This is a genomic window from Shinella sp. R2-11 (assembly GCF_055330205.1).
This window is the reverse complement of record NZ_JBVAPC010000009.1, coordinates 165,724-223,394: the sequence shown is the minus strand read 5'-3', so window position 1 is coordinate 223,394 and position 57,671 is coordinate 165,724. Positions and strand designations below refer to the sequence as shown.

At 64.8% G+C, this 57,671-nt stretch carries 48 protein-coding genes (1 of these 48 running past the window's edge); 11 read left to right on the top strand and 37 right to left on the bottom strand.

Going from position 1 to position 57,671, the window contains the following annotated elements:
- The first annotated feature begins 56 nt into the window (after positions 1 to 56).
- Positions 57 to 3,554 (top strand): ATP-binding protein, encoded by a 3,498-nt coding sequence (locus tag ACZ1A1_RS21485; protein WP_463621498.1) that lies wholly within the window; start codon positions 57 to 59, stop codon positions 3,552 to 3,554.
- 283 nt (positions 3,555 to 3,837) lie between these two features.
- On the opposite strand, the gene ACZ1A1_RS21480 is transcribed toward ACZ1A1_RS21485, so the two are convergent.
- A complete protein-coding gene (locus tag ACZ1A1_RS21480) occupies positions 3,838 to 5,790 on the bottom strand; it encodes an acetoacetate--CoA ligase (RefSeq protein ID WP_463621497.1) in 1,953 nt (650 codons plus the stop codon).
- A gap of 178 nt (positions 5,791 to 5,968) precedes the next feature.
- Between ACZ1A1_RS21480 and ACZ1A1_RS21475 the strand changes: the two genes are divergently transcribed.
- Complete coding sequence (locus tag ACZ1A1_RS21475) at positions 5,969 to 7,807, top strand: AsmA family protein (RefSeq protein WP_463621496.1); 1,839 nt, start codon at positions 5,969 to 5,971, stop codon at positions 7,805 to 7,807.
- A gap of 10 nt (positions 7,808 to 7,817) precedes the next feature.
- On the opposite strand, the gene ACZ1A1_RS21470 is transcribed toward ACZ1A1_RS21475, so the two are convergent.
- The 5 genes from ACZ1A1_RS21470 to ACZ1A1_RS21450 form a co-directional block, all read right to left on the bottom strand.
- Positions 7,818 to 8,636: an ABC transporter permease gene (locus ACZ1A1_RS21470; RefSeq protein ID WP_313194352.1), complete on the bottom strand. Its 819-nt coding sequence runs from the start codon at positions 8,634 to 8,636 to the stop codon at positions 7,818 to 7,820.
- Between the two features lie 3 nt (positions 8,637 to 8,639).
- Positions 8,640 to 9,551 (bottom strand): ABC transporter permease subunit, encoded by a 912-nt coding sequence (locus tag ACZ1A1_RS21465; protein WP_313194353.1) that lies wholly within the window; start codon positions 9,549 to 9,551, stop codon positions 8,640 to 8,642.
- A gap of 4 nt (positions 9,552 to 9,555) precedes the next feature.
- Positions 9,556 to 10,698: an ABC transporter ATP-binding protein gene (locus tag ACZ1A1_RS21460; RefSeq protein ID WP_203317630.1), complete on the bottom strand. Its 1,143-nt coding sequence runs from the start codon at positions 10,696 to 10,698 to the stop codon at positions 9,556 to 9,558.
- 133 nt (positions 10,699 to 10,831) lie between these two features.
- Positions 10,832 to 11,941, bottom strand: a complete 1,110-nt coding sequence (locus ACZ1A1_RS21455) for a polyamine ABC transporter substrate-binding protein (RefSeq protein ID WP_415216042.1) — start codon at positions 11,939 to 11,941, stop codon at positions 10,832 to 10,834.
- Between the two features lie 167 nt (positions 11,942 to 12,108).
- Positions 12,109 to 13,524: a helix-turn-helix domain-containing protein gene (locus ACZ1A1_RS21450; RefSeq protein ID WP_463621495.1), complete on the bottom strand. Its 1,416-nt coding sequence runs from the start codon at positions 13,522 to 13,524 to the stop codon at positions 12,109 to 12,111.
- Between the two features lie 219 nt (positions 13,525 to 13,743).
- Here ACZ1A1_RS21450 and aceA point away from each other — a divergent pair, with 219 nt between their 5' ends.
- Both aceA and ACZ1A1_RS21440 read left to right on the top strand, forming a co-directional pair.
- A complete protein-coding gene (aceA, locus tag ACZ1A1_RS21445; RefSeq protein WP_463621494.1) occupies positions 13,744 to 15,033 on the top strand; it encodes an isocitrate lyase in 1,290 nt (429 codons plus the stop codon).
- A gap of 98 nt (positions 15,034 to 15,131) precedes the next feature.
- Positions 15,132 to 15,371, top strand: coding sequence for an SMc00767 family acetate metabolism repressor (locus ACZ1A1_RS21440; RefSeq protein WP_023516665.1), 240 nt, complete (start codon positions 15,132 to 15,134; stop codon positions 15,369 to 15,371).
- A 474-nt stretch (positions 15,372 to 15,845) separates the two neighbouring features.
- Here ACZ1A1_RS21440 and ACZ1A1_RS21435 read toward each other — a convergent pair whose 3' ends face one another.
- The 3 genes from ACZ1A1_RS21435 to ACZ1A1_RS21425 form a co-directional block, all read right to left on the bottom strand.
- Positions 15,846 to 18,368: a methyl-accepting chemotaxis protein gene (locus ACZ1A1_RS21435; protein WP_463621491.1), complete on the bottom strand. Its 2,523-nt coding sequence runs from the start codon at positions 18,366 to 18,368 to the stop codon at positions 15,846 to 15,848.
- 240 nt (positions 18,369 to 18,608) lie between these two features.
- Complete coding sequence (locus ACZ1A1_RS21430) at positions 18,609 to 18,743, bottom strand: hypothetical protein (protein ID WP_463621489.1); 135 nt, start codon at positions 18,741 to 18,743, stop codon at positions 18,609 to 18,611.
- 158 nt (positions 18,744 to 18,901) lie between these two features.
- Positions 18,902 to 20,083, bottom strand: a complete 1,182-nt coding sequence (locus ACZ1A1_RS21425; protein ID WP_463621487.1) for a BaiN/RdsA family NAD(P)/FAD-dependent oxidoreductase — start codon at positions 20,081 to 20,083, stop codon at positions 18,902 to 18,904.
- Positions 20,084 to 20,248: 165 nt separating this feature from the next.
- On the opposite strand from ACZ1A1_RS21425, the gene ACZ1A1_RS21420 reads away from it, so the two are divergent.
- The 5 genes from ACZ1A1_RS21420 to edd all read left to right on the top strand — a co-directional run bounded on the left by ACZ1A1_RS21420 (position 20,249) and on the right by edd (position 27,288).
- Positions 20,249 to 21,688 (top strand): glutamine synthetase family protein, encoded by a 1,440-nt coding sequence (locus ACZ1A1_RS21420; RefSeq protein ID WP_463621485.1) that lies wholly within the window; start codon positions 20,249 to 20,251, stop codon positions 21,686 to 21,688.
- 94 nt (positions 21,689 to 21,782) lie between these two features.
- Positions 21,783 to 23,066, top strand: a complete 1,284-nt coding sequence (locus ACZ1A1_RS21415) for an NAD(P)/FAD-dependent oxidoreductase (RefSeq protein ID WP_463621484.1) — start codon at positions 21,783 to 21,785, stop codon at positions 23,064 to 23,066.
- A gap of 95 nt (positions 23,067 to 23,161) precedes the next feature.
- Positions 23,162 to 24,634, top strand: coding sequence for a glucose-6-phosphate dehydrogenase (gene zwf / locus ACZ1A1_RS21410; protein ID WP_313194362.1), 1,473 nt, complete (start codon positions 23,162 to 23,164; stop codon positions 24,632 to 24,634).
- 9 nt (positions 24,635 to 24,643) lie between these two features.
- Complete coding sequence (gene pgl, locus ACZ1A1_RS21405; RefSeq protein WP_463621482.1) at positions 24,644 to 25,342, top strand: 6-phosphogluconolactonase; 699 nt, start codon at positions 24,644 to 24,646, stop codon at positions 25,340 to 25,342.
- A 125-nt stretch (positions 25,343 to 25,467) separates the two neighbouring features.
- Complete coding sequence (gene edd / locus ACZ1A1_RS21400) at positions 25,468 to 27,288, top strand: phosphogluconate dehydratase (protein ID WP_463621480.1); 1,821 nt, start codon at positions 25,468 to 25,470, stop codon at positions 27,286 to 27,288.
- 177 nt (positions 27,289 to 27,465) lie between these two features.
- On the opposite strand, the gene ACZ1A1_RS21395 is transcribed toward edd, so the two are convergent.
- The 6 genes from ACZ1A1_RS21395 to ACZ1A1_RS21370 form a co-directional block, all read right to left on the bottom strand.
- A complete protein-coding gene (locus ACZ1A1_RS21395) occupies positions 27,466 to 27,879 on the bottom strand; it encodes a hypothetical protein (protein ID WP_463621479.1) in 414 nt (137 codons plus the stop codon).
- Positions 27,880 to 27,994: 115 nt separating this feature from the next.
- Entirely contained in the window at positions 27,995 to 29,086 is a 1,092-nt protein-coding gene (locus tag ACZ1A1_RS21390; RefSeq protein WP_463621477.1) for an ABC transporter ATP-binding protein, read from the bottom strand.
- A 28-nt stretch (positions 29,087 to 29,114) separates the two neighbouring features.
- Entirely contained in the window at positions 29,115 to 30,767 is a 1,653-nt protein-coding gene (bglA, locus tag ACZ1A1_RS21385) for a beta-galactosidase BglA (protein WP_463621476.1), read from the bottom strand.
- 23 nt (positions 30,768 to 30,790) lie between these two features.
- The gene (locus ACZ1A1_RS21380) at positions 30,791 to 31,936 is read right to left on the bottom strand and encodes a carbohydrate ABC transporter permease (protein WP_415215435.1); all 1,146 of its coding nucleotides are present in this window, start codon (positions 31,934 to 31,936) and stop codon (positions 30,791 to 30,793) included.
- Position 31,937: 1 nt separating this feature from the next.
- Positions 31,938 to 32,948 carry a carbohydrate ABC transporter permease gene (locus ACZ1A1_RS21375; RefSeq protein WP_119257725.1) on the bottom strand — a complete coding sequence of 337 codons (1,011 nt, stop codon included), beginning with the start codon at positions 32,946 to 32,948 and terminating at the stop codon, positions 31,938 to 31,940.
- A 134-nt stretch (positions 32,949 to 33,082) separates the two neighbouring features.
- Complete coding sequence (locus ACZ1A1_RS21370) at positions 33,083 to 34,423, bottom strand: ABC transporter substrate-binding protein (RefSeq protein WP_409530024.1); 1,341 nt, start codon at positions 34,421 to 34,423, stop codon at positions 33,083 to 33,085.
- Positions 34,424 to 34,749: 326 nt separating this feature from the next.
- Between ACZ1A1_RS21370 and ACZ1A1_RS21365 the strand changes: the two genes are divergently transcribed.
- Complete coding sequence (locus tag ACZ1A1_RS21365) at positions 34,750 to 35,775, top strand: substrate-binding domain-containing protein (protein ID WP_313194371.1); 1,026 nt, start codon at positions 34,750 to 34,752, stop codon at positions 35,773 to 35,775.
- Positions 35,776 to 35,809: 34 nt separating this feature from the next.
- Here ACZ1A1_RS21365 and folD read toward each other — a convergent pair whose 3' ends face one another.
- Positions 35,810 to 36,709: a bifunctional methylenetetrahydrofolate dehydrogenase/methenyltetrahydrofolate cyclohydrolase FolD gene (folD, locus tag ACZ1A1_RS21360; protein WP_463621475.1), complete on the bottom strand. Its 900-nt coding sequence runs from the start codon at positions 36,707 to 36,709 to the stop codon at positions 35,810 to 35,812.
- Between the two features lie 427 nt (positions 36,710 to 37,136).
- Here folD and ACZ1A1_RS21355 point away from each other — a divergent pair, with 427 nt between their 5' ends.
- Positions 37,137 to 37,916, top strand: coding sequence for a WecB/TagA/CpsF family glycosyltransferase (locus ACZ1A1_RS21355; RefSeq protein ID WP_463621474.1), 780 nt, complete (start codon positions 37,137 to 37,139; stop codon positions 37,914 to 37,916).
- Positions 37,917 to 37,949: 33 nt separating this feature from the next.
- On the opposite strand, the gene ACZ1A1_RS21350 is transcribed toward ACZ1A1_RS21355, so the two are convergent.
- From ACZ1A1_RS21350 to ACZ1A1_RS21250, 21 genes are all read right to left on the bottom strand, one after another.
- A complete protein-coding gene (locus ACZ1A1_RS21350; protein WP_313194374.1) occupies positions 37,950 to 38,477 on the bottom strand; it encodes a hypothetical protein in 528 nt (175 codons plus the stop codon).
- Positions 38,474 to 38,842 (bottom strand): hypothetical protein, encoded by a 369-nt coding sequence (locus ACZ1A1_RS21345; protein WP_313194375.1) that lies wholly within the window; start codon positions 38,840 to 38,842, stop codon positions 38,474 to 38,476. Before ACZ1A1_RS21345 ends, ACZ1A1_RS21350 begins: the two co-directional genes overlap by 4 nt.
- Before the next feature lie 15 nt (positions 38,843 to 38,857).
- Positions 38,858 to 39,421, bottom strand: coding sequence for a rod-binding protein (locus ACZ1A1_RS21340; protein ID WP_463621473.1), 564 nt, complete (start codon positions 39,419 to 39,421; stop codon positions 38,858 to 38,860).
- Between the two features lie 287 nt (positions 39,422 to 39,708).
- A complete protein-coding gene (locus tag ACZ1A1_RS21335) occupies positions 39,709 to 40,107 on the bottom strand; it encodes a hypothetical protein (protein WP_463621472.1) in 399 nt (132 codons plus the stop codon).
- 1 nt (position 40,108) lies between these two features.
- A complete protein-coding gene (gene fliR / locus ACZ1A1_RS21330; RefSeq protein ID WP_313194378.1) occupies positions 40,109 to 40,861 on the bottom strand; it encodes a flagellar biosynthetic protein FliR in 753 nt (250 codons plus the stop codon).
- A complete protein-coding gene (gene flhA, locus ACZ1A1_RS21325) occupies positions 40,858 to 42,945 on the bottom strand; it encodes a flagellar biosynthesis protein FlhA (protein ID WP_463621471.1) in 2,088 nt (695 codons plus the stop codon). The genes fliR and flhA overlap by 4 nt, the downstream gene beginning before the upstream one ends.
- Before the next feature lie 99 nt (positions 42,946 to 43,044).
- Positions 43,045 to 43,311, bottom strand: coding sequence for a flagellar biosynthesis protein FliQ (gene fliQ / locus ACZ1A1_RS21320; protein WP_119257702.1), 267 nt, complete (start codon positions 43,309 to 43,311; stop codon positions 43,045 to 43,047).
- A gap of 9 nt (positions 43,312 to 43,320) precedes the next feature.
- Positions 43,321 to 43,734 (bottom strand): flagellar hook assembly protein FlgD, encoded by a 414-nt coding sequence (flgD, locus tag ACZ1A1_RS21315; protein WP_313194380.1) that lies wholly within the window; start codon positions 43,732 to 43,734, stop codon positions 43,321 to 43,323.
- Positions 43,728 to 44,174, bottom strand: a complete 447-nt coding sequence (flbT, locus tag ACZ1A1_RS21310) for a flagellar biosynthesis repressor FlbT (RefSeq protein WP_119257700.1) — start codon at positions 44,172 to 44,174, stop codon at positions 43,728 to 43,730. The genes flgD and flbT overlap by 7 nt, the downstream gene beginning before the upstream one ends.
- The gene (gene flaF / locus ACZ1A1_RS21305) at positions 44,171 to 44,521 is read right to left on the bottom strand and encodes a flagellar biosynthesis regulator FlaF (RefSeq protein ID WP_119257699.1); all 351 of its coding nucleotides are present in this window, start codon (positions 44,519 to 44,521) and stop codon (positions 44,171 to 44,173) included. The genes flbT and flaF overlap by 4 nt, the downstream gene beginning before the upstream one ends.
- Positions 44,522 to 44,559: 38 nt before the next feature.
- Complete coding sequence (locus tag ACZ1A1_RS21300; RefSeq protein WP_463621470.1) at positions 44,560 to 45,615, bottom strand: flagellar hook-associated family protein; 1,056 nt, start codon at positions 45,613 to 45,615, stop codon at positions 44,560 to 44,562.
- Positions 45,616 to 45,617: 2 nt separating this feature from the next.
- A complete protein-coding gene (gene flgK / locus ACZ1A1_RS21295; RefSeq protein ID WP_313194382.1) occupies positions 45,618 to 47,063 on the bottom strand; it encodes a flagellar hook-associated protein FlgK in 1,446 nt (481 codons plus the stop codon).
- Between the two features lie 41 nt (positions 47,064 to 47,104).
- Positions 47,105 to 48,346, bottom strand: coding sequence for a flagellar hook protein FlgE (locus ACZ1A1_RS21290; RefSeq protein WP_415215449.1), 1,242 nt, complete (start codon positions 48,344 to 48,346; stop codon positions 47,105 to 47,107).
- A gap of 99 nt (positions 48,347 to 48,445) precedes the next feature.
- Positions 48,446 to 49,120 (bottom strand): transcriptional activator Rem, encoded by a 675-nt coding sequence (gene rem, locus ACZ1A1_RS21285; protein WP_313194384.1) that lies wholly within the window; start codon positions 49,118 to 49,120, stop codon positions 48,446 to 48,448.
- Positions 49,121 to 49,390: 270 nt separating this feature from the next.
- Complete coding sequence (locus ACZ1A1_RS21280) at positions 49,391 to 49,969, bottom strand: transglycosylase SLT domain-containing protein (protein ID WP_119257694.1); 579 nt, start codon at positions 49,967 to 49,969, stop codon at positions 49,391 to 49,393.
- On the bottom strand, positions 49,893 to 51,251 hold the full coding sequence (gene fliK, locus ACZ1A1_RS21275) for a flagellar hook-length control protein FliK (protein ID WP_463621469.1): 1,359 nt from the start codon (positions 51,249 to 51,251) through the stop codon (positions 49,893 to 49,895). The genes ACZ1A1_RS21280 and fliK overlap by 77 nt, the downstream gene beginning before the upstream one ends.
- Positions 51,248 to 52,573, bottom strand: coding sequence for a chemotaxis protein MotC (gene motC, locus ACZ1A1_RS21270; RefSeq protein ID WP_463621517.1), 1,326 nt, complete (start codon positions 52,571 to 52,573; stop codon positions 51,248 to 51,250). The genes fliK and motC overlap by 4 nt, the downstream gene beginning before the upstream one ends.
- Positions 52,574 to 52,577: 4 nt before the next feature.
- Positions 52,578 to 53,828: a MotB family protein gene (locus ACZ1A1_RS21265; protein WP_463621468.1), complete on the bottom strand. Its 1,251-nt coding sequence runs from the start codon at positions 53,826 to 53,828 to the stop codon at positions 52,578 to 52,580.
- Positions 53,825 to 54,478, bottom strand: a complete 654-nt coding sequence (locus tag ACZ1A1_RS21260; RefSeq protein WP_463621467.1) for a hypothetical protein — start codon at positions 54,476 to 54,478, stop codon at positions 53,825 to 53,827. The genes ACZ1A1_RS21265 and ACZ1A1_RS21260 overlap by 4 nt, the downstream gene beginning before the upstream one ends.
- A gap of 312 nt (positions 54,479 to 54,790) precedes the next feature.
- Positions 54,791 to 55,768, bottom strand: coding sequence for a flagellin N-terminal helical domain-containing protein (locus tag ACZ1A1_RS21255; protein ID WP_463621466.1), 978 nt, complete (start codon positions 55,766 to 55,768; stop codon positions 54,791 to 54,793).
- A 292-nt stretch (positions 55,769 to 56,060) separates the two neighbouring features.
- Positions 56,061 to 57,671, bottom strand: the 3' portion of a protein-coding gene (locus ACZ1A1_RS21250) for a hypothetical protein (protein ID WP_463621465.1). It continues 210 nt past the right edge of the window; 1,611 of the gene's 1,821 nt are visible here — the last part of the coding sequence; its start codon lies beyond the right edge, outside the window — the gene reads right to left on this strand; its stop codon occupies positions 56,061 to 56,063.

Here is a 57,671-nt window from a genome sequence, read left to right as displayed (position 1 = left end):
TATTAATAAAGCGTTAATCGAAGACCGGGGTGCCGGAGCAAGATGCAGGCCTGAACATGTCCGCAAAACAGTATCCCTTTATCGACGTCGCCGTCCATGAACGGGTGCGCCTGCCCTTTGCACGGGGCGAGGCGGTCGTGCTGTTTTCCAAGGACATGGCGCGGGTGCTCTGGTCGAACGGGCGGGGCGCGGCCCTCTTCGGCCAGGACAATATCTACGATTTCCTCGATACCGGCCCGGACCGCACCGACGTCGCCTTTCGCCAGCTCGCCGCGACCGCGCGGCAGGTACAGGCGCCGGGCGAGCGGCGCAGCTTCCTGATGCGCATCGGCAGCGGTTTCCGCAGCGCGCCGGTCCATGCGACGGTCGAGGCGATCACCATCCGCCGCGGCGACGATGCCATCCTGTTCAGCGTGCCCGTCGCCGGCAGCCAGGGCGGCGCGGATGCGGCCGCCGCGATGCTCGCCGGCTTCGACGATCCCGATACGCACATGGCCGTGCTCGACGGCGAGGGCGCCGTCGTCGCCGCCTCGGACGGCTTCGACCGGCTGGCCATCAGCCAGCAGACCCGCCTTGCGCTCGTGGAGGCCGCCGGCCGCAGCGCCGAGCACCTCGTCAAGCGTCCCGTCGCCACCGGCCGCGGGCATCTTCCCGCCGCCATCGGCAAGATTTCCAACGACCCCGCCCTGCACCTGCTTTTCGCCGTCGAGACCATCCTGGGCCATCTCGATCCGGAGGAGGACGAGCCCGTCCAACAGGCCGAAGCGGAGCCGACCATTGAGGAGACGCCCGCCGCTGCCGCGGAGACCGTCGCGGCAGTATCGGAAACTCCCGAGCCGGTTTCGAACGGCGAAGAGGCCCCCATCGAGGATGCCCCGGTGGAAGAGATTGCCGCTGAAGAGCGGCCCGTCGAGGACAGCGCGGAGGCACCCACCGAGATTGCGGCCGCCGAGGTCATCGAGGACAGCCGCCCCACCCAAGCGCGTGAAACGGTGGAGAAGACCGGTTTCGTCTTCAACCCGCAGGGTCGCCCGATCCGTTTCGTCTGGAAGATCGATGCCGAGGGCCGGTTCAGCGAGATTTCGGACGAGTTCGCCGCCGCCGTCGGGCCGCATGCCGCCGCGATTTCCGGGGAACGCTTCAGCGATGTCGCCGGCCGCTTCGATCTCGACCCGGACGGAAAGATCGGCGATCTCCTGCGCCGCCGCGACACCTGGTCGGGCAAGACGATCCAGTGGCCGGTCGAAGGCACGAGCCTCGTCGTTCCCGTCGACCTCGCCGCCCTGCCCACCTATTCCCGCAACCGCGAATTCGACGGCTTCCGCGGCTTCGGCATCGTGCGTATCGCCGATGCGACCGAGGACCCGCATGCCCGCGGCCTGACGCTGGGCGATGCCGGGCCGGCCGGGGAAGCGCTGGTGGAAGAGGCCTTTGCCGAGGAGACCGGCACCCTTTTGGAAACGGCGGCGCAGGAAGCGGATGAGATGCTGCCGGAAACGGCAGAGGCAGGTAGCGACGATGCCGTGCTGCCAGAGGAAGCGACCGCGTCGGAACACGAGGACGCGACGACCGCCGAGGCAGACCAGCCCGAAGACAAAGACAAGGGTATCGATACGGAGACGCCCCCCGCGCCCGATGGCGACGAGGAAGATGCATTCCGAGGCGAGCGTCCCGCACTGCGCCTCGTCGAGACACCCGCCCGCCGGCATTCCGACAAGGTCGTGCAGCTCGAGACCCGGCGCAATCGCGGCGGGCTGTTCGACGGCCTTTCCACCGGCGAGCAGGCGGCATTCCGCGAGATCGCCCGCCAGCTCGGCGAGACCTTCGGCAAGCGAAAGCCCGAAGACCGCCCGGCAGAGGAAACCGCGGATGATGCCGACAAGGCCGCCGGCGATGATGCGAACAATCCGTCCGCCACCGCCACCGGCGAAGCCGCAGCGGAAATGCCCGGCCTCGAAGTCGGCCCCCATGCCGACGACATGCTGCATGAAGAGCCTGCCGGCGAGCGCACGGGCTTTGCCCCATCGCGCCGCCAGATGGACTATGGGCTGACCGGCCCCGTCGTCGATGCGCTGCCGGTGGCGCTGCTCGTCCATGTCGGCGACCGGCTCATCCATGCCAATCCGGAATTCTTCCGCCTGACGGGCTATACCGACCTGAAAGACCTCGAAGCCTCCGGCGGGCTCGACATCCTGCTGGCCGGCCCCGACGAGGAGGCCGAGGAGAGCGGCGGCACCATGGCGCTCCGCCATGCCGACGGCGAGAGCACCAGCGCGGTGCGCGCCCGGCTCCAGTCGATCCGCTGGGAAGACGGCACGGCGCTCATGCTGGCGCTGACGCCGGTGCAGGAAAAGCCGGCCCTCAAGCTGGTCGACGCTGCCCCGGCCCCGGCCGAATCCGAGGAACGGCCCGGCGACCAGGCCGCCGCCGCGGCGCTGCGCATCGAGGTCAGCGAGCTGCGCTCCATTCTCGAAACCGCCACCGACGGCGTCGTCGTCGTCGGCCAGGACGGCGACATCCGCTCCATGAACCGGTCCGCGAGCGCCCTCTTCAACTATGACGAGGACGAGACGCGCGGCCGCCCCTTCGCCATGCTCTTTGCCCATGAGAGCCAGAAGGCGGTGCTCGATTATCTCGCCGGCCTTTCCGGCCATGGCGTCGCGAGCGTGCTCAACGACGGGCGCGAGGTCATCGGCCGCGAGGCGGGCGGCGGCTTCATTCCCCTCTTCATGACCATGGGGCGTCTTTCCTCTTCCGCCGGCTATTGCGCGGTCATCCGCGACATCACCCAATGGAAGCGCACGGAGGAGGAGCTGCGCAACGCCAAGCGCGCGGCCGAGACGGCCAACGCCCACAAGAGCGATTTCCTCGCCCGCGTCAGCCACGAGATCCGCACGCCGCTCAATGCCATCATCGGCTTTTCCGACATGATGGCGACGGAGCGTTTCGGGCCGATCGGCCATCCGCGCTACATCGAATATGCCAACGACATCGGCCGGTCCGGCCGTCACGTGCTCGACATCGTCAACGACCTGCTCGACATCTCCAAGATCGAGGCGGGCGAGATGGAGCTGGAATTCACCGCCGTCGGCCTCAACGAGACGATCTCGGAAGCCGTCTCGCTGGTGCAGCCGCAGGCGAACGCCCAGCGCGTCATCATCCGCACCTCGCTTTCGACCAATGTGCCGCAGATCGTGGCGGACCTGCGCTCGATCAAGCAGATCGCGCTCAACATCCTGTCGAACGCCATCCGCTTCACGCCGTCCGGCGGGCAGATCGTCGTCTCCACCGCCTATGAGGCGAATGGCAGCGTGGTGCTGCGCATCCGCGACACCGGCGTCGGTATGACGCGCAGCGAACTGGAGCAGGCGATGAAGCCCTTCCGCCAGGTGACGACGGGCGCGCGCAAGCGCGGCGACGGCACCGGCCTCGGCCTGCCGCTGACCAAGGCGATGGTCGATGCCAACCGGGCGAATTTCGCGATCAGCTCCACGCCGAACGAGGGCACGCTGGTCGAGGTGATCTTCCCCTCGCCGCGCGTGCTGGCGGACTGAGGCGGGCGGACAGCCGGACGGGTAAAGAAGGGTAAAAAAGAGGGCGGCAGAAGCCGCCCCGATAGTTTGAATGCTGTCCAACAAAAGCCAGGGTCAACGGCTTCATGCCACCGGGGTCGGATGCGACCGGAACGCCCTTCCATCGGGCATGCTCAAGTTGGCACGACCTTGCGTCATCCCGGCTTAACAAATGCTTACCTGGCCGGTTTCGGCACAAAGGTTTCGTTCACAAGTCCGAAAACTTGGTTAACGCGGCGGCCGGCAAACCGTTAAAGCGCGGCCTTCAGGACCTCAGCGCCGGCAGGTCGGCGAAAAGCCCCAGCGCTTCCGGATTGGCGAGCGCCTCCTTGTTCTTGACCGGGCGGCCGTGCACCACCTCGCGCACGGCAAGCTCGACGATCTTGCCCGACTTGGTGCGGGGAATGTCGGCGACCGCGATGATCCTTGCCGGCACATGGCGCGGCGAAGCGCCGGTGCGGATTTTCGTCCTGATCTTCTTTTCCAGCGCCTCGTCCAGCACGACGCCGGGCGCAAGGCGCACGAAGAGCACGACGCGCACGTCGTCGTCGAAGTCCTGGCCGATGCAGAGGGCTTCGGCAACCTCCTCCATCTGTTCGACCTGGTTGTAGATTTCGGCCGTGCCGATGCGCACGCCGCCGGGATTGAGCGTGGCGTCGGAGCGGCCATGGATGATAATGCCGCCATGGCTTGTCCATTCGGCGAAGTCGCCGTGGCACCAGACATTGTCGAAGCGCTCGAAATAGGCGGCGCGGTATTTCGCGCCGTCCGGATCGTTCCAGAACATCACGGGCATGGAGGGGAAGGCCCTGGTGCAGACGAGCTCGCCCTTCTCCTCGCGTACCGGATGGCCGTCCTCGTTCCAGACGTCCATGGCAAGGCCGAGGCCGGGGCCCTGGATCTCGCCGCGCCAGACCGGCTTCAGGGGAATGCCCAGCACGAAGCAGGAGACGATATCCGTGCCGCCGGAAATCGAGGCGAGCTGGACGTCCGGCTTGATGCCCTCGTAGACGAAGGAAAAGCCTTCCGGCGACAGCGGCGAGCCGGTGGAGGTGAGAAGGCGCAGGCTCGAAAGATCGTGCGTCGTCACCGGCGTGAAGCCGCCCTTGCGCACCGCATCGATATATTTGGCGGAGGTGCCGAAGACGGCGAACCGCTCCGCCTCGGCATAGTCGAACAGCACGTTGCCGTCCGGATGGAAGGGCGAGCCGTCGAAGAGGCAGAGCGTCGCGCCGACCGCAAGGCCGGAGACCAGCCAGTTCCACATCATCCAGCCGCAGGTGGTGAAGTAGAACAGCCGGTCGTCCTCGACGAGCCCGCAATGCAGGCTGTGCTCCTTCAGGTGCTGCAGCAGCGTGCCGCCGGCCGAATGCACGATGCATTTCGGCACGCCCGTCGTGCCGGAGGAAAAGAGGATGTAGAGCGGATGGCGGAACGGAAGCCGCGTGAAAGTGAGAGGCCTTGCCTCATAAGGCGCCATCAGCGCATCGAGCGTGCGGCCGTCCGGCAGCGCGGCGGCGAGCGCCTCGGCATCGCCGGCATAATGCACCACGAGAACGGGCGTCTCCAGCCTGGCCGCGACGGCCTTCACCTTCCCGGACACGTCCTGCGGCTTGCCGGCATACCAGTAGGCATCACAGGCGATGAAGAGCTTCGGCTCGATCTGGCCGAAGCGGTCGAGCACGCCCTGCTCGCCGAAATCGGGCGAACAGGAAGACCAGATCGCGCCGAGGGAGGCGGCGGCGAGCATCAGCGCGATGGTCTCCGGCATATTCGGCATCATGGCCGCGACACGGTCGCCTTCGCCGATGCCCATGGCGGCAAAGGCCTGCTGAAGCTTCGAGACGCGGGCGCCGAGCTCGTCCCAGGACCAGCGATAGGAGACCTTGTCCTCGCCGCGGAAGACGATGGCATCGCCCGTGCCGGTCTTCCGCAGGAGGTTTTCCGCGAAGTTCAGCCGTCCCTCCGGGAAGAAGCGGGCCTCCAGCATGCGCTCGCCGTTTTCGAGCGCCGTCCCGCCCTTTTCGCCGATGACGCCACATTCGTCCCAGATGGCGGTCCAGAAGCCGGCCCGGTCCGCGACGGACCAGTCGTGGAGTTCGTCGTAGGAGGCGAAGGCGCGCCCGGCCCGCTGGCCGGCGGCCTTCATGAAGAGCGCCATCGGGCTCTTTGCCAGGATTTCTGCCGAAGGTTCCCACAGGGGCATTTCTGACGTCATGCTGTCCTCCACTCCATGGCATTCGTATAGCATGTTGCGCCGCACTATAAAGCGGGGAACGCCCGTTCGCGCCGTCGCCGAACGCAATTCCGCCATGGCGGCATTTGATTTCTGCCGCATGAGCGCCTATCCCCGTTTTGCTTGAGATGAGATTGCCGGCAGAGGAGCCGCGCCCCGCATGACCCTATCCCGTTTCCTCCGTTCGAAGCTTCTGGTGCGGGGCATCCTTGCGGTTCTCCTCGTCGTCGCGGCAGGGCGCATCGCCTTCCCCTTCCTCGTGCAGACGGCGACGGTGGAACGCGGCATAGAACAGGCGCTGGAAAACTGGACCGGCGCGACGGTGCATGCCGGCCGGAAAGCGGAATTTTCCTTCTGGCCCTATCCGCGCGTGACGCTCGGCAATGTGCGCATCGTCGGCACGAAGGCGGACGGCACCAGCGGAGAGCTCGCCAGCGTCGAGAAGGTCTCGGCAACCTTCGATCTCCTCGGCGCCGTGCGCGGCCAGCCGGGCTTCAGCGATTTCGAGCTGGTGCGCCCCGTCGTCCACGCCGGATGGAACGCCGACGGCGTCTTCAACTGGCGCCACAGCGGCTGGCTGATCCAGGCGATCGACGCGACCGCCAAGGCCCCGGACGGCCAGCCCGCCGACATAAAGGACGAGCGCATCGGCACGATCTCCTTCCGCGACGGCGTGCTCGACATCGTGCGGGGCGAAAAACCCTATCGCATCACGGACATCAACGGCAGCATCGACTGGCCGGCGCTCCGGCGGCAGCTGAAGCTTTCGCTCTCCGGCGTCGTCAACGGCGAGATGACCCATTGGTCCTTCACCACCGGCCATCCGCTCGCGCTTCTCGCCGGGCGGGACGCCGTGGTCCAGACCAGCCTTTCCGCCGACCCGGCGAAGTTCGGTTTCGACGGCACCGCCAATCTTTCCGGCAATGCCTATATCTCCGGCGCCATGCAGCTTTCGACGCCGTCGCTCAGCCGCCTGCTGGCCTGGCAGGGCAAGGACATTCCGGCGGTCGGCAATATCGGCCAGGTGAGCGCCGAGGCGAACGTCACCAGCTCGGGTGCTTCCGCGCGGCTCGAGAATGTCAGGCTGGTGCTCGACAATGCGGAGGCGACGGGCGTTCTGGACATCGCCATGCCGTCGGACGGCCTTCCGAAAGTGGACGGCACGCTCGCCTTCGACAAGATGGACCTGCGCGCCTTCCTCACCGCTTTCTCGCCGCTTCCCGGCACCGACCCGAATGCGCCGGGCATCGACACCGCCTTCATCCGCCAGCTCGCCATGGACCTGCGGCTTTCCGCGAAGAGCGCGGACTTCGCGCCGTTCTCGCTGCAGGATCTTGCCGCCGGGATGCGCGTCGAGAACGGCCGGGCCTCCTTCGATGTCGGCGACAGCACGTTTCTCGGCGGGCGCATGACGGGGCGCATCGTGCTGGCCGAAAGCGGCTTCCGCGGCGGCGGCCAGTTACAGATGTCGCTCGGCAATGTCGATATCGGCGCCATCGTCAGCACGCTCGCGCTGCCCGGCCCGTTGCCGACCGGCATCGGCTCGGCGGATTTCGAGCTTTCGACGGACCTGCCTCTCTGGGCGACGACGATATCCGACATGTCAGGCAGCTTCCGGCTGCGCATGGGGCCTGGCACCCTCACCCACTTCAACCGCCCGGCCTTCGAGCAGCGGGCGGCGCAGAACACGTTCTTCAGCGCCTCGGACGTCGCCGACGGCGCGTTCGATTTCGTGCGCGCGGACATGGATGCAAAGCTGAACCGCGGGCTTGCCGAACTCACCAAGGCGGAAATCGAGGGGACGGACAGGCTGCTGACGCTTTCGGGCCTTATCCCCTACCGCACCGGCAGCCTCGCGCTGGCCGGCAGCCTCGCCGACCGTCCGCAGGAGGGCGTCGCCCCGAACAATCCGGCGATCAGCTTCTTCGTCGGCGGCTCCTGGCCGGAGCCGGTGATCTCGCCCATCGCGGTCCTGACGGGGCAAGAGCCCCGCCGGTGATCCGGCCGTATCAGCGGCCGGCGAAGGCCGCCTGCTCGTCGCGCACCCGCTGCAATTCCCGCCGCTTCGTCATAACCGATGCGATGATCACCCCGACGGCGACGATGCCGATGAGCAATGTGCAGGCCGCGTTGATTTCCGGCGTCACGCCGAGGCGCACCTGGCTGTAGATCTTCATCGGCAGGGTCGTCGCGCCCGGACCGGAGGTGAAGCTCGCGATGACGAGGTCGTCGAGCGAGAGCGTCAGGGCCAGCATCCAGCCGGACAGCACGGCCGGCGCGATGATGGGCAGCGTCACCTCGAAGAAGGTCCTTACGGGCGTCGCGCCGAGGTCGAGCGCCGCCTCCTCCACCGAGCGGTCGAAGGAGAGCAGGCGCGACTGCACCACCACCGTCACGAAGCACATGGAGAAGGTGATATGCGCCAGCGTCACCGTCCAGAAGCCGCGGTCGAAGCCGATGGCGACGAAGAGCAGCAGCAGCGACAGGCCGGTGATCACCTCCGGCATGACGAGCGGCGCATAGACCATGCCCGAGAAGAGAAGGCGGCCGCGGAAGCGCGTGTAGCGCGTCAGCGCCAGCGCCGCCATGGTGCCGAGGACGGTCGCCACGCTCGCTGCCAGCAGGCCCACGCGGACCGTCACCCAGGCCGCATCCATCAGGCCCTGGTTATGGAAGAGCGAGACGTACCATTTCGTCGAGAAGCCGGCCCAGACCGTCACGAGCTTGGACTCGTTGAAGGAGAAGATGACCAGGAGCACGATCGGCAGGTAGAGGAAGGCAAAGCCGAGGACGACCGAGACGATGTTGAAACGGGACCAGGTGTTCATGGCTTATCTCCCCTGCTCTTCGGCCTTGGCCTGCGCATTCTGGAAGAACACGATGGGCACGACCAGGATGAGGAGCAGGATGGTCGCGACGGCGGCGGAGACCGGCCAGTCGCGGTTCGCGTTGAATTCGTTCCATAGCGTCTTGCCGATCATCAGCGTCTGCGATCCGCCGAGAAGGTCGGGAATGACGAACTCGCCGACCGCCGGGATGAAGACGAGCATGCAGCCCGCCACGACGCCCGGAATGGAGAGCGGGAAGGTGATCTTCCAGAAGGCGGAGATCTGCGGGCAGCCGAGGTCCTGCGCGGCCTCGATCAGCGTGTTGTCCATCTTCTCCAGCGCCGAATAGAGCGGCAGCACCATGAAGGGCAGGTAGGAATAGACGATGCCGATATAGATCGCCCAGTTGGTGTTCATGATAATCAGCGGCTGGTCGATGATGCCCGTGCCGATGAGGAACTGGTTGAGCAGCCCTTCCGGCTTGAGGATGGCGATCCAGGCATAGACGCGGATCAGGAAGCTCGTCCAGAAGGGCAGGATCACCAGCATGAGCAGCGTCGGGCGCAGCGAGCGCGGTGCCTGCGCCATGCCGTAGGCGATGGGATAGCCGATCAGCAGCGTGATGGCGGTCGAGAGCGCGGCGATCCACAGGCTCGACAGATAGGCGTTGAAATAGAGCGCATCCTCCGTCAGCCAGACGAAATTGTCGAAATGCAGCTCGCCGAGCTTTGCCCAGAGGCCGGCAAGGCCGTCCGACAGCGCGAAGACCGGCTCGTAGGGCGGCTGGGCGATCGCCGTGGTGGAAAGCGAGATGCGGAAGACGATGAAGAAGGGAATGAGGAAGAAGAACAGCAGCCAGGCATAGGGAACGATGATGACAAGGCGGCTGAAGATGGCGGAGCCGAGCTTGTTCATCGCATCAATCCTTCAATACGACGCCGGCGGTCTCGCCGAAGGAGACCCAGACCTTCTCGTCGTAGGCGATGGGGTTCTCCACCTCGCGCTGGGCGTTCAGCATGGAGGCCTTCACGACCTTGCCGCTGTCGAGCTTGACGTAGAAGACGGTCATGTCGCCGAGATAGCCGATATCCCAGATTTCGCCCTGCGCCGCGTTGAACGTGGCGTCGGCGGGCGCATTGCGCGACACTTTCAGCTTTTCCGGGCGGATCGCGAAGCCGGCGGCGCTGCCGGGCGCCGGGTCACCGGCGGCGGCGGTGCGGATGGTGAAGCCCTCGTTGGCGGCAAGCTCGATCTTGCCGTTGCCGCTGGCCGAGACCTTGCCGTCGAGGATGTTCACGTCGCCGATGAAGTCGGCGACGAAGCGGGAATTCGGCGCCTCGTAGATTTCCGCCGGGGTGGCGACCTGGATGACCTTGCCATGGCTCATCACCGCGATGCGGTCGGCCATGGTCATCGCCTCCTCCTGGTCGTGCGTCACGACGACGAAGGTGAGGCCGAGCTCCTGCTGCAGGTCCATCAGCTCGAACTGGGTTTCCTCGCGCAGCTTCTTGTCGAGCGCGCCGAGCGGCTCGTCGAGCAAGAGCACCTTCGGGCGCTTGGCGAGCGAGCGGGCGAGCGCCACGCGCTGGCGCTGGCCGCCGGAAAGTTGGTGCGGCTTGCGCTTGGCGAATTTCTCGAGCTTCACGAGCTTGAGCATCTGGGCGACGCGCTCGGCGATCTCGTTCTTCGGCATGCCGTCCTGGCGAAGGCCGAAGCCGATATTGCTCTCCACCGTCATGTGCGGGAAGAGCGCGTAGGACTGGAACATCATGTTGACCGGCCGCTTGTAGGGCGGGATGCCGGCGATGTCCTGGCCGTCGAGGATGATCTCGCCGGAGGTCGGCCGCTCGAAGCCGGCCAGCATGCGCAGGAGCGTGGACTTGCCGCAGCCCGAGGCCCCGAGCAGGGCGAAGAACTCGCGGTGATAGATATCGAGGGTGAGGTCGTCGACGGCAGTGAAATCGCCGAACTTCTTCGTGACGTTTCGGAAGGTGATGAACGGTTTTGCGTCCGGATCGGTCCAGGGCGCGAAGGAACGACGGATATTGCCGAGAGATTTCATTGCCTGTCCCCAACTCTCTTTTTCTGGCATTCCCGGCAGTTCCGGCGAGACGAAGCGGCGGCTTGCGGCGGAAACTGCGTCGAGCAAAATGAAATTGCCCGGAAACCTGTTCCGGGCAATTGTCTCGAGCCGGTTACTGGCCGGTCACGATCTTGGTCCAGGTTCGCGTGAACACGCGCTGCGTCTTGGAATCCAGCGTCGTGTTGGTGAAGAGCTTCTTCAGGGTCTCGTCGTCCGGATAGATCGTCGGGTCCTTGATGATGTCTTCCGGCAGCAGCGCCTGCGAGGCCTTGTTGCCGTTGGCGTAGTGGACGTATTCCGTCGACTTGGCGATGACTTCCGGGCGCATGATGTAGTCGAGGAACGCGTGCGCCTCCTCGACATGCGGCGCATCGGCGGGAATGGCCATCTGGTCGAACCACATCTGCGTGCCTTCCTTCGGGATGGAATAGCCGACTTCCACGCCGTTATTGGCCTCCTCGGCGCGGTCGCGCGCCTGGAAGATATCGCCGGACCAGCCGACCGCGGCGCAGATATCGCCGTTGGCAAGGCCGTTGATGAATTCCGAGGAATGGAACTTGCGGACGAAGGGGCGAACCTTCAGCAGCGCTTCCTCGGCCTTGGCGATATCGGCCGGGTCATGGCTGTCGGGATTGACGCCGAGATAGGCGAGCACGACCGGGATCATGTCGGTCGGCGAATCGAGGAAGTTGATGCCGCAATCCTTGAGCTTGGCGGCATATTCCGGATCGAAGACCACCTTCCAGCTGTCGACCTCGTCGGTGCCGAGCGCTTCCTTGATCTTGGCCTTGTTGAAGCCGATGCCGATCGTGCCCCACATGTAGTTGATGGAATATTCGTTGCCCGGGTCGAACGGCTGCATGCGCTCGGACACCATGTCCCACATGTTCTTGAGGTTCGGCAGCTTGGACTTGTCGAGCTTCTGGTAGACGCCCGCGGCGATCTGGCGCTGGAGGAAGGTGTTGGTCGGAACGACCACGTCGTAGCCCGTGCCGCCGGCCAGGAGCTTCGTCTCGAGGATCTCGTTGGAGTCATAGACGTCGTAGACGACCTTGATGCCGGTTTCCTTGGTGAAATCGTCGATGATCGAACTATCGATATAGTCGGACCAGTTGTAGACGTTGACCACTTTTTCCTGCGCGAGGGCACCGCCGGCAACCAAAAACGCCGCCGCTGCGGCCGTCGCCCAAAGAGTATGCCTTATCATTGATTTATCTCCCAGTTTCTTTCACGGGCCTATGAGTTGGTAGAAGAACAGCCGCCGATTATGGTTGTTTTTCGAGAGGCGACAAGCTGCATTCATGCAAACATAGAGCGAATTTTTGTATCACATTGTTCCCATTCCTATCATATTTCAAACCTCATCCTTGGCGGAAATCAAGCGGAAATTCACTGGAAGTCGAAAAGGCTGAGGCCGGCGACCATTTCATCGAGCCCGAGCGGGCGCGTGACCGGCGGCTCGGCGCGGGCAAGACAGCCCTGCCGTTCGCAAAGCCGGCAGGCCGCGCCGACGGCGATCGCGCCCACCCGCCCCGCCGCCTCGCCATAGACGGTCTCCTGCGCATGGGCGGCATCGCAGCCGACCAGCAGCGCCGTGCGGCGCACCCGCTCGGCGAAGGCGGCCTGCGGCCCTTCCAGCGTCCGCGAGACCGTCAGGAACGTGCCGCCGTCCGGCATCTCCACCCGGTCGACGAGGATCTGCCCGGGCTGGGAAAAGGCGGCATGGACGCCGAGCTTGGGACAGCCGCCGCCGAAGCGCGCCTGCGGAAAGCCCTGGGCGCCCGCCCGCCGGAAGCGGTGGCCGGCATTGTCGATCTCCAGCATGAAGAAGGGCACGCCCGCCTTTCCCGGCCGCTGCAGCATGGTGAGCCGGTTCGCCGCCTGCTCGTAGGAGACGGAAAAACGCGAGCGCAGCACGTCGATATCGTAGCGCACGCGCTGCGCCGTGGAATGGAAAGCCTCATAGGGCATCATCAGCGCATGGGCGGCGTAGCGCGCCAGCTCGAAGCGGGCGATGCGCTTGGCCTCCGCCGTCGTGAAGGCGAGCAGGTCGAGCTCGGCGAAGATCTCGTCCTGCAGGGCGAGCTGCACCGTCTCCATGGCGATCTCGCGGAGCTGGTCGAAGGGCGACAGGCGCTCGGAGAGGAAGAGCCGCATGGAGTGCCGGTCGAAGCGGCGGCGCAGGTTCGGCATGGTGTGGACCGGCAGGAGGCGCACGACGACGCCATGCTCCTTGCGCAGCCAGCCCTTGAGCGCCGATGCGAGGTCGTCGCCCGGCGCCAGCGCTGCATGGAAGCGCTCGGCCGCCTCGTCGATGGCGCCGAAATAGTTGGGGCGGCTTTCCAGCTTGTCACGCACCTCGTCCATCGGCAGCAGCGTACCTGACAGCGTGGTGGCATGGCCTTCGCGCGCGAGGACGTCAGCAAGATCGGTCAGGCGCGCGGCCTGCTCGCGGTAGGCGCGGTAGAGTTTCAGGATGCCGCTCGCCACGTTCGGCGCGGCATCGGCAATCTCCACCAGCTCGTGATCGCCCGGCAGCTCGCCGGCCAATAGCGGATCGGCGAAGACCTCGCGGAGCTGGCGCGCATTGTCGGCGCTCTCGCCCTGCAACTCGTCCAGGTCCACCTTGTAGACGGAGGCGAGGCGCAGGAGGAGCTGCACGGTCAGCGGCCGCTGGTTGCGCTCGATGAGGTTGAGATAGGACGGTGAGATCGACAGGCCTTCCGCCATCGCCGTCTGGGTGAGGCCGAGCGCATTGCGGATGCGCCGGACCTTCGGCCCGGCAAAGATCTTGTTCTCCGCCATGTGTCAAATCCTTTACACGATCGGCCGCGCTGTCAATTTTACAGATTTTACTTTTTTACAGAGCCGCCTTGTCAAAGACAAGACATCATTACCCGATTATCCCACTGATTTTCCGGTTTTCTCTCGCCGTATTGTGCGGTGCGATGTAAATACTGTCACATGAAATCGGGCAGCAAGACAGCGACATCCCGATCCAGAGACATCATACCGGAGGACATCATGACCGATTTTTACAACCTCGTCCCGAGCGCGCCGAAGGGCCGGTTCGACGGCATCGAACGCCCCTATACGGCCGAGGCGGTCGAGAAGCTGCGCGGCTCGGTCCAGATCCGCCACACGCTGGCGGAGAACGGCGCGAACCGCCTATGGAAGCTCATCCACGAGGAGGAATTCGTCAACGCGCTGGGCGCACTCTCCGGCAATCAGGCCATGCAGATGGTCCGCGCCGGCCTGAAGGCGATCTATCTCTCCGGCTGGCAGGTCGCCGCCGACGCCAACACGGCCTCGGCCATGTATCCCGACCAGTCGCTCTACCCGGCCAATGCCGCGCCGGAGCTGGCCAAGCGCATCAACCGCACGCTCCAGCGTGCCGACCAGATCGAGACGGCGGAAGGCAACGGCCTTTCGGTCGACACCTGGTTCGCTCCTATCGTCGCCGACGCGGAGGCCGGCTTCGGCGGCCCGCTCAACGCCTTCGAGATCATGAAGGCCTTCATCGAGGCGGGCGCTGCCGGCGTTCACTTCGAGGACCAGCTCGCCTCCGAGAAGAAGTGCGGCCATCTCGGCGGCAAGGTTCTCATTCCGACCGCCGCCCATATCCGCAATCTCGACGCCGCCCGCCTTGCCGCCGATGTCATGGGCGTGCCGACGCTCATCGTCGCCCGCACGGATGCCGAGGCCGCGAAGCTCCTGACCTCCGATATCGACGAGCGCGACCAGCCCTTCGTCGACAAGGACAAGGGCCGTACGGTCGAGGGCTTCTACCAGGTCAGGAACGGCATCGAGCCCTGCATCGCCCGCGCCATCTCCTATGCGCCGCATTGCGACCTGATCTGGATGGAGACCGGCAAGCCGGACCTCGAACAGGCCCGCAGGTTCGCCGAGGCCGTGCATAAGGCCCATCCCGGCAAGCTGCTCGCCTACAATTGCTCGCCCTCGTTCAACTGGAAGAAGAACCTCGACGACGCGACCATCGCCAAGTTCCAGCGCGAGCTCGGCGCGATGGGCTACAAGTTCCAGTTCATCACGCTCGCCGGCTTCCACCAGCTCAACTACGGCATGTTCGAACTGGCCCGCGGCTACAAGGATCGCCAGATGGCGGCCTATTCCGAACTTCAGGAAGCGGAATTCGCGGCAGAGGCCAACGGCTACACCGCGACCAAGCACCAGCGCGAAGTCGGCACCGGCTATTTCGACGCCGTCTCCATGGCCATCACCGGCGGCCAGTCCTCGACGACCGCCATGCATGAATCGACCGAGCACGAGCAGTTCCGCCCGGCCGCCGAGTAACCCGACCCGTCAACCTTTCAAGAACCCCATAGAGCCGCATTTCCTGCGACGGCAGGCGTACCGCCTGCCTGCAAAATGCTCAGAAGAGGAGAAATGCCATGACAGTCCAGACCCGCGTTAAGGAACGCGCCGAAGAACAGGCTTCCGCCATGACCCCCGACCAGCAGGCCATGATCCGCATGGTCGCCAACGACCTGCACCGTCTCAACCAGTCCGTCATGAAGGCGGTCGAGGCCGGCGTCTCGGTGGAGCTCGTCCGCTCCGCCCGCCACCACGGCGGCGAAGGCAACTGGGGGGACCTGCTGATCCCGGTCATCGTGACGCAGGGCCGCGGCTGACAGCATTTCAGCAGCAACCCGTCGCATAGCGAACTGCAAAAGCAAGGGGACCGGAGGGCTTTCCCACGCAAGCTGGATGCCGCAGCCGCCGATCAGTTTCTCCCATCCAGCGATCGCCGGGTTGGCCGCAGTCATGTGGACAGAATTGAGTGCCTTCTCGATTGCATCGGCGATGACGACAGAGAGCCCACGACTGGCCTCCGCATAAAATATCTTTGCCGCTTCCTCGGGGGATTTGGCGGCGGAAAGGGCAGTCACAGATGAAGCAGAAAGGTTCATGCTAAGCGCTCCCATAGACGTTGTTAAGGACATAACGACATTAATCCCTATAGATGTATATTTAAAGTAATACAACCTTAAATTACATAATAAGGGGTGCTTCCTTTGCTTCCATGGCTTCGTGCGAGATGCGCATGTCCTTCAGCACAAAAGGCCCGGCGATGCCGGGCCTTCTTCATTCCATCGTAGTTCGGTTCACGCCGCGCGGTGCATCGCCTGCTCGTCCGCTTCCAGGCGGAACTGCTCGACCAGCATCATCAGCGTGTCGGCGTCGCCCGCCAGCTTGCGGCTAGCGGCGGTCGTCAGGTCGACCATCGAGGCGTTCTGCTGGGTCATCTGGTCCATCTGGTTGACGGAGCCGTTGACCTCCTGCAGCGCCGCCGCCTGGTCGCGGCTTGCCGTCGCCATCATGTCCACATGCTGGCTGACGGTGACGATCTGCTGGCTGATCGAGGCGAGCACGGAGCCGGTCTCCTGCACGAGATGCGCGCCGGCGCTGACCTCGCTCGTCGACTTCTCGATGAGGCCCTTGATCTCGCGGGCGGCGCTGGCCGAACGCTGGGCGAGCTCGCGCACCTCCTGCGCGACGACCGCAAAGCCCTTGCCCGCCTCGCCGGCGCGGGCGGCCTCGATGCCGGCATTGAGCGCCAGGAGGTTGGTCTGGAAGGCGATATCGTCGATCACCTCGATGATCTGCTCGATCTGGCGCGAGGCGCCTTCGATGCGGCCCATGGCGGCGATCGCGTTGCTGACGACCTCGGCGGAGCTGTCGGCGCTGCGCTTCGTCGTGCCGACGACGAGGTTCGCCTCATGAGCCCGCTCGGCGGAAGAGCGCACGGTGGCGGTGATCTGCTCCACGGCGGCCGCCGTCTCCTCCAGCGAGGAGGCCTGCGATTCGGTGCGCTTGGAGAGCGCATCGGCCGATTGCAGCATGTCCGAGCCGCTGCGCTGGATCGACAGCGCATTGGTGCGGATCTGGCCGAGCGTATCCTGAAGGCGGACCAGCGAGACGTTGAAGTCCTGGCGGAGCTGCTCGAGGCGGCCGTTGAAGGGCGTCTCGATTTGGCGCGACAGGTCGCCCTGCGCAAGACGGCCGAGGCCGGCGGCGAGGGCATTGACGGCGAAGTCGATCTCGCGGTCGAGCGACTGCTTTTCGGCGTCGTTGCGGGCGCGCTCGGCTTCCGCCGCGGCGCGCTGCTGCTCGCTCTCCTCCTCGATGCGGATCTTCGACAGGGCGTTCTCCTTGAAGACGCCGAGCGCGCGGGCCATGTCGCCGATCTCGTCGGCGCGGCCTTCGCCGGAAATGCCCGTGTCGAGGAAGCCGTCGGCAAGCCGGCGCATGGCGCCGGTGATCTGGCCGATCGGCCCCTTCAGCGTCAGCACCAGGGCGATGCCGGCGAGGATGGCGATGGCCGCGCCCGCGACAGTCGCGAGCACCGAGACCTGGTTGGCCTTCTCGCGCTCGGTGCCGGCGCTGGTCTTCTGCTCCTCGGCGAACTGGCTGAGGAGGTTCCAGATCGTGTCGATCGACTGGCCGGCGGCCTCGAAATCGGCGGCGCGCTCGGTGCTGATCTTCACGAGGGCGGCGCTGTCGGCCTCCATACGCTCCAGCATCGGCGACAGGCCCTCGTCGACCGTGTCGAAGAATTCCAAGCCGCTCGCGCTGCCGCGCAGGCCCTTCATGTCGATGCGCAGGATGGCGAGATGGCCGAGCAGCTTGACGCGGTTGGTGTCCGACGTCTGGCCGAGGAAGCGCGCGGCCCCGACCTTGATGTCGTCGATGGTGGAGACGAGCTTGCGCGTGGCGGCGAGGATCGCCTCCGACTTGATGATCGGCTCGTCTAGCTCGGTGAAGAGGCGGGTCGCCTCGCGCATCTTCTCGCCGGCCGCGCCCTGGAGCTGGATGGCGACCTGGCGGAAGCGGCTGACGCGCCGCGCGATGTCCGGAATGGTGACGGCCGCCGGATCGGAGGAGGACAGGAAGCCGCCGAGCTCGTCGATCGTGTTGCGGATGGTGATGGAAACGACCTTCTGGCTCTTCGGCAGGATCGTCGTGATCGAGCGCTCGGTCTTGGAAATGAGCGGGTAGCGTTCCTTGACGAGCTTGAGCTGTTCCTCGGGGGTTGCGCCCTTGCCGAAATCGGCGAGGAAATCGGCGAAGAACTTGCCAGCATTGGTCAGGCGCTCGGCCTCGCGCAGCATGCTCTTGGCGGCGTTCTCGTTCTGCCGCACGGAGCGCTGGAGCTTGGTGGCCTCGTCGAGGATCTTCACCTGCTCGGCGCCGAGGGTATTGAGGGTCTTGCCCATCGCATCGTGCAGGTCGTTTTCCTGCACGTAAAGCGCCCAGAGGCCGTCCATGCGGGCCTCGATGTCCTTCGTCTGGGCCTGCGCGTCGATAAGGCGCGACTTATCGGCGTCGGGCGCCAGCGCATCCATCGTCGCCTGCAGGACGGCGCCCTGCGCGTTCAACCGTTCGTGCACGGCGTCGCGGCTTTCCTCGGAGGTCTCGCGCAGGAACCGGTTCATGCCGGCATAGACGTCCTTGAAGCCGCTCAGCGACTGGAGGACGCTGTTGGAGATTTCCATGCGGCCCTGCAGCAGGCCGGACGCATAAAGGCCGGTGAAGCCGACCGCGCAGATGCTGAGAACGAATGGCAGGATGAAGACAAGAACCTTGGTCTGGATCTTGAAGCGGGCGAGAATCTTATCAATGAACATGGCGGAACATCCGTTGTCGGCGTGCTCCACCCCTGCCCTTTTCGGGCCTCCCCAGGATTCGGACGCCGGATTACCGACTTTCATGCGGCCGCAATGCCGCGCATCCGGGGGAGCAGTCATTGCCAGCCGCGCGGCAACCCTCGGGGCGACGCGGCATCCGGAACCCTATCCGGCGATATTCGGCGGCAAACTTTAAAATTCTCTCACTTTTTAAACCGATTTATGACAACCGGCAGAGCGTCAGAACGCCAGGATGGCGAGCAGCGCGACGAGGCTGGCGGCCAGGGCGCAATTGATGCCGATGGCGGCGAGCCGGCGACGGCTCTCCCCAGCGACGATGGCGAGGGCGCGGGCTTGGCGGTTTCTGGCGGGCATGCGGCGACACTCCGTTACGAGATACAGGCAATCCGGATCAACCGGCCAGCCGGCCCACATCATGTTGTCCCCGCTTCCCGCCCGTCAGGCTGGAAAGCCCGGAAACGCCGACCTTGGACAGCATCCGCCGCAAGGCCTTAAAGGATGGTAAATGCCCGTCAGGCCGCCTGTCCCGCGGCAAAGCCCGAGGCCCAGGCCCATTGGAAATTGTAGCCGCCGAGCCAGCCGGTCACGTCCACCGCCTCGCCGACGAAATGGAGCCCCGGCACCGCCTTCGCCGCCATGCTGCGCGAATCGAGCGCGGCGGTATCGACGCCGCCGAGGGTAACTTCCGCCGTGCGGTAGCCTTCCGAGGCCGGCGGGCGCAGGCGCCAGTCGCGAAGGCGCTGGACGAGCGCCTCGATACGCTTTCCCGACTGCTCGGCGAGCGGACCGTCGATGCCGAGCTCGGTGACGAGGAGCTGCGCCAGCTTCTTCGGCATGTGCTCGGCCAGCACGGTCTGCAGCGCCTGCCGGCCGTTCTGCCGCCGGGCGGCGGCGACGATCGCGGCGAAATCCACGTCGGGACGGATCGTCAGGGAAATCTCCTCGCCCTCCCGCCAGTAGGACGAGATCTGCAGGATGGCGGGGCCGCTGAGGCCGCGATGGGTGAAGAGCGCCGCCTCGCGGAACTCCGTGCGGCCGTGGCGGGCGACGACCTCCACCGACACGCCGGGCAGGCCCTCATGGGCGGCGAGCGTCGCCGGATCGAGCATCAGCGGGACGAGGCCGGCGCGCGTTTCGACCAGAGGCAGGCCGAACTGCTCGGCGATGCGGTAGGCAAAGCCGGTGGCGCCCATCTTGGGGATCGACTTGCCGCCCGTCGCGATCACCAGCGATCCGGCTTCCACGGTTCCGTTTTCAGTGACGACCCGGAAGGATGCACCGTCATGCTCGACGGCACCGATCGGCGTGGAAAGACGCAGGTCCGCGCCGACGGCCTTCATCTCCGCCAGCAGCATGGCGATGATGTCCTTCGCCGAATTGTCGCAGAAGAGCTGGCCGAGCGTCTTCTCGTGCCAGGGGATGCGGTGGCGCTCGACGAGGTCGAGGAAATCGCGCGGCGTATAGCGGGCGAGCGCCGACTTGCAGAAATGCGGATTGGCCGAGAGGAAATTCTTCGGCCCGGCATGGATATTGGTGAAGTTGCAGCGGCCGCCGCCGGAAATGCGGATCTTCTCGCCGGGCGCGCGGGCATGGTCGAGCACCAGCACGCGGCGGCCGCGCCGGCCCGCCTCGATGGCGCACATCATGCCCGCCGCGCCCGCTCCGATGATGACGACGTCCCGCCGTTCCGCCACGTGTCCGATCCCCGTTTCGCCTTCCTTTCGGCCATCGCGGGCGAAAGTCAACCGGCGAAAAGCGCGCAAATTCCTGAAAAATCGTCTTTTCTACCCCCCGGGGGGAGCTAGCCAAGGGTCAAACTCCGGCTATGATGGCGCATCGTCAACCAAACCCGGTGTCTCATGCCGTCCAAAAAGAAAGTCGTTACCCCCACCGTCGAAAAGGCCGCACGCTCCTCTAAAATCCCTCCCGCCATCAGCGTGCCGCGCGGGGTAAAGACCTGGAAGGACGCCGCAGACTGGCTTCGCGCCCGCGGCATCGAAGACATCGAATGCATCACGCCGGACCTTGCAGGGGTGCCGCGCGGCAAGATGATGCCGTCCTCCAAGTTCACCTCGAACACCTCGCTGGCGCTGCCGTCGGCGCTCTACCGCCACACGATCTCCGGCGACTATCCGGAGGAGACCGGCAATTTCCGCTACGAGCCGCGCGACAGCGACCTGAAGCTCGTGCCGGATCTTTCGACGCTTTCCGTCGTGCCGTGGGAGAGCGACCCGACCGCGCAGGTCATCTGCGACATCGTCGGCTCGACAGGTGAGAGCGTGCCCTATACGCCCCGCAACGTCCTGAAGAACGTCGTGAGCATGTATCGGGACCGCGGCTGGAAGCCGGTCGTGGCGCCGGAGATCGAGTTCTACCTCGTCGCCGTCAACGACGACCCGGACTATCCGCTGCATCCGCCGAAGGGCCGCTCCGGCCGCTCCATCCAGGGCGGCCAGGGCTATTCCATCGCCGGGATCAACGAGTTCGACGAACTGATCGACGACATCTACCACTTCTCGGAAAAGCAGGGCCTGGAGATCGATACCCTCATCCACGAGGAAGGCCCGGCGCAGATGGAAATCAACCTGCGCCACGGCGATCCCGTCGAGCTTGCCGACCAGGTGTTCATGTTCAAGCGCACGATCCGCGAGGCGGCGATGAAGCACGGCATCTACGCCACCTTCATGGCCAAGCCCATGCAGGGGCAGGCGGGCTCGGCCATGCACATCCACCAGTCCGTGGTGGAGATCGAGACCGGCCGGAACGTCTTCTCCAATCCGGACGGCTCGGCCTCGCAGGAGTTCTTCCACTTCATCGGCGGCATGCAGGCCTATGTGCCGAAGACGCTGGTCATGATGGCGCCCTATGTGAACTCCTACCGGCGCCTGACGCCCGACATGTCGGCGCCCGTCAACAATGCCTGGGGCTACGACAACCGCACGACGGCCTTCCGCGTGCCGGTATCGGACGCGGCGGCGCGGCGCATCGAGAACCGCCTGCCGGGCTCGGACGCCAACCCCTATCTCGCGCTCGCGGCCTCGCTCGGCTGCGGCCTGCTTGGCATCATGAACAAGCTCGAGCCGACCGCGCCGACGGAGGACACCGCCAACGAGGGCTCTATCGACCTGCCGCGCGGCCTGCTTGAGGCCGTGTCGCTGCTCGAATCCGATCCGGCTCTGGCCGAGGTGCTGAGCGCCGAGTTCATTGGCCTCTATGCCGGTGTCAAGCGGGGCGAGTTCGAGACCTTCATGCAGGTGATCAGCCCCTGGGAACGCGAGTTCCTGCTGCTCAACGTCTGAGCGGCCGGCGGTCCGGGCCGCTGCAAGAGATCCGATCCTGAGAGCGGCGGCGCCCCGGCGCGTCGCCGCACCCTCTCGAACACGAGTGTGCGCAATGCCCTGGCAAAGCCCGATTTCCCCCGGCATCTCCTGGTATGAGGCGAGTGTCGGAGACCGCCCCGAATATGCCCCCCTTGACGGCTCGGTGGAGACCGACGTCGCCATCGTCGGTGGCGGCTTCACCGGCCTGCAGGCCGCCTACAACCTCGCGCGGAAGGGCGTCCGCGTCACGCTCATCGAGGCGCACCGCTTCGGCGACGGCGCGTCCGGCCGCAACGGCGGCCAGCTCGGCACCGGCCAGCGCGCCGAGGCGGAGGAGCTGGAGGCCGAACTCGGCTACGAACGCGCAAAGGCCCTCTTCAACATGGCCGAGGACGCCAAGCGCCATATCCACGATTTCGCCGCCTCGCAGAACCTCGACATCGACTATGTGCCCGGCCAGCTCAATGTCAGCCACAAGGCAAGCTTCGAGAAGGATTTCCGCGATCACGTCGAAATCGCCGCGACGCGCTACGACTATCCGCACATGACCTACATGGACCGGGCGGAGACGGAGGAGCGCGTCGGCTCGAAGCGTTTCTTCTTCGGTATCCGCGACACCGGCACCGGCCATATCCATCCGATGAAGCTGCTGGTCGGCGTCGCCCGCGCCGCGCAGGCCGCCGGCGCCAGCCTGCACGAGAAGACCCCCGCGCTGAAGATCGAGCGAGCCGGCGGCAAGGCGGTGATCACCACCGCGAAGGGCACGATCCGCGCCGACAGGGCGCTGATCGCCTGCAACGCCTATATCGGCGACCTGGAGCCGAAGACGGCGGCGCATGTCATGCCGATCCGCTCCTTCATCGGCGCGACGGTGCCGCTCGACAGGTTCCCCTCGGTCATCCCCGGCGGCGAGGCCATCGCCGACACGCGGTTCGTCGTGCGCTATTTCCGCAAGACCCGCGACGGCCGGCTGCTCTTCGGCGGGCGCGAAGCCTATTCGGAAAACCTCGACGACATGACGCCGCCCATCCGCCGGCAGATCGAGGAGGTCTATCCGGAACTGAAGGGCATCGAGCTCACCCATGCCTGGGGCGGCTCCGTCGGCATCACCATGCCGCGCAAGCCCTATGTGCGCGAGGTCATGCCGGGCATCACCACCATCGGCGGCTATTCCGGCCATGGCGTCATGCTGTCGAACTATTGCGGCAAGCTCTATGCGGACGACGTGACGGGCGGCGGCAGCGACCTCGACCTGATGAAGGCCCTGAAGATTCCGGCCTTTCCGGGCGGTGCGCGCTTCCGTTCGCCGCTTCTGTTCCTCGCCATGACGTGGTACGCGCTGCGCGACAGGCTCTGATCGAATGGAAACACCGATTTTGTTGCGTTGCACGCTGGCGTTTTTAAATCGATTAGATTATAACACCCGCCAACAGAACGAGATCGAGATATCCGATGAGCAGCCAGATCATTCCCGTTGAACCCTTCGACTATGTCGTCTTCGGCGGAACCGGCGACCTTGCGGAACGCAAGCTCCTTCCGGCCCTTTACCACCGGCAGCTCGCCGGCCAGCTTTCGGACCCGACACGCATCATCGGCGCGTCGCGCACCGCCTTCACGGATGCGGAATACCGCAAGTTCGCCGTCGATGCGCTGAAGGAGCACCTGAAGGCCGGCGAATTCGACGACGAGCAGGTCAGGATCTTCTGCGACCGGCTGTTCTACGTCGCGGTCGACGCCAAGTCCGAGCTCGGCTGGGACAAGCTGAAGGCCCTGCTGGACGAGGGCAAGGATCGCGTGCGCGCCTTCTACCTCGCCGTGGCGCCCGCCATCTTCGGCGACATCTCCGAGAAGATCCGCGACCACAAGCTCATCACCAAGCAGACGCGCATCGTCGTCGAGAAGCCCATCGGCCGCGACCTTGCCTCCGCCAACGAGCTGAACAACACGATCGGCAAGGTCTTCCACGAAGATCAGATCTTCCGCATCGACCACTATCTCGGCAAGGAGACGGTGCAGAACCTGATGGCGCTGCGCTTTGCCAACGCGCTCTACGAGCCGCTGTGGAACTCCGCCCATATCGACCATGTGCAGATCACGGTGGCCGAATCGGTCGGCCTCGAAAGCCGCGCGGGCTACTACGACAAGGCGGGCGCGCTACGCGACATGGTGCAGAACCACATCCTCCAGCTTCTCTGCCTCGTGGCGATGGAAGTGCCTTCCTCCATGGACGCCGAGGCCGTGCGCGACGAGAAGCTCAAGGTGCTGCGCGCGCTGAAGCCCATCGACCAGTACAATGTCGAGCGCCTGACGGTGCGCGGCCAGTACCGCGCCGGCGCCTCCTCGGGCGGCCCGGTCAAGGGCTATCTCGAAGAGCTGGAAGGCGGCGTCTCCAACACGGAGACCTTCGTCGCCATCAAGGCCGAGATCGGCAACTGGCGCTGGGCGGGCGTGCCCTTCTACATCCGCACGGGCAAGCGTCTTGCCACGCGCATGTCCGAGATCGTCATCACTTTCAAGCCGATCCCGCATTCGATCTTCGATCCTTCGGCGGGCCGCATCGAGGCCAACCAGCTCATCATCCGCCTGCAGCCGGACGAGGGCGTCAAGCAGTCGCTGATGATCAAGGACCCCGGCCCGGGCGGCATGCGCCTGCGCAACGTCTCGCTCGACATGAGCTTCGCCGAGGCCTTCGACGCGCGCAATGCGGACGCCTACGAGCGCCTGCTGCTCGACGTCATCCGCAACAACCAGACGCTCTTCATGCGCCGCGACGAGGTGGAAGCCGCATGGCGCTGGGTCGACCCGATCCTGAAGGCCTGGGAAGCGACCGGCCAGCAGGCGCAGGGCTACACCGCCGGCACCTGGGGCCCGAGCCAGGCCATCGCCCTCATCGAGCGCGACGGCCGCACCTGGCACGAAACGTAAGGAAACCCGATGAGCGCGCAACTGCATGAATTCAAGGATGGCGCGGCATTGGCCGAGGGGCTGGCGGACCGGGTTTCCGCCGCGCTCGCGGACGGCATCGCCGCGCGCGGCCGCGCGACAATCGCGGTGTCGGGCGGCTCGACGCCCAAGGCCTTCTTCAAGGCGCTTTCCACCCGCGACATCGACTGGAGCAAGGTGACGGTCACGCTCGTCGACGAGCGCTTCGTGCCGGCGGACAATCCGCGCTCGAACCACCTGCTCGTCGCCGACAACCTGCTGCAGGGCAAGGCGAAGGCCGCAGGCTTCCTGCCGCTCTACCGGGATGCCGGCAGCGCGGAAGAGGCGGCGAAGATCGCTTCCGCCGATGCCGCAAGCCTCGGCCATCCCTTCGACGTCGCCATTCTCGGCATGGGAACGGACGGCCATACGGCCTCGTTCTTCCCGGGCGGCAGCAACCTTGCCGAGGCGATCTCATCCGAGACGCCGCGCGGCGTGATCACCATGGAAGCGGAGGGCGCGGGCGAAACCCGCCTCACCTTCACCTTTACCAGCCTTCAGGATGCCCGCCTTCTGGTGCTGCATATCGAGGGCCAGGGCAAGATGGACGTTCTTTCCGCCGCAAAGGGGGACGGACCGGAGGCCGATATGCCGATCCGCGCCATTCTCCGGCGCGCGGCGACGCCGCTCGATATCTACTGGGCGCCCTAGAGCACCCGGCCGGCTGAAGCCGAACATGACCGGCGTCGAGGGACGCCGTTGCCCCCGCGGATGGCGCAGCTTTCCCGCTCGCCTTGCCGTGCAAGAATGCAATCGAGAAAGTCAGGATAGATCCCATGTCCGCCGACAAACGCATCGAAGCCATCACCGCCCGCATCGTCGAACGTTCGAAGCCCCACCGCCTGCCCTATCTGGAGCGCGTGCAGGCCGCCGCCTCCAAGGGCGTGCACCGCGCCGTGCTCTCCTGCGGCAACCTCGCGCACGGCTTTGCGGTCTGTTCCCCCGCCGAGAAGGACGCACTCGCCGGCGAGCGCGTTCCAAACCTCGGCATCATCACCGCCTATAACGACATGCTCTCGGCCCACCAGCCCTTCGAGACCTATCCGGCGCTGATCCGCGAGGCCGCGCGGGAAGCGGGCGGCGTGGCGCAGGTCGCCGGCGGCGTGCCGGCCATGTGCGACGGCGTCACCCAGGGCCAGCCGGGCATGGAGCTCTCGCTCTTCTCGCGCGACCTCATCGCCATGGCGGCGGGCGTCGGCCTGTCGCACAACATGTTCGATTCGGTCGTCTATCTCGGCGTCTGCGACAAGATCGTGCCGGGCCTCACCATCGCGGCGCTGACCTTCGGCCACCTGCCGGCCGTCTTCATTCCCGCCGGCCCCATGACATCAGGCCTGCCGAACGACGAGAAGGCCCGCGTACGCCAGCTCTATGCCGAAGGCAAGGCCGGCCGCGCCGAGCTGCTGGAGGCCGAATCCAAGTCCTATCACGGCCCCGGCACCTGTACCTTCTACGGCACCGCCAATTCCAACCAGATGCTGATGGAGATCATGGGCTTCCATATGCCCGGCGCCTCCTTCATCAATCCCGGCACGCCGCTGCGCGACGCGCTGACCAAGGAAGCCGCCAAACGGGCGCTCGCCATCACCGCGCAGGGCAACGAGTTCACCCCGGCCGGCGAGATGATCGACGAGCGCTCCATCGTCAACGGCGTCGTCGGCCTGCACGCCACGGGTGGCTCGACCAACCACACGCTGCACCTCATCGCCATGGCACGCGCCGCCGGCATCCTCCTGACCTGGAAGGATATTTCCGACCTTTCCGACGTCGTGCCGCTGCTCGCCCGCGTCTATCCGAACGGGCTTGCCGACGTGAACCATTTCCATGCCGCCGGCGGCATGGGCTTCCTCATCCAGGAACTGCTGAAGACCGGCATGCTGCATGACGACGTGCGCACGGTCTACGGGCAGGGCCTCCAGGCCTATACGATCGATCCGAGGCTCGGCGAGAACGGCAGCGTGCACCGCGAGCCGGCGCCGAAGGTCAGCCACGATCCGAAGATCCTCGCCAGCATCGAGGCGCCCTTCCAGCCGACCGGCGGGCTGAAGATGCTGACGGGCAATATCGGCAAGGCGGTGATCAAAATCTCCGCCGTCAAGCCGGAGCGTCATGTCATCGAGGCGCCGGCCAAGGTCTTCCATGACCAGCAGGAGCTCAATGTCGCCTTCAAGAACGGCGAGCTGACGGGCGACTTCATCGCGGTGGTCCGCTTCCAGGGCCCGAAGGCCAATGGAATGCCCGAACTGCACAAGCTGACCACCGTGCTCGGCATCCTGCAGGACCGCGGCCAGCGCGTGGCGCTGCTCACCGACGGCCGCATGTCCGGCGCCTCCGGCAAGGTCCCGGCCGCCATTCACGTGACGCCCGAGGCGGTCGACAACGGCCCGATCGGCCGCATCCGCAGCGGCGACACGATCCGGCTGGACGCCTCCCATGGCACCATCGAGGTTCTGGTGGACCCCGCCGAATTCGCCGCCCGCCCGCAGGCGACGGCCGATCTTTCCGGCAACGAATTCGGCATGGGCCGCGAGCTTTTCGCGCCCTTCCGCGCAATCGCGGGGCCGGCCGATCATGGAGCGAGCGTGCTGTTCGCGTAGTCAGGCGGTCGGCCCCTCATCCGGCCTGCCGGCCACCTTCTCCCCGCAGGCGGGGAGAAGGGACATTGCCGTGCGGGTTTCCTTCAATTCATGGGAAAGCATCGCCACGGTTTCCTTCTCCCCGCTTGCGGGGAGAAGGTCGCGGCAGCGGGATGAGGGGCAGCGCCTCTCAAACCCTCAGCTATAGATATCCAGCGTCCGGCCCTGATGGTTCCGATGCGTCGAGTAGACGAAGATGCGCTGCAGGTCCTTGTCGGACAGGAGCCGCAGGAAGCGGGCCTCCACCACGTCGTTCGTATAGACGCGCTGCGTCAGGCATCCGATCATCGGGATGCGGGCACTGACGATGTCGAGGTAGAAATTGCGCGGCAGCTGGAACTTGGTCGTCATGGTGATGACGGCGCCGGTGCGTGAGAGCTTGGTGATGATGCCGCGGCGGGAGACGAGGTTGACGAGCCCGCCGCTCTCGGTGAACTCGATGCGGGCCTCGTTGCAGGTATCCTCCATCGGGAAGGATTTTTCCCGATCGTACATGAAGGACTCTTCCTTGTTCAGGTAGCTGCCCCGCTGCCCTTGCCCGTAGATGCTCATCCGCCTGCTGCCCCGGCACTTTCGATTTGCGGGGAAAGCTAGACCGGCAAGGCTTAATAACGGGTTGAGCGGCAAGGCGAAATCCTGCCGCCCGTCCCTGTCTCAGCGCCAGCGCTCAGACAGCGCGATAGCTGTTCCCGGCCGCGTCGAAGAGATGCAGCCGCGCCTTGTCGGCGGTGAAGCGGACCTTGTCGCCGCGCCTGACGGCGAGGATGCCGGGGATCTTTGCGATGATCGGCTCGCCCGGCACGAGGCCCTCGATATAGAGCAGCGTCACCTCGCCGAGCGCCTCGACGATGGAGACCGTGCCTTCGAAGAGGAAGTCCTCGCCGGTGGTGATCTGCAGGTCTTCCGGCCGCACGCCGAAGCTCGCAGTCTTGCCGACTTCGGAGGCCGCCGTCGGGATATCGACGCTGGAGGTGCGCCCGCCGGTCAGTTCCAGCACGGTCGTCCCGCCGGCGGCGGTGATCTTGGCCGGAATGATGTTCATGGCGGGCGAGCCGATGAAGCGGGCGACGAAGAGGTTCGCCGGGCGCTCGTAGAGTTCGAGCGGCGGGCCGACCTGCTCTATATGGCCGGCCGAGAGCACGACGATGCGGTCGGCGAGCGTCATCGCCTCCACCTGGTCGTGCGTGACGTAGATCATCGTCGTGTCGGCCATCTGCTCGTTGAGCTTGGCGATCTCGATGCGGGTGGCGACGCGCAACGCCGCGTCGAGGTTCGACAGCGGCTCGTCGAAGAGGAAGACCTTCGGGTCGCGGCAGATGGCGCGGCCGATGGCGACGCGCTGGCGCTGGCCGCCCGAAAGCGCCTTGGGCAGGCGGTCGAGATATTGGGTGAGCTGGAGGATATCGGCGGCCGAGCGCACGCGGCGGTCGATCTCCTCCTTGCTCTCGCCGGCAATCCGCATGCCGAAGGCCATGTTGTCGTAGACGGTCATGTGCGGATAGAGCGCGTAGGACTGGAAGACCATGGCGATGCCGCGCTTGGAGGGCGGCACGTCGTTGACCCGCTCGCCGTCGATGGTCATGTCGCCGCCGGTGATCTCTTCGAGGCCCGCGATCATGCGCAGGAGGGTCGACTTGCCGCAGCCGGACGGGCCGACGAAGACGATGAACTCGCCCTGCTTGATATCGAGATCGATGCCGTGGATCACGTCCACCGCGCCGTAGGACTTGCGGATATCCTTGAGCACCAGCCCTGTCATGTCTCTCTCCCCTTGTGTTTCTGACCGACTATGCGAAGCGGGCGAAGAACCCGCTCCAGGCCGGAAGTTCTATATTTTCCTCATGCATCAGGCTAGCGAAGCCATGGCCTTCCAGCACCTCCAGCGTGCCGGGCGGCAGGTCGGCAAGGCGCGGCACCGGGCTCATGTTGAAGGCGCAGAAGACCTTCTCGTTGCCGTGGCTGCGCACGAAGGAGAGGATCGCCCCTTCGGCTGAGAGGAATTCGATGTCGCCCTTGACCAGCGCCACATGCTCCTTGCGGAAGGCGAGGAAGCGGCGGTAGTGCGACAGGACCGACGCCCCGTCGCCCTCCTGCACGTCGACCGCGCGCTCGAGATGGGCGGCCGAGACCGGCAGCCAGGGCCTGCCTTGGCTGAAGCCGCCGGACTGCTCGCCGGCACTCCAGACCATCGGCGTGCGGCAGCCGTCGCGGCCCTTGAAATCCGGCCAGAACTGGATGCCATAGGGGTCCTGAAGGTCCTCGTAGGCAAGCTCGGCCTCCGGCAAAGCCAGTTCCTCGCCCTGGTAGATGCAGACGGAACCGCGCAGCGACATCAGCAGGCTCGCGAGCAGCTTGGCATGCGCCTCGTGATCCGTCACGCCGAAGCCCCAGCGGCTGACATGCCGCATCACGTCATGGTTGGAGAAGGCCCAGCACACCCAGCCTTCCGGCGCCGCCTTTTCCAGCGCATATTGCGTCTCGGCGACGAAGGCCGGCGTCAACGGATCGGGCGCCAGGAACTCGAAGGCGTAGCACATGTGCATCTTGTCGCCGCCGGAGGTGTATTCGCCGGCGATCTCGAGGCCGCGCTGGCTGTCGCCCACCTCGCCGACCGCCGCGATGGCCGGGAATTCCTCCATGAGTGCGCGGAAGCGCTTCAGGAATTCGAGATTCTCCGGCTGGTTCTTGTCGTAGAGATGTTCCTGGTAGTTGTAGGGGTTCACGGCGGGCGCCGTCTGCGCGTTGCGGCGCTCGGGTGGGAGCGATGGGTTGTCGCGCAGTTCCTTGTCGTGGAAGTAGAAGTTGATCGTGTCGAGGCGGAAGCCGTCGACGCCGCGCTCCAGCCAGAAGCGGGCGACGGAGAGCAGCGCATCCTGGACCTCCGGATTGTGCAGGTTCAGGTCCGGCTGCGAGGTCAGGAAGTTGTGCATGTAATATTGCAGGCGGGTCGGGTCCCACTGCCAGGCGGAGCCGCCGAAGATCGACAGCCAGTTGTTCGGCGGCGTGCCGTCGGGCTTCGAATCGGCCCAGACGTACCAGTCCGCTTTCGGATTGGTCCGGCGCGAGCGGCTTTCGACGAACCAGGGATGCCTGTCGGAGGTGTGTGACAATACGAGGTCGATCATGACGCGGATGTCGAGGCGATGGGCCTCGGCGATCAGCGCGTCGAAATCGGCAAGTTCCCCGAAGATCGGGTCGACATCGAGATAATCCGAGACGTCGTAGCCGAAATCCTTCATCGGCGAGGTGAAGAACGGCGAAATCCAGATCGCGTCCACGCCGAGGGACGCGACATGGGCGAGGCGCTCGGCGATACCCTTGAGGTCGCCGATCCCGTCGCCATTGGTGTCCTGGAAGGAGCGCGGATAGATCTGGTAGATCACCGCGCCGCGCCACCAGTCCTTGTCCGGCGTGAGAAGGGTGGAATCCGACGTCGTCATTCTGCTTGTCCCATGGATATGCGTCAGCCGCCCTTGACCGAGCCCGCCAGCAGGCCGCGCACGAGATAGCGCTGCAGGCTGAAGAAGACGATGAGGGGGACGACGATGGTGATGAAGGCGGAGGCCGTGAGGATTTCCCAGTTGCCGCCACGCGAGCCGAGGAGGTTCACGAGGCGCCCGGTCAGCACCAGCTCGTCATTGCCCGTGCCGAGGAAGACCATGGCGACGAGCAGGTCGTTCCATGTCCACAGGAACTGGAAGATGGCGAAGGAGGCGAGCGCCGGGAAGGAGAGCGGCAGGATGATCTTCACGAAGATATCGAAATCGGACGCGCCGTCGACGCGGGCCGATTCCATGATCTCGCGCGGCAGGCCCGCCATGTAGTTGCGCAGGAGGTAGATGGCAAGCGGCAGGCCGAAGCCCATATGGGCGAGCCAGATGCCGACATAGGTCTTGGCCGGCACGCCGAAGAAGGCGCCGACGCCGTTATAGAGCCGGAGCAGCGGGATCAGCGACATCTGCAGGGGCACGACGAGCAGGCCGACGACGACGGCGATGAGGATCGCCCGGCCGGGAAACGGCATCCAGGCCAGCGCATAGGCGCAGAAGGCGGCGACGAGGATCGGGATGATGGTCGAGGGGATCGCCACCGTCAGCGAATTGATGAAGGACGAGCCGATACCGGCGGCGCTCAGCACCTCGCGATAGTTGTCGAGCGTGAAGCGCGGCGGGACGGAGGCGGTGTAGAAGATGCGCTGGCCGCGCGTGCCTTCCATCTTCGCCGGCGAGACGATTTCGTAGCTGCCGTCCTCGTTGACGGTCAGCGTCTGGCCGTCGCCGATATCGGCGGCCGTGCCCGGCTCGAAGGCGGCGGGCTGCATGGGACGGACACCGAAGGCCGAGACCTTCGCCGAGCCGCCCTCCGTCAGGTTGCCGGAGATGACGAACTTGCCGTCACGCTCGACCTGGGCATCCGGCGCGGCAGCGCGGCCGGTAAGGTTCTGCGAGGAGGTGGAGAGTGCCGTCCACCAGCCGGAGACGGCGAGCTGGTCCTTGTCGCGCAGCGAGGAGATCAGGAGGCCCGCGGTCGGCAGCGTCCAGAGCGCAACGAGCAGCAGGACCGAAAGGTGGACGAGGATGATGAGCGGCGAACGGGACGATGCGATCATCTCAATGGCCTTCCATTTCCCTGGTGGCGTTGCGGATGTTCCAGATCATGATCGGAACGACGAGGATCATGATGACGACGGCGATGGCCGCGCCGCGCCCGAAATCGCCGCCGCCGCGGAACATCCAGTCGAACATCAGGTTGGCCAGGACCTGCGTCTGCCACTGGCCGTTGGTCATGGCGAGCACGATGTCGAAGACCTTGAGGACGAGGATGGTGATCGTCGTCCAGACGACGGCGATCGTGCCCCAGATCTGCGGCACCATGATCTTGAAGAATATCTGGAAGCCGTTCGCCCCGTCGATGACGGCGGCCTCGATGGTCTCTTCCGGAATGCCGCGCAGCGCGGCCGAGAGGATGACCATGGCAAAGCCGGTCTGGATCCAGATCAGGATCACCATCAGGAAGAAGTTGTTCCAGAAGGGAATGGTCATCCACGCCTCGGGCGTGCCGCCGAGGGCGACGACGACGGCATTGAGGATGCCGATCTGCTCGGAGCCCTCCGAGCGGTAGTCGTAGACGAACTTCCAGATGACGGCGGCGCCGACGAAGGAGATCGCCATCGGCATGAAGATCAGGGTCTTGGCGATATTGCCCCACCAGATGCGGTCGGTGAGCGCGGCGATGACGAGGCCGAAGAAGGTGGCGAGCGCCGGCACCACCAGCAGCCAGAGGAAATTGTTGAAGATCGACTGGCGGAACTCCCCGTCATTGATCATCCAGGCGAAGTTGCTGAAGCCGATGAAGCGGGTGCCGGAACGGTCGTGGAAGGAGAGCCGCACCGATTCGAAGACCGGATAGACGAGATAGATGGCGAGCGCGAAAAGCGCCGGCGCCATGAACAGCCACGGCCGGATGGCGTTGGTGATCCTGAGGTTGCGGGAGGCCTCGGCCCCCGTCCGCCCCTTGGAGGGGAAGATCCTGTCGAGAAGCCAGTTGGTCCCGAAGAAATAGGCGGCGCAGGCGAGCACGCCCCCCACCATCGTGAAGACGGCGAATAACAATTGCGACATGGCAGTTCCTCCCCAGGAATGCTCCCCTCAAGAACCCTCGAAGGCGCATTGATCGTCCACGCGGCCTTGCCGCATGTCCGGTGCACTTCGCATGCGTGGGAAACCGGCCGGCGGATGCCGGCCGGTTCGCCGGATTACTTGATGGCGTCCCAGGCCTTCTGGATATCGGCCGCGACGTCGTTGGCCGACTTGCCGCCGACGAAGTCGACCATGCCGGTCCAGAACGCGCCCGCGCCGATCTTGCCCGGCATCAGGTCGGAACCGTCGAAGCGGAAGGTCGTCGAATCGAGCAGGATCTCGCCCTGCTTCTTCATCGGGGCATTGGCATAGGCTTCCTTGTTGGCGCTCTTGAAGGGCGTCAGGAAGCTCGACTGCGCCATCCAGACCTCATGGGCGATCGGCGTCTTGAGGAACTCGATGAAGGCGCGCGAGGCGGGCGTGTCCTTGGTGATCATGGCGAGCGTGCCGGCACCGAGGACCGGATTGCCGAGTTCCGGCTTGCTGGCATAGGGCGGCATGTAGAAGAAGTCCGCGTCCTGGCCGACCACCGTGCCCTCCGGGAAGAAGGACGGGATGAACGATGCCTGGTGGTGCAGGTAGCACTTCGGCGGCGAGGCGAAGAGGCCCTTCGGGCTGTCGCGGAAGTCGGTGGAGGCGACCGCCGCCGCGCCGCCATCGACGAACTTGTCGTTCTTGGCGAACCAGCCGAATTCATCGAGCGCGCCGACCACGGCGGCATCGGTGAAGGGAATGCCGTTCGTCACCCACTTGTCGTAGGTTTCCGGCGATGCCGTGCGCAGCATCAGGTCCTCGACCCAGTCGGTCGCCGGCCAGCCGGTGGCGCCGCCCGAACCGAGGCCGATGCACCAGGGCGTACCGCCGTCGGCGACGATTTTTTCCGTCAGCGCCTTGAGGTCTTCCATGGTCTTCGGCACTTCGTAGCCGGCGTCCTCGAAGTTCTCCGGCACGTACCAGACCAGCGACTTCACGTCGATCTTGTAGGGGAAGGCGAAGAGCGCGGCGTTGCCGTCCTTGTCCTTGTAGGTCGACAGGTCAACCCAGGACTGGCCGGCGGCATAGTTGTCGAGCAGCCACTGCTTCGTCTCGTCGCCGAGCGGCGTCAGGTAACCCTTGGAGGCGAGGTCGGCGATCAGGCCCGGCTGCGGCAGGATGGCGACGTCGGGCGGGCTGCCGGCCTGCGTGTCGATGACGATCTGCTGCTCGTAGTTCTCGGAGGAGGAGTATTTCAGGTCGACGCCCGTCGCCTCGACGAAATAGGCATAGACATTCTTGAAGAGCGCTTCGTCCTCGCCGCGCCAGGGGCCGAAGATGGTAAGCGTCTGGCCCTTGAGGTCGTGGCCCTTCTTGAAGTCCTCCAGGCTCTGCCAGTTGAACCGGGAATCCTCGCCCGGCTTGAACTTCAGATCAGCCGAAACGGCACCGCCCGCCATAAAAAGCGCGAGGGCAGCGGTCATCAACAATGTCTTTTTCACCTGATTTGCCTCCCATAGCAAACCCGCCCTCTCCTCGGGCAGGCATTCCCTAAAACACCCCAAAATTCAAAGCGCTTTGGATTTGCTTTCATCCCACTTCCCCCGCGCCCTCGTCAAGTACCCCTTCTCCATTTGAGCGAAAGGCCCGAACCTGACGCAATGCAGCGTAGTTTTGCGGCGCAAAAAGGCCAAATCCGCTTTCACTCGCGGATTTGCTGATGTTAGATGCCACGGCGCCTTGGGGACAATTCGGAGATATGCGCGCCAGAAATCCAAAGCGCTTTGAATAGTTCTAGAAAGCTAAGCATGTGAATCTCAAGCAGTTATCGCAATTGCTGGGCCTCTCCCAGACAACCGTGAGCAGGGCTTTGAACGGTTATCCGGAGGTCAATGCCGAAACGCGCCAGCGCGTGCTCGATGCCGTCCGGGAGACGGGCTATCGCCCCAACCGCGCCGCCCAGCGGCTTGCGACCGGCCGGGCCGGCTCCATCGGCCTCGTCATGCCGACGGCCGACGGGATCGAGTCCGACGTGCATTTCGGCGAGTTCCTGGCCGGGCTCGGCGACGAGGCAGTCAAGCACGATTTCCACTTCGTCATCAATCCGAGCCATCCCGAGGACGAGGTCGCCACCTGCCGGCGGCTGGTGGCGAGCGGCAATGTGGATGCGCTGTTCTTCGCCTATATGCGCGAGAAGGACCCGCGCATCGCCATGATGAAGTCGCTCAAGACGCCCTTCATCGTGCACGGGCGCTCCATCGGCATCCCGGCCGACTATCCCTTCCTCGACATCGACAATACCGGCGTCTTCTACGATGCGGCGCGGCTGCTCGCCCAGCTCGGCCACCGGCACTTCGCCCTCATCAACGGGCCGGACTACCTCACCTTCGCGATCCGCCGCCGGAAGGGCACCGAGCGGGCGCTCGGCGAATACGGGCTCGTGCTGCGCGAGGATTGCGTGCAGCATTCGCAGATGACGGACGAATACGGCTTCCGCGCCATGGAGCGCTTCCTCCGGCAGGAGACGCCGCCGACCGCCGTGCTCTGCTCCAGCACCGTGCTGGCGCTCGGGGCCGTGCGGGCGATCAACCAGGCCGGCCTGAAACTCGGTACGGATATCTCGCTCATCGCCCATGACGACGTGCTGCCGATGCTGAAGCCGGAGAATTTCATGGTGCCGCTGACGACGACGCGCTCGTCGCTACGCGCCGCCGGCCAGCGCATCGCGCGCCGGCTCATCGCGGAGATCCTGCAGCTCGAAACGGTGCCGCAGCAGGAACTGTGGAAGGCGGATCTCATCGTGCGCGCTTCGACGGGCCCGGCGCCCGCCAAATGAAAAGGCGCCCCAAGGGCGCCTTTTGCGGGGCGGTTCAGAACTTCGGGGGCGTCCTGCCGGCCTTGCGATAGGCGGCGATGACGGTGTTGGCCATCAGCATGGCGATGGTCATGGGGCCGACGCCGCCGGGGACCGGCGTGATGACGCCGGCGACCTTCACGCATTCCTCGAAGGCGACGTCGCCAACGAGGCGCGACTTGCCCTCGCCCCTTTCCGGCGCGGGAACGCGGTTGATGCCGACATCGATGACGGTCGCGCCGGGCTTGACCCAATCGGCCTTCACCATTTCCGGCCGGCCGACGGCGGCGACGAGGATATCGGCGTTGCGGCAGACGGCGGCGAGGTCCTTCGTGCGCGAATGGGCCGTCGTCACCGTCGCATTGGCGGCGAGCAGCAAAGCCGACATCGGCTTGCCGAAGAGGTTGGAGCGGCCGATCACCACGGCGTTGAGACCGGAAAGATCGTTGCCGTGGATGCGGCGCACGAAGACCATGGCGCCGGCCGGCGTGCAGGAGACGAGACCGCCGTCGAGATCGCCCGTCGCCACCTTGCCGGCATTGACGACATGCAGGCCGTCGACGTCCTTTTCGGGCCGGATCGACTGGATGATGGGATCGGAATTCAGGTGCTTCGGTAGGGGAAGCTGCACGAGGATGCCGTGGATGGTCTCGTCGGCATTCAGCGTCTCGACGAGGCGGGCAAGCTCTTCCTGCGTCGTCTCCTCCGGCAGCGTATGCTGGATGGAGTTGAAGCCGCATTCCTTGGCCATGCGGCTCTTGGAGGAGACATAGGCGTGGCTGGCCGGATCGTCGCCGACGATGACGACGGCGAGGCCCGGCCTGAAGCCGGCATCCTTCTCGAGCGCGACAGTCGCGGCTTTCACGGCGTCAATCACGGAAGCGGCAACCTGCTTCCCATCGATAATGGTGGTCACATTTCTCTCCCTGAATGAATTGCGCCACCCTAGCGGGGCGGCCGTTCGGCGGGATGGCCTCCCAACGCCCTATGCTGTCCAAAACACATAAATTCAAGCGCCATCGACGGGAAGAGCACACGAAATCGACCGGAGGCCGGTTTTCCTGTCAGCGATGAGGGGAGCCGCGATGCGGCATGGCGAAACCACTCAAGCTGACCGCTTTCGATATATGCTACCCAAAGGATTTTTAGGGCCGCGACCGTCTTTCTCGGAGGAATGATACGCGACATCAATGGCTTGCCCGCATGGTTAGCGAAAGATGAACACCTTCCCTCACCTTTTCCGGAATTCCTTAAACGGCCCTTCAGCCAGACTTGCTAGACCGGCCGCGGGGCAAACCGTTTCGAAGCGGGATTGCCGAAAGTCGCATGGAGGAAACCGGGCCATGGCCTTCGCATCGGGCAACATCGTCGCCTCCCAGCGGGAGATACTCGGCCTCGGGGTCTGCGACCTCGGCTGGGCGGAGAGCTTCTCGCTTGCCGAGGAAGTGGCGACCATGCCCTTCGGCCAGAACGTCATCGCCTTCCTCGACGCAAAGAATGCCAACCGGCTGACATGGGATGCGGAATACCGCGCCGTGCTGGAGCGGCAGATCGTCATGCCCGAGGGAAGCGGCATCGACATGGCCTCGCGGATGCTGCACGGCAAGCGCTTTCCGGCGCGCTTCACCGGCACGGCCTTCGTTCCGGCGCTCCTGACCTATCTTACGAGGCCGATGCGCGTCGCCCTGATCGGCGGCACCTCGGAAACACTGAAGCAGGCGGCGGAGGAACTGCAGCGCCACGCCCCCTGGCACGCCATCCTGCCGATCGCCGACGGCGCGTTCGACCGGGAAGAATCCGATGCGGTCATGGACCGCGTTCGCGCCGCCCGCGCGGATATCCTCGTCGTATCGATGGGAAGCCCCGCGCAGGAAAAGTGGATCGACCGCCATGCCGGCGCCGGGGATGCACGGCTCGTCCTCAGCGTGCGCGGACTGTTCGATGCGCTGGCCGACGGCTCTTGGCGGCCGGAAGCCGCCGGCAGGCACGGCCTCGCCGCCCGCCTTGCCCGGAAGCCCGACTTCGCCGCGCCGCTCCTCCTCTGCCATGCGCTGCGCCACAAGCTGGCGCGGCCGAAACCGGCGCACGGTCCGGCGGCAACGGCAAAGGCCGGCTCGATCTGACGAACCGGCCTTCCTGCACTCCTGTGGCGGGGATCAGTGCCCGCTTTTCTGCGTCTGCTCGACGGTCGGGACCTCGCCCTTCAAAAGGGTCACGCCCTTCTTCTGCGGCGGATTCTCGACCGAGGCCGTGGTGAGATAGTCGATCTGCTCGACATAGACCTCGGCGATGACCTCCGCGCCGAAGCGGCGGTTCAGCCCCTCCTTCACCACGCCCCGGAAGGCATCGAGATCGAAATTGCCGGTTGCCCCGATGTCGATCATCTTCTTGCCGACGAGCAGGGTATAGAGTTCGTCGGTGATCATCTCGGGCAGCGGCACGACCTGCTTGGCGGCGAGTTCCTTGTTGGCCTTGTAGGCGAGCCTCGTCAGCAGGTAGCCGCTGACGCCGCCCTCGCCGATCACCGGCACGGTGGTCGTATAGCCGCTGACGAATTCCATCGCGGCCTCGCGCGCGGCGGCGGCCGTGTCGACCTTGGGAGCCGAGGCCATCTTCAGCGAGAAATAGACCGAGGCGAGCGTGATCGCGAGGATCCAGACGCCGGTGCCGACGAGCTTGATCATGTGCCGTAACCCAGGCGGAACTGTTCCTGCGAATAGGTGCCGTCAGCCTCGAGGTCCTGCACGGCATTCTTCAGGATGGTGACGACCTCGCGCACGGCTTCCAGATGCGCCGAGACGCGCTGGGCATTGGTGGCCAGTTTTTCGCGCAGGCGCCCGAGCTGCGTGGAGAAGGTCGGCGGCACCTCGTCCGGCGGCACGTCGCGCGTCAGCATGGCGAGCTCATAGAGGCAGCGGCTCTTGTGGGCGTTCGACGTCGGCAGGTCGAAATCCGGGTCGCTGCCGATGCTGTCGTTCTCGTTGTCGATGATCGTCTCGAGTCGGCCGAGAACGGTGCGGATCCGGAGTTCGTTGTTCGCCTGTTCCATTTTGTTATGCTCCGCTTAAACCTTATGCGATTTCTTGTGGTCGTCCTTGATGCCGGGCGTCAGGTCGGCAAAGGCCTCGCGCTGCATGGTCTGCACCATGCCGGCGGCGACGCGGTCGACATCATTGTCCCGCGGATTGGTGGTGATGCCGCTCTTCTTGGCGAGGCTTTCGGCAATGCCGATGCCGCCGCCCTTGGCGATCGCATCGCCGAGCTGGTCGGCCATCATGCCGCGCCACATCTCGCCGGCGGTGCCCTTGCCGTAAAGCTCCTCGCTCTCGGCGGGCATCATCGACTTCACGAAATTCTGCAGCACCATGGATTCGAACTTGCGCAGGTGCTCCGGGATGTTCTTCCCGCCGACGGCCTTGACGCCTTCGCTCGCCGCGTGGCTGGCGGTGGTCGTATCCCGATTGAGGATGCCGACGGCGGCCTGGAAGCCGGCGCCCGCCTCGGCAAGGCTGGTCGCCTCGAAGGCGGCTCTATTCGATTTCAGCCTGGCCTGCGCTTCCTGAACCTGTGCCGGATCGGCGGCGCGCACGACGTCGAGCACCAGATCGCTGGGGGGAGTAATTGCCACGTCTCAAAGCCTTTCAGGTGATTCCCGCGTGCCGGACCCGTCCTCATGGCGGTCCGCCGGCCTCATGACCATCGTGGACATCCGGTCCGCCCGCGCATTGCCACGGCTGCTTCGGCAAACCTCGTCATCGTCCTGATGCGACTATCGCTGCTCAACCTTACGGGAGGCTGGTGGCGGATGACGAAGCCGTGACGACAGCGGCTTTCGAATCCATTCTGACGCAAGCTTGATGAGAAGGCGGTAAATCGCCTGTGCTTCCAGATATTTGGCCGGATAGTCGAAAGGGCCTAAGTTTCGTCCGTCCTGTAGGCGAGATGCTGGTCGATGAGATCGTAGATGGCGTCGTCCGCGGCCTCGCGGTCCTCGGCGTCGCGCGCCTCCTTCATGCGGTCTTCCATCCGGTCGCCCTTGGTGCGCTCGCGCACCACCCGCATCTCGTGCATCTCCTGCACGTTCGCCAGCATCTGCTCCTGCTGCTGGAGCCTGCTGTATTGCCCGGAATAGTGCCGCGAGAAGCTGCGGTGCACCGGATCGAGCGAGTTGATCGCATCGACCACCACGGTCATCGTCTCCGCCACTTCCTGCCGCTGGCGGGTGGTGCCGGCAAGGTCGATCTCCGCCATCTTCTCCAGATGGCGCTGCACCGTCACCAGCCGCTTGAGCTTGTCCGAGCGGTTCTGCGCCATGCTAGCCTCCCCGGAAAACCGGCATGAAGCCGGCGGTGAAGATTTCCAGGAGCGAGGACACGCCGAAATAAAGCAGCAGCATGCCGCCCATGATGATGAAGGGCAGCGAGATGAAGTAGATCGGGATCTGCGGCGCCAGCTTGTTGACGAGGCCGACGGAGACGTTGAACACCAGACCGTAGAGGATGAACGGGCTGGCGAGCCGCAGCATGATCATGAAGGTCTGGCTCAGCGTGTCGGTGAGCGTGATGAGCGCACTCTGCGGATTGAAGCCGCCGCCGAGCGGCATGACATTGTAGGAATCGACCAGCGCCCGAAGGACGATGTGGTGGAAATCCAGAAGGAAGAGTATCAGCAGGCCGGTGAAGGAGAGAAGGTTCGTCAACTGGTTCTCGGCCGCGTCCTCCAGCACGTCCGGCGTCGGCGGCGAGTTGAAGCCCATCATCATGGTCAGCACGGTGCCGGCGAACTGCAGGCCGAGCACGTAATAGCGGGCGATCAGGCCGATCACCGCACCGGTCAGCGTCTCGAAGGTGATCATCGTCAGGTAGCCGTCGAGCGGGCCGGAGGCGCGCGGATAGATCGTGTCCCACATCAGCGGCAGCACCGCCATGGACACGGCGACCGCCAGGAACAGGCGGATCTGCATCGGCATGCGCGCGGAGGAAAAGCCCGGCAGGAGCATGAAGCACCCGCCGACACGGCAGAACGCGGCGAACAGCGCCAGCACCGTGCCCTGCGGGTCCGAGATCATGAAATGGAGCCGAGAATCTTGATCTCGATGCCCTTGGCAAGCTCGACATGCGAGAGAACCGGCAATGTGGCGAAGAGGCGCTCGATGATCATGCGCACATAAGAGCGGGATTCGGGCGACGTGACCAGTACGAAGGGCGTGCCGCGGTCGAGAAACTCGCGGATAACCCGGGTCGCCTGCTCGGAAAACTCCTCGAGCTGGCGCGGATCGATGTCGAACTCGACGATCTCGCCCTTCGAATCGCGCTTGAGCGCCTGGTGGAAGACCATGTCCCATTTGTTGCCGAGGCGCAGCACCGGCAGCACGCCGTTGTCGGTGAGGTCGCCGCAGATCTGCTGGGCCATGCGGATGCGAACATGCTCGACGATCTGCTCTGTCTTGCGCACATGCGGGGCGAGCTCGGCGACCGCTTCGAGGATGAGATGCAGGTTGCGGATGGAGACGCGCTCGGCGAGCAGCAGCTTCAGCACCGCCTGTAAGCCCGAATAGGACATGTGCGAGGAGCAGATCTCGTCGGCGAGCTTGCGGTATTCCGGATCGAGGCGCTCGATCAGGATCTTCACGTCCTTGTAGGAGAGAAGCTGCGGCAGATTGTTGCGGATGACCTCGGAAAGGTGCGTCAGCACCACCGAGACGTTGTCGATCGGGTGGAAGCCCTCGCGGCGCAGGTCGTCGGCGAAGGTCTCGAGGATCGAGACGGCCGGCATGCCGAAGGCGGGCTCGCGGATGTCGTCGCCCGGCACGCTCGGCTTGCGCCCGCCGCCGGTGACGACCAGCACTTCGCCGACGCGCACGATGTTGGAGGCGATCGTCGTGCCGTGGATGCGGATCTGGTAGGACTTGTCCGGGATGGTGATGTCGTCGGACACCTTGATCTCCGGCACCACGAAGCCGTATTGCGCGGCGAACTTCTTGCGCATCTTGCCGACGCGGAAGGCCAGCTCCTGATGCGCGCCGAGAAGGCGCGTGGAGACCTGCTTGCCGAGCAGCAGCTCGATCTCGGCGGTCTTCAGCACCGACTTGACCGAATCCTTCTCCTGCTCGCGCGTCGCCTGGACCTGCTGGGCCTCCGCTTCGCGCTTGAGACGGCTCTCCTCCTCGATACGGCGCGGGATGATCCAGGCGCCGAAGGCCATGACGCCGCCGAGGACCATGAAGGGGAAGAAGGGCAGGCCCGGCATGACCGCGAGCAGCGTCATAAGGCCGGAGGCGACGAAGAGCGCGCGCGGATAGCCGGAGAGCTGGTTGATGACCGCCTGGTCGGTGGAGCCTGCCGTGCCGCCGCGCGAGACGATGAGGCCGGCGGCGAGCGAGACGATGAGGGCGGGGATCTGCGAGACGAGACCGTCGCCGACCGACAGCTTCACGAAGACGTCGGCGGCTTCGCCGAGCTCCATGCCGTGCCGGAAATAGCCGATGACGATGCCGCCGAAGACGTTGATGGCGGTGATGAGAAGGCCCGCGATGGCATCGCCGCGCACGAATTTCGAGGCACCGTCCATCGAGCCGAAGAAGGAGCTTTCCTCCTCCAGCTCGCGGCGGCGGAGCTGCGCCTGCTTCTCGTCGATGAGGCCGGCGGAAAGGTCGGCGTCGATCGACATCTGCTTGCCGGGGATGGCATCGAGGGTGAAACGCGCGCCGACTTCGGCGATACGCGTCGCGCCCTTGGTGATGACGATGAAGTTCACCACGATCAGGATCATGAAGACGATGATACCGATGACGAAGTCGCCGGACATGACGAGGCTGGCAAAGCCCGCGATCACGCCGCCGGCCGCATCGTGTCCCTCGTTGCCGTGGGAAAGGATGACGCGGGTGGTCGCGATGTTGAGCGCAAGGCGCACCATGGTCGCGATCAAGAGGACCGTTGGGAAGGACGAGAAATCGAGCGGTCGCTGGATCCACAGCGCCACCATGAGGATGAGCACGGAAAAGGCGATCGAGAAGGCAAGGCCGATGTCGATCATGAAGGCCGGGATCGGCAGGAAGAGGATCGACAGGATCGTCAGGATGCCCACGGCGAATGCGATATCGCGGCCGCTGGGGCTTACCTTCGGAAGGTTGATTGCCGGTACTTGCGCCATCTGAATGCGTCCCGTCTCGTCATGAGAGGCCGCGACGCACCACACGCGTCGCCCATTTCACATGACGACATAGAGGGCGAAGCTTGCGCGAGGGTGGGTTCAGAACCCGCTTTGTATTCGCGAGAAGACGAGGTCGGTGAAGATGGAGATCTGGGCGCCGATGAAGGGCGCGGAAATGGCGATGGTCACGAAGATCGCCAGGATCTTCGGGACGAAGGTGAGGGTCATTTCCTGCACCTGCGTCAGCGCCTGGATGAAGGCGATGACGACGCCCACGACCATGGCCGCGAGCACGGCCGGTCCGGAGGACACGATGACAGTCCAGATGGCTGCCTGCGCTATGTCGAGGGCGTCTGCCTCATTCACGGGATAGGGTCACTTCACGGTTACGCCGGGGCCGACGATGATCTTCTCACCCGACTCAAGCGTTGCTACGATACCGTCGTTATATAGCGTGACTTCCTTGACGACGCCAGAAACCTTGCCGTCGTCGCTGGTGACCGTGCGGCCGATGACGGAGTTCGCCTCCTGCAGCGAGGTGCGCTGGAGCAGGCTTTCCAGGTTCTTGTTCGTCTTGATGGTCTGCTCGACCTGCGAGAAGGTCGCAAGCTGCGCCATCTGCTGGGTGGCGTCCATCGGCTCGGTCGGATCCTGGTTCTTCATCTGCGCCACGAGGAGCTTGAGGAAGCTCTCGTAGTTCAGCGTCGCGGTCTTGGTGTCGCTGCCCGATTCCGCGCCGGTGACGCTCGGGATATAGCCGGAGGTCGAGGAACCGACAGCGTCTACCATGGTGCAATCTCCCTGCGGATCTGTTCGATGGTGGCCGGAGCCATCTCGTGGTTGTTGAGAATGCGATCCTCGATCGGGTAAAGGGCGCGGATGGCCTTCAGGGCCTCGAAGGCGCGGCCCTGCGTGACGAGGGCGTCGACGCGCTTCAGCTCGGCCAGCACTTCCTCGTTCTTGAAGCAGGAAAGCAGCATGATGACCGACTTGCGGAACATGGCGATCGACTGCTCGGCGCCTTCCGGGTTGATCAGCGCCATCTGCGCGATGAAATAGAGCTGGCGGAGCGGCGTCGTGGCCTGTTCCGGCTGCAGGACGTGGTTTTCCAGAAGGAAGGTCACGTCGTTGAGGAATTCGACGGCGACCTTGCGGTCGACCCTCAGGACTGCGCCGTTGACGAAAATGCGCTCACCGGATTTCAGCGATATACGCAGCGTACTTTTCATTTGATGCCATCCTTGATGATGGTGGTAATGTCGATGATGCCCTGGAAGTTCGTGGATTCGCGTTTGCGTATCCTTTCGATCTCCTTGAGAATCCAGATGGCGATCGAGATGAGATTGGCCCTGATCTCATCCTCGAGCTGGTTTTCGGGATTGCCGAGATCCTCGATGAAGCGGATCCAGACCCGACGGGTGTAATAGACGGCTTCCACCGCCTCCTTGCCGTAACTGCCCCCGGCAGCCACCGCGGCCTGCAACAGCGCGATGGACCTTTCGAGGACCTGCCGTTCCCGATCCTTCGAGACGGCAACGCCCTCCTCCATGATCTCGGCATAGGAAAACTGGTACATTCAGACATCCTTCATGTGTGTCCGTACCCTCTGGTTCATCAGAGGTAGTTCAGCAGACTGAGATTCTGGATCCTCGACGTCAGCGTGTAGGCGAGCGAAAGCTGCGACTCGAGCGTGGTCACGCGCGTCGCGGCCTCGTAGGTATCGATACCCTCCATGTCCTTGATGCTGGTGTTCAGGATGGTGATCTGGGCGTCCAGCGAGGTATTGGCCTGCTTGACGCGGGATTCGGAGATGCCGAGCTTGGAGCGCTCGCCGTCGATGCCGGAAATCGCCTTGCCCATATAGTCGATCGCCGAATCGCTGACCGCCTTGCGGGTCTGCTCCGAGATGCCGAGCGACAGGAGCTCCTGGCCGAGCACCAGGCCGAGCGCCATGTAGCGCATGCCGGTCACATTGGTGTTGGTCGAGCTCTGGACGGTCTCGGCCGCGCTGATGCGGCTCTGCATGTTCTCGTCCGAGGCGTTCGACCAGTCCGCTTCCCAATCCGACCCCATGAAACTGGTTTCGAGATCGCCGATGAAGGCCTGCATGTCGGCCGGCGTGATGTTGGCGACGGCTGGGTCGGTCTGGGTGAAGCCGAAATGGGCGAAGAAGGCGTTGTCGAACGTCGTCTTGGCAGCCGAAGGCGGCGTTTCCTGTAGATAGTCGTTGAACGGAATCACGTCCGAATTGATGCCGGCGAAGAGATATTCGCCGCTGAAGGAGGTGTTGGCGGCGGCCGTAAAGGTCGACAGCGCATTGCCGATATTCTGCTTGGCGAGATCGAGCTGGTCGGCCGAGGTGATGCCGGAAAGCGCGATCAGCACCTCCATCGCGTCGTTCGCCGCGGACGACATCTGGCCGAGGGCTTCCTGCGAGGCGGCTAACCGCTGGGTGGTGAGCGCGTTGGTGCTCTTCAGCGATTCCATGCGCTGGAGATCGCGGTGCAGGTTGAGCGTGCGCGCCGTCTTGGCACCGAGCGCCGTGCCGACATCAGCGTGGCGGCCGGTGACCGTCTCTTCCTGAAGCTGCTGCATCTCCTTCTGAGCCTTTGCGACCGTGAGCCGCATGGTGTTCTGAAGGGACAGGTTGGAAACGAAAGAAGCCTTCATGACTAGCCCGCCGCCTGGAGGAGCGCGGTGATCATCTCATCCACCGCCGAAACCAGTTTCGCCGACGCCTTGTAGGACTGCTCCAGATCGAGGAGCAGCGCCAGTTCCTCGTCGAGGCTGACCGCCGTCACGTTCTGCAGCGCGTCCTGGGTGCGGCCGAGCAGCGCGTTCTTATCGTCGCTCGCCGTGGTCGCGGCGCTGCGGATCTGCTCCAGCCAGCCGACCGAGCCGGTCGAGAAGGCGAGGATCGTGCCCGTCGTGTCGATCGCCGCGTCCGGATCGAAGGTCTGCGTCGTCTCGAAAGCCGCCGCATAGCCGTTCAGGAGCTCCGAGAAGCTGGCATTGTTGTCGACGTTGAACGTCTCGTTGATGCCGTCCCTGAGCAGCATCGCATTGCCGCCCTGGCTGGTGATCACCGCCGGATTGACCTTGATGACGCCGGCAAGACCCGGCGAATTGACCGTCGGCACGCCGCTCCAGGTGAAGAGGCCGTCCGTCGCCACGAAGGTGCCGGAACCGGGCGGCGTCTCGACATTCTCGGAGAACATGGAAACGAGCGTGCGCGACATCTCGTCGAGCTGCTTCTGGAAGGTCGGGGCGGCGTGGTCGCGAAGCTGGAGGAGCGCGGCGAGCGAACCCTGCGCGCTGGTGTTGCCGCCGGCCCCGGCCTGGACGGGCACGCCGTCGATCAGGATCTGGTTGCCGTCGACGGCCGCCGTATAGGTGGTCGTCGCCTCGAAGCTCACGGTGCGCGGCACCGTCTCGAACAGCACCGTGCCGTCGCTGGTATAGAGCGCAAGGTCGTTGTTGGTGCGGGTAACGGTGGTGACGCCGACGATCTCGGAGATCTGGGTCAGGAGCTTGTCGCGCTGGTCGAGCGCGTCGTTGTCCTGCGTGCCCGCGGCCGTGCTCTGCTTGACCTTGTCGTTATAGGTCTTGAATTCCTTGAGGAGCCGGTTGAGCTCCGTCACCGCCGTATCGATATCCGCATCCGCCTCGGCGCGCAGCTTCTGGAGCGCGGCGGAGGTGCTGTTCAGCGAATTGGCGACGTCGGTCGCGTCGGCCACCACGGTCTCGGCGAGCGAAACCTCGTTCGGCTTGTCGGCGAAGGCCTGGAGATTGTCGCGCAGCTTCGCGAGATAGGTGGACGGGGCGAGTTCGTAGCCCTCGCCGCCGAGCATCGTCTTCATCTGCGTGAGACCGGCGAGCAGCGTATCCTGCCCGGCGCTCTTGGAGATGCTGAGGAGGTTCTGCTTGAGCAGCGCCTCGTTCTGGGCACGCTGGGTCTCGACCACCGTCGCGCCCGAGGCGGCCGTGGCGAGAACCGCCGCACGGCGCGCGTAGGCCGGGTTGCTTGCATTGGCAATGTTCTTCGAAACGACGGCCGATTGCAGGCCTACGTTGGAAAAACTGGACTGAGCAGTCTTCATTGCTGCTGAAAGCGACATCGGATCTACCTAATTCTCGAACGCGTGCGGGCGGGTCCGGCTTATCTCTTGAGGTTGACGAGGACTTCCATCAGTTCCGAACCGGTCTGGAAGACCTTGGAGTTCGCCGTATAGTTTCGCTGCGACTCGATCATGGCCGTCAGCTCTTCGCCGATATCGACGTTGGAATCTTCCAGCGCGCCGGAGAGGATGGTGCCGAAGCCGCCATTGCCGGCATAGCCCATGACGATGACGCCCGAATCGCTGCTCTGCGAGTAGACGTTGCCGGGAAGCGGCTTGAGGTTGTCCGGGCTCTGCACGTTCGCCATGGCGATGCGGTACTTCGGCGCCATGTCGCCGTTCTCGTACTTGAGGTAGACGATGCCGTCGTCGCTGATCTCGTAGCCGGAAACGCCGCTCGGGCCGATGCCGTCGATATCGCCGCTGGCGGCGAAGGCAGCAGCAAGCTGCGTCGTGCCCTTGGCGTTGCCGCCGATGGAGATCTCGAGGGCGTTGAGTTCCGCGCCGCCGATGGTCATGGCGTCCGTGGTGATGCTTTCCGGCGTCTGGAGCTTGCCGTCCGAGCCGAAGGTCAGCGTCGTCGGCGCGAGAAGTTCCGTTTCGGTACCGGTTTCCGGATCGGTGTAGCTGACCCGCAGGTCCCACTGCGTCGTCGGCGGCGGGCCCGCCGTCACGCCCACCTTCGTGTAGGTGAAGTCGAGCTTGCGGGTGTTGCCGAGGCTGTCATAGGCGACGAGCGAGGTAGCCTTGGAATAGCCGTCCTCTTCGTTCGCCGGGAGGTTCACGTTGAGATAGCCGCTTTCCGACGCCTTCACGCTGAGATCGCCCGAAGCGAGATTGATCTCGGTAAGACCGGCAAAGCCGTTGATGACGATGGTCGGGTCCTCGGTCGAGGAATATTCGTAGCCCATCAGGGTGAAGCCGGCCGAATTGCGCAGCGTGCCGTCGTTCATGACGGTGAAGGCGCCGGCGCGCGTCAGGTATTCCACGCCGTCCGAACCGGTGACGATGAAGAAGCCCTTGCCGTTGATGGCAAGGTCCGTCGCCGAGGTCGTGTAGGTGAAGGTGCCCTGCGCGGAGATTGAATAGCGCACGTCCGTGGTCACGCCGCCTGAATTGTAGGCGCCGCCGGTGGTGGGCAGGATCAGCGAGGAGAACTGGGTCGAGGCTTTCTTGTAGCCCGTCGTGTTCGCGTTGGCGATGTTGTCGGCAACCGTGCTCAGGCGATTGGCCTGCGCGTTCATGCCGGAAACACCCGTTCTCATCGTACCGTAGAGGCTCATGTGGTTTCCCCGTTCATCTCGTCACCGCGACCCTATGGGACGGGCCTTGCGTGAAGCTGGCTGCCGGGGTCCGCCTTCCCCATCAGCCGGCGGCTCGTTTCAGCTCTGCCAGTCGATGCAGTAGCCAAGGAAGCGCTTGGAATCGATCGGATCGAAACCGAGCTTCTTGCGCAGCTTCTTGCGCAGCTTGCTGATATGGCTTTCGACGACGTTCTCCTCGACGTCCTCGTCGAAGATCCCGTAGATCGCGTTGAAGATCTGGGTCTTGGAAAGCCGGCGGCCGCGGTTGGCGACCAAATATTCCAGGATGCGGCGCTCTCGGCGCGGCAGGGGAAACACATCGCCGGAGATTTCCGGGTCGCGGCCGTCCGAGAAGACGCGGATCGGGCCGATGTCGGTATGGTTGGCAAGCGCCTTGAGGCGACGCCGGATGGCCGCCGCACGGGCCAGGATTTCCCGGGGGTGAACCGGCTTGCGCACCACGTCGTCGACGCCGCTGTCGAAGAAGGCGAGCGTGGTTTCGAGCGAGGGCGTATCGCTGACCGCGATGACCGGCGCTTGGGAGCGATCACGAATCGCGCGCGGCAGCTCCATGGAGAGCTGGCCCTGGCCGATCAGGAACGCTTCGACCGCGTCGATGTCCGAATCGGCGGCGGTGTTCACCCACTCGCCGAATTCACGGGGATCGAACCCCGTCGAGGGCACGCCCTCGCGCCCGAAAAGAGAAGTATAGCCGTCTTTAACGAGCTCGCGCTCATCAACCACTACGATCATTCGTCCGCCTCCGAATCAGTGTGGTGCCTCGTTCAGGCAGTGGTACGAATCGGGCGAATCACCGGCAACTAGAGGAACTAATTGGCAGATTTTAACAGTTGATTAAGGATTGCGTGCCGATTTGATCTACATCTAGTGGCTCCATCCGGGAGGCGGCACAAATTTTTCGTGGAAAAGTTAACAAAGGTTAACGGTCGGCCTTGCCGTTCTAAAACAGGGCGCATTCCTGCCACATTGTGGCACAGGCTGAATTTTCTATCTTTGATTGAATTATTGGCAGAACGCTTTCGCGTTCGGCGTCCAGCTTCCATAGCCGGTCGCGACCAGGTTAGCGATCACCCGGCAGACATAGCGCTTCTGCGCGGGGTCGTTGTTCGGGCCGGCATGGTAGCGCGCGACGGCCATGGTCCAGGTCTCGTGCCGGGCATGCAGACGCGCGAGGAAAGCGGCTGCATATTCCACGTTCTTGTGCGGGTCAAACATTTCCGCCGCCGAGGCGAAATGCTCGCCGTGGAAGTGGTGGTTGATCTGCATGCAGCCGAGGTCGATCAGCCTGGCGCCGCGCGCGCGCGCCGCCTCGAACGTGCGCAGCGCCTCTTCGCGGCTCGCGCCGAAATAGGCCTTGCCCTCGATGTTGAGAGCGAAGGGTTGCAGCGATCCCTTCCGTCCGGTCTCCGTGAGACCGACGGAATAGAGGATGCCGGCCGGGATGTCGTACTTGGCGGCGGCGGCGAGGATTTCCCGCTCGCAGGAGCCCGTCGACGCGGCGGCGTCAGAGATAGACGCCGCCAGAGCGCACAGACTGCCCGCCAGCAAGGCCAGAAGCGGCTTCCGCGATGTTGCCCTCATGAGACGTTCCTTCCTGTCCGAACGGGCCTGCGCGCTCGCCGCCGTGCTCACGTCCGCCGCCGCCTTCGCGGGCCTGCGGCTGGCTGGAGAATTGCTGCTGCTGGCCCTGGCTGTCGCCCTGCTGCGTGCCGGCGCCGCGGTCCGCTGGCGCGAGCTGGACGCTGATCTGATCGACGGCGAAGCCCTGGCCGCGCAGCGCCCGCACGATCGTGTCCTTGTCGTCGAGGAGCTGGCGATAGGCCTCGCCCGTCTCCACCTGCAGCGAGACGACGAGCTCCTCGCCATGGAGGCGCAGCGTGGCCGTCACGAGGCCGAGCTCGATCGGGTGCATCTGGATCTTCAGCGTGTTGACGACCTTGCCGGTCGCCGCCGCTTCCGAGGGTGCAAGACCGCCGGTTGCGCTCAGCGAGGCCGCCCATTCGGGGTCCTGCGTGATCGCGCCCGTCACGGCGGCGGCATTGCCGGTCTGCGCGAGGCCGATATAGCGGCGCGCATCGACCACCGTCACCGTCTCGCCCCGCGCGGCATTGATATCGGCATCCTTGAAGGTCGCGCGATCGCCGGCGCCCGAAAGGCTCATGTCGAGGCCGCGGCCCTTGCCGTCGGCGCGGATCAGGCGGAAGAGCTTGTCCGTATCCGATTGCGGCACCTCGCCGCCCTCGGCCGTGCTAAGCTCGGCGACCTCCGCAGCCGTGCCCGACCGGTCGGACACGAGGTCCGCCTTGCCCGCGACCTTGCCGCCGGCCTGCGCCTTGCTGCCATCCGTGGCGGCGGCCTTCGCCGCACCGTGGCCCGCGACCGTGTGGGAAGCGGTGTTCGCCGCGTTCAGGAGTTCGAGGAGATTGCCGACGTCCGTCTTCGCGGCTCCCGCCTCCCCGCCGCTTTCGGCGACGGTCACGGCGGTCTTCTCCACGTCGGCATCGACGCCCTCGGCCGTCTCGGCATGGCCTCTCCTGCCGGTGCGAACGGCGCCCTCGGCGTGCGAAGCCTTTTCGTCGCCGGCCTTGCCGGCCTTGGCGCCCGCCTTCTGAAACGCATCGGCGAGCGCGGAGATGTCGCCATGCGCGGCATGTGTCCGCGTGCCTTTCATCTCCTCGCCTTCCTTCCCGCCATGGCCGGAGATCGAGGTGCGGCCGCCCTTGTGGCCGCTCTCGCCGTCCTTGGCATTGAGGCTGGCGATCGTCTTTTCGAAATCACCGTTCTCGGAGGAACCGGCGGCCTTGCCCTTGGCCGGCGCCTGGCCCTGCGCGATGCCCAAAACCCCGCTTGCAATGGTGCTCAACTGCCTTCTCCCTTCAAGAGCGCGTCGATCTCGTCGAGCTTGGACCGGCCGGTCGACACGAAATCGTCGAATGCCGGGTCGATGCCCGCCTTTTCCTGCTGCCCCGTCGTTTCCTTTTCCGGCCTTGCCGCCGCGACCGGCTTTTCCTCGCCGCCCGCCTGCGGGTCCATCGACCGGTCCGCCGCTTCCGCCTCGCTCAGCCCCTCGTAGGAGGCGCCGTCGGCCTCGGCGGGCACGCCGTCCTCCTTCGCGACCGTCTGGGCGCTCTTGCCCTCCGGCAGGCGCAGCACCTCTTCGGCGACCGCCCTGGCGGCGGCCTTCAGCGCCTGATCCTTGGCCGAGAGCTTGTCGTCCGGGATCGCCACGATGGATTCCATCGCCGAGGCGACATCGCCCGACGGTACAGAGGCGAGGCCCGAATAGAGATCCGCCAGCACCTTCGGAACGCTCTCGCCGTCGCCCGTCAGGGCCTGGGCGCGCTCGGCGGCAAGCGAGGCCAGCCTGTTCTTGCCGGAGATCGCCGCCAGCCGCGCCATGCGCAGATAGACCTCGCGCTGGCGGGGCACGTCCATGAAGGACAGGACCTCGAGAATGTCCTCCTGCCTGAGCGCGTCGAAATGATCGACGGCGAGCTTCACGAAGAGGTCGGCGAACTGGCTCGCATAGGGCGAGCGCAGGAAGCGGCGGGCATAGCGGTTGGCATAGGCCATGCTCTTGTCGGTCCAGCCGGCTTCGCTGGCGATGTAGATGGAGCGGCGCAGCGCCGCCTCCTCGACGATCGTGCCGGGCGCGACGAGGCGTGCCCAGTCGAAATAGCTGAGCGCCAGCTTCGGGTCCTTGCGGATGACGGAATTGGCCGAGACGAGCGCCAGATAGGGCCCGACCCGCGAGCGCTTGTATTCCGGGAAGATGTCCGCGAGGGACTTGACGCTCTGGCTGCCCCGGCCGCCGAGATAGCTGCGCAGCGCATCCGTCAGGCGGGAATCGAAGTGGCCGGCAATGTCCTTGCGGATCAGCAGCTCCAGCGTGTCGGGATTGCCGCCGCTCATGGCATAGACGAGCGCGGCATCGACATTGCGCGGATCGTCGAAGATCGCGGAATCGGCCGTGCGGAGCCGCTCGTCGATGGTGCCGAGCAGGAAGCGCTGCATCTCCATGGCGGAATGGTCGCCGAGCACCACCGTATCCTGCACATATTGCAGCGAGCGGATCATCTTGTAGGGCGCAAGATCGTCCGGACTGTCGGCGCGCATGGGCGCGGCCGCGGCGAGCGCCGCACCGAACACCGTTCCCGTCAGAAGAATGCGCCGGAGGAAGCCCATCGTATCAGCCACCCTCGGCCTGGATGAGGATCTCGATGCGGCGGTTGGCGTCCGCCATCGGATCGTCCGGCACCTTGAGGCGGCGGTCGGCGAAGCCGGAAACCTGGCTCACGCGCTTTTCCTCCAGCCCGCCGCGCACCAGCATGTAATAGGCGCTCTGCGCGCGGTCCATCGAAAGGCGCCAGTTGTCGTTCTTGCCGCCGGCAAAGGGACGGCCGTCTGTATGGCCGCGAATGGCGACCACGCCGGCCCGGCCTTCGAGGATCTTGCCGATCTTCTCCATGGCCAGCACCATCTCCTGCCGCGGAACGGCCGAGCCGATATTGAACATGGGCGTATCGAGCTGGTCGGTCAGGCTGACGAGAAGGCCGCCTTCTGAAGGGGTGACGCTGAGACCTTCGGCAAGCTTGCCCAGCGTGCCGATCTCTCTGGAAATCTGCTGCTTCAGCTCGTCCGCCTTCTTCTGGTCCTCGACCTTCTCGGCGTCGGCCTTGGCCTGCATCTCTTCGGCGGCAGCCTTCCCGGCCTCGGTCTTCGCCTCGTCGGCATCGGCCTTGGCAAGGGCTTCCTCTACCGTGCGGTCGGTGTCCACCGCGGCCATCTGCTGCTGGCCTTCCTTGATATCCTTGGCTTTGGCATCCTTGGCCTTGCTCTCGCTGCCGGCGCTCGTCGCCTGCGAGATCTCGACCTGCTGCGTCCAGAAATCGGGATCGAACGGGTCGCGGTAGGCTTCGCCGCCGTCGGCGCCCGTGGCGGGGCCGGAATTGGCCGCGCCCCCCTCGCCCTTGGCGCTGACATTGGCCTGCTGGCCGACTTCCTGCGCGATCTCGGAGAGGACGGAATAGGGATTGCTGAAGAAATCGGCCTCGGAATATTTCGTTTCCTCGCCGGCGGTCGTGTTCTCGTCGCGGCCCTTCTCAGCGCCGTTGCCGCTCGCCTGCTGCTGGCCCTCTTCCTTCGACTTGTCCTGCGTCGCCTCGCCTTCCGCACTGTTGGCGGGCTTCTTGACGGATTTTTCCGCCGGCTTGTCGTCGGTCAGCTTGATCGGGTTGAAATAGGAAGCGACCGAGGCCTTCGTTTCCTCGTTCGCGGCATTGACGAGCCACATCACGAGGAAGAAGGCCATCATCGCCGTCATGAAGTCGGCATAGGCGATCTTCCAGGCGGCCGCATGGTGGTCGCCGTCGTGATCGCCATGGCGCTTGATGATGATGATCTCGTTCTTGCCGTGGTGGTGATTTTCGCCTTCGCTCATGCAAGCACCTTGCGCACGGTGTCAGCCCAGGCCGCCATCCGCGTTACCAGGACGGCGTCGCCGAATTCCACCGTCAGATCGACATCCTGCATCTCGACATGCCGGAAGACCGGCGCGGGCTCCTCGAAATGCGACTTCAACTGCTCGAAGAGGTCCAGCGACCCCTTCACCGTGATCGTCATGCCCTCGCCTTCCTTGAGGCCCTCGGCGACGAGGCGGGCGAGATCGGAGACCGCGCCCTTCGTCAGCACCTGGCTCATCACGGGCGCCAGCACCTGGGCCGCCTGCGCGGCGACAAGGTCGGCGACCTCACCCGTCAGCGTGGCGAACCGCTCGGCGAGCGCCGCCGCATAGTCCTGCTCGTAGCGCATCGCCAGGGCCTCGATTTCGGCGCGATGCGCTTCCTTAAGCGCCGCCATGTCCGCCTCGTGCTTCGCCTGAAGCTCCGTCTCCGCTGCCGCGCGCCCTTCGGCGAAGGCTTCCGCGCGCTCCGCCTCGACATCGACCGCCGGCAGGGCCGGCGCCATCGTGAAGGCCTGCGCCTCGGCGCTTTCGACTTCCGGTGAAAAGCGCGCGGAGGGGAATGCCGGCGGCTTCATGCGCGGAGGCGCGCCGAAATCCTTGAGGTAGCGGGCAAGATGAACGCTCATCGCGCGCCCTCCGGCCCCGTTGCGTGCCGGATGAATGCAGACAAGGCCCGGCGGCAAGGCCGCGGGCCGCTTCGACGTTCATTCGCAAAGACGCTTTTACCTGACAACACCGCTGACCTGTCTCCCCGGACACAGCGCCTTCCGGGAGGCGGAAGGCGCACAATCTTCCTGATCGTGCCGCCGAACCTAGAAGGTCAAACTTGTGCGAGGATGAAGATGAAGGTGTTGGGCCGCGCCAGGGCAAATAGCGCGGCCCAACCGCCCGCCTCGGCCGATGACCTGCGGCCGGGCGGAGAGAGGTCCCCGAAGCCCTTACTGGCGGAAGAGCTGGAGGATGTTCTCGGCGCTCGAATTGGCGATCGAGAGCGACTGGATGCCGAGCTGCTGCTGGGTCTGCAGCGCCTTGAGGCGGGTCGATTCCTCGTTCATGTCGGCGTCCACCAGGCGGCCGATGCCCTTGTCGATCACGTCGCCGAGCGTGGCGACGAAGCTCTCCTGCATCTCGATGCGCTTGGTGATGGCGCCGAGCGTCGAGGCGGCGTTCGTCAGGTCCTTGATGATGTAGTCCGTGACGCTGATCATCCCATCGAGTTCTTCGTAGGTCGTGCTCCCATTGATCTGGATGACGCCGGTTGCATCGGGATCGGGATTTGCGATCAGATCCATGTCGATCAGGGAGTACGGGCCGACGCCGGCCGGCGGGTCGTCCATGACATCGGCAACATCGATCGCCTTGGTCAGATAGCCGCGCTCGGGATCCTCGATGTCGATCAGCACCGAGTTCGCCGTATCGAAGTCGAGGGTGGCGACCTTCACATTGCCGCCGGCGCTGCGGACGAAGGAAGCAACGACCGATTTCACGCCGAGTTCATCGGTGCCAGTATTGTAGAGCCAATTCTCGCCAGAGAAGGAGGCCGACTGGGTAGCCGAAACGAGCTGGTTCTTCAGTTCTAGGATCTCGTCGTTGATCTTGTTCTTGTCGACGCCGGGTTCACGAGCGGCCACGAGCTTGGCCTTGATTTCGCTCATCACATCGATGACGTTCTCCAGCGACGTGTAGGCCGTGTCGACCTTGGCGGCACCGAGACCGAGTGCATCGGCGACGGTGGAGATCGCGCGGTTGTCGGAGCGCATCGTGGTCGCGATCGACCAGTAGGCCGCGTTGTCGGCCGCGGTCTCGACCCGCAGGCCGGAGGAAACACGCGCCTGCGTTGTCTCGAGGCTGTTATCGATGGAACGGAGCGTTTGCAGCGCCGCCATGGCGGCGGAGTTGGTCAAAATGCTGGTCATTGGCACTTGCCCTGAAAAGGAGATTGTCGGGACATGCCGGAGTGAGGCGGGAACCGGTAACGACCGAGGGCTTCATGCATCCGGCGCCGCTTTTTGCCCTGGGCGCCGGTCCGTCGTTCTTAACGACTGGTTAATGGACAATGGTTAACAAATGGTTAATGGCGTTAAGAAAGCGGTAAGGATGATGGAGAAAGCCTGAATTTTTCACGGTCAGATCTTGCAGGAGCCGGCGCAAACGAAAAACGGCGCGACCGAGGTCGCGCCGCTGGATTTCGGATGCCTGAAGTACAGATCACGGATTTTCCGGATCCGGGTCCGGCGGAGTGCTCGCAGCTGCATAGGCCGTGAGAACCTGCTCCAATACGCTGTTGGCCATCTTCACCACTTGCTTGTCGGTGAACTCCTTGAGCTCGTCCGAGCTCAGCGTTCCGATCTGGTTCGCCTTGAGGCCGGAAATAGCCTTGACGCTGATTGCAGCAAGCTCACCATCGTCAAACGCCTTGAGGGCGCTGGCGCTGAAACCGCCAACTGCGGAAGCCGACAGGTTCTTGATCTGATCGGCCGTCAGGGCTTGTGCCTGCGGATCGGTGAACTTCGCGGTTTGCGTGCCCGTCAGCGCGGCGACCTGCTTCGCATCAAGCTTGGCGACCTGCTCGTCCGCCTTCAAGGCAACAATCTGGGTTTCCGTCAATGCTCCGACCTGGGCGGCCGAAAGCTTGGTGACGTCGATGTCTCCGATCTGGGTGGCGCTCAGCGCCTTGACCTGCGTGGTCGTCAGGGCGCTGATCTGCGCCTTGGACAGCAGCTTCACGTCAAGGGATTCGAGCTGGCTGACGGTGGCCGGCGCCTCGACTGTCGCCGTGAACGCCTTCATCTGGGCGGACGTCAGGGACTTGTACGACTCGCTGGTGCTGGTGAACAGGCTGGCAACCTGATCTGCGCTGAGAGCGCCGATCTGCGTGCTGTTCAGCGCCGCGATCTGCTTCCCGTCGAATTGACCGACCTGCGCCGCCGTCAATTTCCCAAGCTGTGCCGCGCTCAAGCCCTTCATTGCCGCGGGGCTGATCGCCTGAAGGGTTTCATTCTCCAGGCCGGCAAATTTGTCCTGGTCGATCGCGCCGAGCAAGGTGGCACTCAGGCCACCGATGATTGCCTTCTCCGCGTCGGCGTCAGCTGCCGTCCCCAAAGCCGCATTCAGCGTCGTTGCGAGGGCCGCAAGCTTGTCCGTGTCCTTGCCCAGTGCCGCTGCCTGGTTGGGCGTGAAGGCCTTGATCTGTTCGGCGGTGAGGTCGGCGACCTTGAGATCCTTCAGCTGGGCGACCGTCATCGCCTTGAGCTGCGTGTCGTCGAGAGCATTGAGTTGCTCCTTCGACAAAGCGGCGATCTGGGTGCCGCTCAGGGCTGCGACCTGTTTGGCGGTCAGGTCCTTGATGCTGCTTGCAGGATCGGCAGCGGTGTCAAGCAGGAACGAGATGTCCACTTTCTTGATCTGGGCAGCCGTCAGCGCCTTGAGCTGCGTCTTGTCGAGCGCCTGGATCTCTGCCGAACCAAGCTTCTCGATCTGCTCGGGCTTCAGAGAGGCGATCTGCTTGGCCGTCAGCTTGCCGGTTGCAACCAGCGCCTTCATATCGGTATCGCCCAGCCCCTGAAGGGCCTTGGCACTGATCGAAGCGATTTCGGTCTCGTCGCTGAAAGCTGCCGCACCCACAGCCGTACCACCACCATTTTTAGCCGCCATCATGGCCGTGATGGCGGCCGAATCGAGACTCTTGATCTGTGCCTTCGTAAGGGTTTCGACCTGATCTCCACCAAATGCCGTAGCATTTGCTTTATAGATTGCGTTGACCTGAGCTCCGGTGAGATTTCCGAGATCGGTAAGAGCGGTCCGTTGATCGAGCGTAAG

Excerpts from the sequence above, each read along its gene's own strand:
- ACZ1A1_RS21485 (WP_463621498.1), top strand. The coding sequence starts at position 57 with ATGTCCGCAAAACAGTATCCCTTTATCGACGTCGCCGTCCATGAACGG.
- ACZ1A1_RS21480 (WP_463621497.1), bottom strand. The coding sequence starts at position 5,790 with ATGACGTCAGAAATGCCCCTGTGGGAACCTTCGGCAGAAATCCTGGCA.
- ACZ1A1_RS21475 (WP_463621496.1), top strand. The coding sequence starts at position 5,969 with ATGACCCTATCCCGTTTCCTCCGTTCGAAGCTTCTGGTGCGGGGCATC.
- ACZ1A1_RS21470 (WP_313194352.1), bottom strand. The coding sequence starts at position 8,636 with ATGAACACCTGGTCCCGTTTCAACATCGTCTCGGTCGTCCTCGGCTTT.
- ACZ1A1_RS21465 (WP_313194353.1), bottom strand. The coding sequence starts at position 9,551 with ATGAACAAGCTCGGCTCCGCCATCTTCAGCCGCCTTGTCATCATCGTT.
- ACZ1A1_RS21460 (WP_203317630.1), bottom strand. The coding sequence starts at position 10,698 with ATGAAATCTCTCGGCAATATCCGTCGTTCCTTCGCGCCCTGGACCGAT.
- ACZ1A1_RS21450 (WP_463621495.1), bottom strand. The coding sequence starts at position 13,524 with ATGGCGGAGAACAAGATCTTTGCCGGGCCGAAGGTCCGGCGCATCCGC.
- aceA (WP_463621494.1), top strand. The coding sequence starts at position 13,744 with ATGACCGATTTTTACAACCTCGTCCCGAGCGCGCCGAAGGGCCGGTTC.
- ACZ1A1_RS21440 (WP_023516665.1), top strand. The coding sequence starts at position 15,132 with ATGACAGTCCAGACCCGCGTTAAGGAACGCGCCGAAGAACAGGCTTCC.
- ACZ1A1_RS21435 (WP_463621491.1), bottom strand. The coding sequence starts at position 18,368 with ATGTTCATTGATAAGATTCTCGCCCGCTTCAAGATCCAGACCAAGGTT.
- ACZ1A1_RS21430 (WP_463621489.1), bottom strand. The coding sequence starts at position 18,743 with ATGCCCGCCAGAAACCGCCAAGCCCGCGCCCTCGCCATCGTCGCTGGG.
- ACZ1A1_RS21420 (WP_463621485.1), top strand. The coding sequence starts at position 20,249 with ATGCCGTCCAAAAAGAAAGTCGTTACCCCCACCGTCGAAAAGGCCGCA.
- ACZ1A1_RS21415 (WP_463621484.1), top strand. The coding sequence starts at position 21,783 with ATGCCCTGGCAAAGCCCGATTTCCCCCGGCATCTCCTGGTATGAGGCG.
- zwf (WP_313194362.1), top strand. The coding sequence starts at position 23,162 with ATGAGCAGCCAGATCATTCCCGTTGAACCCTTCGACTATGTCGTCTTC.
- pgl (WP_463621482.1), top strand. The coding sequence starts at position 24,644 with ATGAGCGCGCAACTGCATGAATTCAAGGATGGCGCGGCATTGGCCGAG.
- edd (WP_463621480.1), top strand. The coding sequence starts at position 25,468 with ATGTCCGCCGACAAACGCATCGAAGCCATCACCGCCCGCATCGTCGAA.
- ACZ1A1_RS21395 (WP_463621479.1), bottom strand. The coding sequence starts at position 27,879 with ATGAGCATCTACGGGCAAGGGCAGCGGGGCAGCTACCTGAACAAGGAA.
- ACZ1A1_RS21390 (WP_463621477.1), bottom strand. The coding sequence starts at position 29,086 with ATGACAGGGCTGGTGCTCAAGGATATCCGCAAGTCCTACGGCGCGGTG.
- bglA (WP_463621476.1), bottom strand. The coding sequence starts at position 30,767 with ATGACGACGTCGGATTCCACCCTTCTCACGCCGGACAAGGACTGGTGG.
- ACZ1A1_RS21380 (WP_415215435.1), bottom strand. The coding sequence starts at position 31,936 with ATGATCGCATCGTCCCGTTCGCCGCTCATCATCCTCGTCCACCTTTCG.
- ACZ1A1_RS21375 (WP_119257725.1), bottom strand. The coding sequence starts at position 32,948 with ATGTCGCAATTGTTATTCGCCGTCTTCACGATGGTGGGGGGCGTGCTC.
- ACZ1A1_RS21370 (WP_409530024.1), bottom strand. The coding sequence starts at position 34,423 with ATGACCGCTGCCCTCGCGCTTTTTATGGCGGGCGGTGCCGTTTCGGCT.
- ACZ1A1_RS21355 (WP_463621474.1), top strand. The coding sequence starts at position 37,137 with ATGGCCTTCGCATCGGGCAACATCGTCGCCTCCCAGCGGGAGATACTC.
- ACZ1A1_RS21350 (WP_313194374.1), bottom strand. The coding sequence starts at position 38,477 with ATGATCAAGCTCGTCGGCACCGGCGTCTGGATCCTCGCGATCACGCTC.
- ACZ1A1_RS21345 (WP_313194375.1), bottom strand. The coding sequence starts at position 38,842 with ATGGAACAGGCGAACAACGAACTCCGGATCCGCACCGTTCTCGGCCGA.
- ACZ1A1_RS21335 (WP_463621472.1), bottom strand. The coding sequence starts at position 40,107 with ATGGCGCAGAACCGCTCGGACAAGCTCAAGCGGCTGGTGACGGTGCAG.
- fliR (WP_313194378.1), bottom strand. The coding sequence starts at position 40,861 with ATGATCTCGGACCCGCAGGGCACGGTGCTGGCGCTGTTCGCCGCGTTC.
- flhA (WP_463621471.1), bottom strand. The coding sequence starts at position 42,945 with ATGGCGCAAGTACCGGCAATCAACCTTCCGAAGGTAAGCCCCAGCGGC.
- flgD (WP_313194380.1), bottom strand. The coding sequence starts at position 43,734 with ATGGTAGACGCTGTCGGTTCCTCGACCTCCGGCTATATCCCGAGCGTC.
- flbT (WP_119257700.1), bottom strand. The coding sequence starts at position 44,174 with ATGAAAAGTACGCTGCGTATATCGCTGAAATCCGGTGAGCGCATTTTC.
- flaF (WP_119257699.1), bottom strand. The coding sequence starts at position 44,521 with ATGTACCAGTTTTCCTATGCCGAGATCATGGAGGAGGGCGTTGCCGTC.
- ACZ1A1_RS21300 (WP_463621470.1), bottom strand. The coding sequence starts at position 45,615 with ATGAAGGCTTCTTTCGTTTCCAACCTGTCCCTTCAGAACACCATGCGG.
- flgK (WP_313194382.1), bottom strand. The coding sequence starts at position 47,063 with ATGTCGCTTTCAGCAGCAATGAAGACTGCTCAGTCCAGTTTTTCCAAC.
- ACZ1A1_RS21290 (WP_415215449.1), bottom strand. The coding sequence starts at position 48,346 with ATGAGCCTCTACGGTACGATGAGAACGGGTGTTTCCGGCATGAACGCG.
- rem (WP_313194384.1), bottom strand. The coding sequence starts at position 49,120 with ATGATCGTAGTGGTTGATGAGCGCGAGCTCGTTAAAGACGGCTATACT.
- ACZ1A1_RS21280 (WP_119257694.1), bottom strand. The coding sequence starts at position 49,969 with ATGAGGGCAACATCGCGGAAGCCGCTTCTGGCCTTGCTGGCGGGCAGT.
- motC (WP_463621517.1), bottom strand. The coding sequence starts at position 52,573 with ATGGGCTTCCTCCGGCGCATTCTTCTGACGGGAACGGTGTTCGGTGCG.
- ACZ1A1_RS21265 (WP_463621468.1), bottom strand. The coding sequence starts at position 53,828 with ATGAGCGAAGGCGAAAATCACCACCACGGCAAGAACGAGATCATCATC.
- ACZ1A1_RS21260 (WP_463621467.1), bottom strand. The coding sequence starts at position 54,478 with ATGAGCGTTCATCTTGCCCGCTACCTCAAGGATTTCGGCGCGCCTCCG.
- ACZ1A1_RS21255 (WP_463621466.1), bottom strand. The coding sequence starts at position 55,768 with ATGACCAGCATTTTGACCAACTCCGCCGCCATGGCGGCGCTGCAAACG.